This is a genomic window from Streptomyces sp. NBRC 109706 (genome assembly GCF_000974485.1).
Classification (GTDB): Bacteria; Actinomycetota; Actinomycetes; order Streptomycetales; family Streptomycetaceae; genus Streptomyces.
Window position 1 is genome coordinate 576,115 of sequence record NZ_BBOM01000008.1, and the last position, 57,671, is coordinate 633,785.

General features: G+C 72.8%; 10 protein-coding genes and 1 pseudogene (2 of these 11 only partly in view). 3 read left to right on the forward strand and 8 right to left on the reverse strand.

What is annotated here, in order from left to right; translation table 11 throughout:
- On the forward strand, positions 1–484 hold the 3' portion of the coding sequence (locus tag AOM46_RS19565; protein WP_062213666.1) for a proline/glycine betaine ABC transporter permease. 443 nt of this gene lie to the left of the window's left edge; only the last 484 of its 927 coding nucleotides appear in the window; its start codon lies beyond the left edge, outside the window; its stop codon occupies positions 482–484.
- A gap of 66 nt (positions 485–550) precedes the next feature.
- Complete coding sequence (locus AOM46_RS19570) at positions 551–1,474, forward strand: glycine betaine ABC transporter substrate-binding protein (protein WP_062213668.1); 924 nt, start codon at positions 551–553, stop codon at positions 1,472–1,474.
- A 90-nt stretch (positions 1,475–1,564) separates the two neighbouring features.
- On the opposite strand, the gene AOM46_RS19575 is transcribed toward AOM46_RS19570, so the two are convergent.
- From AOM46_RS19575 to AOM46_RS35460, 7 genes and pseudogenes are all read right to left on the reverse strand, one after another.
- Complete coding sequence (locus tag AOM46_RS19575; protein ID WP_062213670.1) at positions 1,565–3,262, reverse strand: SulP family inorganic anion transporter; 1,698 nt, start codon at positions 3,260–3,262, stop codon at positions 1,565–1,567.
- On the reverse strand, positions 3,259–3,600 hold the full coding sequence (locus tag AOM46_RS19580) for a metalloregulator ArsR/SmtB family transcription factor (protein WP_062213677.1): 342 nt from the start codon (positions 3,598–3,600) through the stop codon (positions 3,259–3,261). Before AOM46_RS19580 ends, AOM46_RS19575 begins: the two co-directional genes overlap by 4 nt.
- Positions 3,601–3,815: 215 nt before the next feature.
- Positions 3,816–5,054 (reverse strand): cytochrome P450, encoded by a 1,239-nt coding sequence (locus AOM46_RS19585; protein ID WP_062213680.1) that lies wholly within the window; start codon positions 5,052–5,054, stop codon positions 3,816–3,818.
- 102 nt (positions 5,055–5,156) lie between these two features.
- Positions 5,157–7,955, reverse strand: a complete 2,799-nt coding sequence (locus tag AOM46_RS19590; protein WP_062213682.1) for a LuxR family transcriptional regulator — start codon at positions 7,953–7,955, stop codon at positions 5,157–5,159.
- A 595-nt stretch (positions 7,956–8,550) separates the two neighbouring features.
- On the reverse strand, positions 8,551–32,928 hold the full coding sequence (locus tag AOM46_RS35445) for a type I polyketide synthase (RefSeq protein ID WP_234313862.1): 24,378 nt from the start codon (positions 32,926–32,928) through the stop codon (positions 8,551–8,553).
- Positions 32,903–37,420 (reverse strand): annotated as a pseudogene (locus AOM46_RS35940) (SDR family NAD(P)-dependent oxidoreductase); the annotation flags it as partial. The gene AOM46_RS35445 and the pseudogene AOM46_RS35940, both read right to left, overlap by 26 nt.
- 113 nt (positions 37,421–37,533) lie before the next feature.
- A complete protein-coding gene (locus tag AOM46_RS35460) occupies positions 37,534–54,003 on the reverse strand; it encodes a type I polyketide synthase (protein ID WP_062213689.1) in 16,470 nt (5,489 codons plus the stop codon).
- 229 nt (positions 54,004–54,232) lie between these two features.
- Here AOM46_RS35460 and AOM46_RS19610 point away from each other — a divergent pair, with 229 nt between their 5' ends.
- Positions 54,233–55,447 carry a cytochrome P450 gene (locus AOM46_RS19610; RefSeq protein WP_158920501.1) on the forward strand — a complete coding sequence of 405 codons (1,215 nt, stop codon included), beginning with the start codon at positions 54,233–54,235 and terminating at the stop codon, positions 55,445–55,447.
- A 59-nt stretch (positions 55,448–55,506) separates the two neighbouring features.
- On the opposite strand, the gene AOM46_RS35465 is transcribed toward AOM46_RS19610, so the two are convergent.
- On the reverse strand, positions 55,507–57,671 hold the final stretch of the coding sequence (locus AOM46_RS35465; protein WP_062213694.1) for a type I polyketide synthase. 16,453 nt of this gene lie beyond the right edge of the window; only the last 2,165 of its 18,618 coding nucleotides appear in the window; its start codon lies beyond the right edge, outside the window — the gene reads right to left on this strand; the stop codon is at positions 55,507–55,509.

A 57,671-nucleotide genomic window follows, 5' to 3' on the forward strand; every position in this document is an offset into this window, starting at 1 on the left:
CTTCAGCATCGGCTACGCCCCCGGCGTGGTGGCCACCATCGTGTTCTCGATGGCCCCGGGCGTCCGGCTCACCGAGCTGGGCATCCGGCAGGTGGACAAGGAGACCGTGGAGGCGGGGGAGGCCTTCGGCGGCACGCCGTGGCAGATCCTGCGCGGTATCCAACTGCCCCTCGGGCTGCCGACGATCATGGCCGGCGTCAACCAGGTGATCATGCTCGCCCTGTCCATGGCCGTCATGGCCGGCTTCGTCGGAGCGGACGGGCTCGGGAAGATCGTGGTCGAGTCGCTGGCCCGCGTCAATGTCTCGCTCGGCTTCGAGGCCGGCCTGGCGATCGTGATCCTGGCCATCTTCCTGGACCGGAGCACCGCCGCCATCGGGCAGCCCACGGGGCGCTCACTCAGCGCTCTGGTGCGTCGTCGCCGTAAGGCGGCCCAGCGGGCGGCGGCCGAGCAGAAGGACTCGCAGGCCGTTCCAGCGGCCTGAAAACTCCCCCTTGTTATCCGTTGTTGCTTCATCTTGCCCTTTATTGTCGAGAAGAGAAGAGATCTCATGAAAACCCCCACCTCTCGGCGTCGTCAGCTGGCGGCCGTGGCCGTTGTCACCGCGCTCGGCCTGTCGTTGGCCGCCTGCGGCGATTCGGACGACGACGACAACGGCGGTGGCGACGGTGGCTCCGGCGGGGGTGGCACCATCACCCTCGGCTATATCCCGTCCTGGACGGACGGTCTGAGCACCGCCTACCTGCTGGAGCACATCCTCGAGGAGGCCGGCTACACGGTCGAGCACGAGGAGATCAGCGAGGCCGGCGTGCTCTACACCGCGCTCGCCGAGGGCGATGTCGACATGTACCCGTCGGCCTGGCCCGAGGTCACCCACGCCTCCTACATGGAGCAGTACGGGGACCGGGTCGAGGACATCGGCGCCTACTACGACAGCGCGGTCCTCACCTTCGCCGTGCCCGAGTACAGCGAGATCACCTCGATCGCCGAACTGCCCGACTACGTGGACCAGCTCGACGGCCGCATCGTGGGCATCGAGCCCGGCGCCGGCCTGACCGAGGCCACCCAGGACAGCGTGTTCCCGACCTACGGTCTGGACGACGCGGGCTTCTCCCTCGCCACGTCCTCCACCTCGACGATGCTCACCGAGCTGAGCAACGCGATCGACGGGCAGGAGGAGATCGTCGTCACGCTCTGGCGTCCGTTCTGGGCGAACGCCGAGTACAACGTGCGTGACCTGGAGGACCCGGAGGGCGCGCTCGGCGAGACCGAGGCCCTGCACTTCCTGGGCAGGGGCGGCTTCGCCGAGGACTTCCCCGAGGTCGCCGAGTGGATCGAGAGCATCCAGCTCTCCGACGAGGAGTACGGCGCGCTGGAGGACCTGGTGGTCAACCAGCACCCGGACGACCCGGCCGCCGGCGTCGACGAATGGCTTGAGCAGTACGCCGACGTGGTCGGCACCCCCGCCAGCTGACCTCCCCCACCACCGCACCGGCCCCCGCCGTCCCCACCGGACGCGGGGGCCGCTGGCTTTCACCGGACGAGGTGGGCTTCCCGGGAACGGTCAGGTGGCGGGGTTGGTGGGGAGGAGGCCGGTGTGGGTGAGGTGGTCGCGGGCGGCTCGGATGGCTTGGTGGGTGGTGGGGTAGGCGCGCCGCTGGTCGGGCAGGGCATCCAACGCCCCGACGGATTCGAGGACCTGGTGCTGTCCGGGGCGTATCCCCGACAGCAGGACGGTGATGCCACGGCGTTCCAGCTTGTCCATGGCGTCCTTGAGCACCAGCGCGCCGGTGGCGTCCATGGTGGTCACCCGGGACATCCGCAGGATGATCACCCGGACGTCGGCGACCTCGCTGAGCTCCAGGAGGAAACGATGGGCGGCGGCGAAGAACAGTGGGCCGTCGATGCGGTAGGCGACGATGTGCTCGGCGAGCAGGGCGTGTTCCTCGGCGCTGTGGTCGCCACGGTCCAGCGGCACCTCGTCCAGCCTGGCCTCGGTGGCGACCGCGCGCAGCGCGAGCACCCCCGCCACCACCAGGCCGATGATCACGGCGGCGACCAGGTCGAGAGCGAGGGTCGCGGCGGCCGTCAGGGCCAGCACGATCGCGTCGGAGCGGGTGGCACGCGCCATGGCCCGCACCGAGCCGATCTCGACCATGCGGATCGCGGTGGCCAGCAGCACCCCGGCGAGCGCGGCCAGCGGAATCCTTGAGACGAGCGGCGCGGCCGCGAAGACGATCGCGGCGAGAACGGCGGCGTGGGTGAGCGCGGCGAGCCGGGAGGAGGCGCCGGCGCGGACATTGACGGCGGTGCGGGCGATCGCGCCGGTGGCGGGCACGCCGCCGAACAGCGGGACCGCGACGTTCGCCAGGCCCTGCCCGAACAACTCCCGGTCCGGATCGTGTTTCTGGCCGACCGTCATCCCGTCGGCGACCGAGGCGGACAGCAGCGATTCAAGCGCCGCGAGCGCGGCCACCGCCACCGCCGAGGGCAGCAGCGTGCCGAGGGCGCCCAGGTCGAGGAACCCGAGCGAGGGCGCGGGCAGCCCGGCGGGCAGATCGCCGATGGGCGGCGCGGCGTCCAGATGGAACACCTGGGCGACGACCGTGGCCGCGATCACGGCGACGATGGAGAACGGAACGGTGGGCCGCCAGCGTGCCCCGACGAGCATCACCACGGCCACGCCCACGGCCAGTCCGACGGCCGTCCCGTTCGGCGAGCGGGCGAACTCCTCGACGGCGCGCCAGGTCACCACGAGGATCTGCTCGCCCTCGGGCGTCTCGACACCGAGGGCGCCCGGCACCTGTTGGAGGCCGATGACGCCGGCGATGCCGAGCGTGAAGCCCTCGATGACCGGCGCCGGAACGTATCGCATGTACTTGCCGGCCCGTGCCATGGCCAGCAGCATCAGCAGGACGCCGGCGACGAGCCCGACCGTCATCACGCCGCCGGGCCCGTACCGTGCCGCGATCGGGACGAGGACGACGGTCATCGCGCCGGTCGGCCCCGACACCTGGAGATTGGATCCGCCGAAGACGGCGGCCAGCGCACCCGCCACCACGGCGGTGGCGAGCCCCGCCTCGGCGCCGAGCCCCGAGGAGACGCCGAAGCCGAGCGCCAGCGGCAGCGCCACGATGGCGACCGTGAGCCCGGCGAGGAAGTCGCGGCGCGGGGAGCGTCGCATCTCCGCGACATCGGAACGGGTGGGCAACAGCGAAAGGACCCGGCCCGCGGGGGACCGGGTCGGGGAGGTGTGGCTCATCGCTCGGCGACCTCCGACTCCCGCAGTTCGGCCAGGAGTTCGTTCCGGCCGGCGAGCATCTCCGTCAGGATGCGGCGCGCGGCGCGCATCAGATCGGCGACATCCCCGCCGGCCAGCGCGTACACCACCGTGGTGCCCTCGCGGCGCGAGGTGACGATGCCGGAGCGTCGCAGCACCGCCAGCTGCTGGGACAGCGCCGCCGGCTCCACCTCGATCGCCGCCAGCAGATCCCGCACCGAGGTCGGCCCCTCCTGCAGAAGCTCCAGCACCCGTATCCGCACCGGATGTCCGAGCATCCGGAAGAACTCGGCCTTGGCCTGGTACAGCGGAACCGACACGCGGTGCCCTCCCTGATTCGCTGAGATCCCTGGGGAGTCCCTGAGATCCGTCCGGGACTCCCCGGCTGGATCATCGTCTATGAAATTGCAGAAATATGCAATTCGTTGAGGTGTCGCCGACGAGCCCGCGCCGCTCCGGGCTCCTCGGCGACCGCCTCGCCGGCGCATGCCGTTGCGTCGGCGGGGCGCCGCGGGGCTTGCCGGATGGGGAGGGGTCAGCGGGTCGCGAGTGGGAACTCCGCCATGCCCCGGATGATGAACGAACCACCGCGCCTAATCGGGCCCGCCCGGCGCAGCCGCGGAATCCGCCGCACCAGGGTGGCGAACGCGATCTCCGCCTCCGCCTTCGCCAACGAGGCCCCCATGCAGTAGTGGATGCCCGCCGAGAACGCCAGCGTGTCGGCGCCGACGGCGCGCGTGATGTCGAAGGTGTTCGGATCGGGGAAGACCTGGGGATCGCGGTTCGCCCCGCCCGCGAGGATCGTCAGCTCCCCGTCGACCGGCACCTTCCAGCCGGCGAGCTCGATCTCCTCATGGGCGAAACGCCGGTACTGCTGCACCGGCGCGTCATAGCGCAGCGTCTCCTCGGCGGCGCCGGCGGCCAGTTCGGGCCGCTCGGCCAGCAGCCGCCACTGCTCCGGGTGGGTCAGCAGCGCCAGGATCCCGTTGCCGATCAGATTGACGGTGGTCTCGCTGCCGGCCAGCGGCACAAAGGTCACCATCGGCACCAGCTCGGCCATGGTCATGCTGCCGTCGTCGACCAGCGGCAGCAGCCGGCTGATCATGTCGTCCCTGGGCTCGGCCTTGCGTTCCGCGATGATGTCGACGAGAAGTTCCGTGATCTCCTTGATCGCGGCCTCGGTGCTCTGCGTCTGCTCATAGGTGACCACACCCTCCAGCAGCGGCACCATCCGCCGGCTGATGCGGTGGAAGTCGGCGCGCGAACGCTCGGGGATGCCCACCAGATCGGCGATCACCGCGACGGGCAGCCGCTGCGCGAAGGCGGTCATGAAGTCGAACGGCCCGTCCTCGGCCAGGATGTCGTCGATCAGCCGGTCGCAGATCTCCTGGACGCGGGACCGCCAGCCGTCCGCCATCCGGTGGTTGAGCGTCGGGGCCGCGATACGACGCAGCCGGGTGTGGTCCGGCGGGTCGACGCCGAGCATCGAGTTGTCGAAGGCGATGAACTCCGGGTTCTTCTCACCGTTCGCCTTCCGCACCCCGACGCGTCGATCCCGCAGGATCTGGTTCGCGAGTCCGTGGTCGGCGGTCACCCAGGAGCCGAGCGTGCTCCGATGGAGCCGGCCTCTGGCCCTGGCCTCCTCGTAGTGCGGATAAGGGTTGTCCGGAACGCCCAGCACCTTGGCGTACGGGTCGCCCTGTGCCCCCTGGATCCGGATGAAGTCATGGAAGAAGGCCAGCTGCGCGCGCAGCTGCCTCTCAGTCGGCCGCATCCGCGCCAGCTCCTAACCCAGCCTCGCTCTGACATTCCCAGCGGCCAGACCCTAGTGACGGTCGCCCCCTACTGGACACCCCTACCCCTACCGCGACCGCTCTCAGGACGGGTGGCCCACCCACGACAGCAGGCTGGTCGGCAGGTCCGAACGACTGTTGATCTCCAACTTGCGGTACACCCGCGTCAGATGCTGCTCGACGGTGCTCACCGTCACAAACAGCTTTCTGGCGATCTGCCGGTTGGTGCAGCCCTGCGCCGCCAGCGAGGCGACCCGGCGCTCGGCGTCGCTCAGCTCGAAGATCGCCGGATCGTCCGTGAGCGGGGCGATCGACGGGACCGCCTCGGCGAGCGGATGGTGCTGCTCCGGCATGGTCACCATGATCTGGCTGGCCAGCTGCTGCGCCCGCCGGCCGATGACGCGGGCGCGGGTGTACTCGCCGAGCGCGTGCTGCGCGTTGCTCAGCTCCGCCAGCGCGTCGGCCAACTCCAACTGGTCACCGCTGGCCTGCAACAGCTCGACGGCCTCCCGCAGGATCGGCGGCCGGCCGCGCAGCTCGCTGGACGCGGCCAGCACGCGCAGCGTGATCCCCCGGGTGCGGGTGTTCCGGGTGCCCAGCCGCGCCAGCTGGTCGGCGGCCAGGGTGCCGGCGGAGAACCCGCCGGCCAGCCGGGCCGCGGCCAGATCGGTGCGCCAGGGCACCAGCCCCGGCAGGTCGGGACCCCAGCGCCGCATCAGCTCGCCACAGGCCTCGAAGTCCTCGATCGCGGCCTCGTGACTGCCACACGCCAGGTAGTAGTAGCCACGGGCCCGCCGGTAGTGCAGCCCGATCGTGGTCTGGAACATGGCCTCCGGCACCGCCATGTTCAGATGGCTGAGCGCCTGCTCCTTCTCACCCGCCCGGGTCGCGGTCATGACCAGGACGGACAGCGGAATACCGATGAGCACGCCAAGACCCTTGGGCGGGATCTGCCGAAGCGCGTCGCGGGCATGCCGCTCGGCTTCCGTCAGCGCACCCTGGCGATGGCTCACCATAGCCCGCAGCCCGGAGAGTGCGGCCAACCAGGTGGGCGCCGACCGCTGCCGCACCTCGTCCAACAGCCGATCGCACCAGGACGCCGCCGCGTCCAGGCAGTCCGCGTAGATCAGCGTCTCCAGGGCGATCAGCACGGGATAGAGGGTGCGGCCGTCCAGGCGGCAGCTCTGCAGCAGCGCCTTGGCGTCGGCCACCGCCTCGTCGGTGTATCCGGACGCGTGCACCGTCTGGACGATGCCCGCCGCCAGCGTCCGCAACTTGACGGTGGTGACGGGGCGCGCCAGCGAGGCCGCCGGCGGCTCCTTCACCGGCTCGACCACGCCCGGATACCAGTGCGCCAGCGCCATCCGGGCGCTGTGGAGATGCCCGGCCAGCTCGTGCCCCTCGGCCGCCCCCTCCGTCGCCGCCGTCGACTCCTCGACCCGGGCCAGCACCGACACCGCCTCGGCCGGCCGGCCGTACCACTCCAGCGGGGCGATCAACGCCAGCGACTCCTCGGCGGACAGCCGCCCCGATCCGGACGCGTCGAGCAGCCTGTCCACATGGCTCTCCGCGAACACGGGATCCAGCCGCCACTTCGCGCGCACCAGCAGCGCCTCGATGCCGACCCGGGAACCCGTATCGGTGTCCTCACGGTCGGCCAGCCGCAGGCAGTCGAGCGCCAGACCACCGTCGTCCTCCGTCAACGCCTGCTCGGCCGCCTTCAGCAGCACCGGCACCGACCCGGGCGGCATGGACTGCCGCGCCGCGACCCAGTGCCGCGCGACCCGCACCGGCGTGGCGCCGGCCCGGTCCAGCAGCTCGGCGATCCTGGCGTGCAACGCGGCGCGCTCCTGCGGGCTCATCAGATCGAGCACCACCTCGCGGGCCCGCTGATGACGCAGCCGGCCGTTCGCGACCAGCCCCGCCTCCGTCGCCGCGTTGACGGCCCAGTCGGTGGCCGGCGTCGTCCAGTCCAACAGCTCGGCGAGAAACGCGACGGACACCGCCTCGTCCAACGCGGCCACGGCACGCACCAACGGCAGCAGGCTGGGGTCGCTGCGCACCAGGCAGTTCAGCACGGCCTGCCCGAAGGCATGCCCGGAAGCCGGGATCGACGTCTCGGGATGACCGGCCCGCCGGCGCGCCTGCGCGGCCTTGATCTCCTCGACCAACGCCATCAGCAGCAACGGACTTCCACCGGTCGCCTCGTAGAGCGCCGCCGGCGTGTTGTCCTCCAGATCGACTGCCTCGGCCCGAAGCACCGTGGCGACCCCCACCGGCGACAGCATGTTGAGGCGGATCAGCTGGCGGTGCGGCTGGCTGAGCAGCTCGGCCCAGATCATCGGCTGCGTCGGTCGGACGGTGGTGGTGTCGCTGAGCACGACGAGGACCCGCGCCCGGTCGATCCGCCGCACCAGATAGCGCAGGCACTGCAGCGAGGCCGCGTCGACGAAGTGCGCGTCGTCGACACCGATCAGCAGCGGCACCCGTTCCGCCACGGCCAGCAGGATGCCGGTCAGACCGTGCAGAACGGGCATGACGACCTGGGCTATCGACCCGTCGTCGCTGTCGTGCAGCATCGACGTGAGCGCGCCGGCCTCCAACAGCCGTTGGACCCGCCCGGCCTCCTCGTCCGGCAGTTCCAACCCGGCGAAGATCTGTGTCATGGCGCCCATGGGGATGGACTGCTCGGCCTGCGATCCGGTGGCCCCGACATAGGCGACGCCCGCTGCGGCCGCCTCGCGCGCCAGACTGCGCAGCAGCTCGGTCTTGCCGACCCCGACCGGGCCACGGATGACGACCGACCCGCCGTTGCCGCCGAAACACTGGGCGAGGGAGGCACGTAGTACCGCCAGTTCGGCGTCCCATTCGACCGGCACCATAGACACACTCTCCCCGTTAGCTCACCAGTGGCCGCCCCTCCTCTCTCCGAACCTGACGCATCGTGCTGGTGGCCCGCACGACGGCAGTTACCGGATACCGCGACCTGCAGCGATATGAGGTTTCACCGCAGAGAGTTGGGCCCGCATCCACGTGCCCCGGGAGCTGCCAGAATCCTGCCACCGTGGTGCGGCGGCACGCAATGAACACGAGGTAACGCATAGCATTCCTTGGGTTTCCCACAGGTTCCACACAGACGAGCCGGGCAGAACGGACAGCCCTTTAAGGGGTGTTACCGGTCGGCTTGTCCGAATATGGCGCGGACAGGGAAACTCGCGGAGCCACCGGTAGGCGGCAGACAGCGCAGACGAAGTGGCCGGATGTCGCTGCCCGGCACGGGGCGGTCGCGGCGGATCCACAGGCCGGGGTCGTCCTGCGCGATCGTCATCCGCCAACCCCCCTCGCCGTCCTGTCGCCTGATCTCCGGGCGCATTCCAGTGATCGCCCGGAGATCATCTTCAGCGGCGGAGGGTACGGACGACAACCCCTACCGTGATCGCCCGCCCCCTATCGGCGGGCGCCGATCGACGCGGGGCCTCAGCCTTCCAACTCCTCGTCGATCAACGCGAAGATGGTGTCCGCCGTGGCGCTCTCCAGATCCCGGTCGTCGGTCGCGACCGGCCGCCGCTCCCCGCCCCGCACCCGCTCAAGCATGACCTCCAGCCGTGAACGGACCATCGCCCGTTCGCCGGCGGTCAGTTCGAGCTCCCCGGCCGTCAGCCCGGCAAGCTCGCCCTCCATCCGCGTCAACTCGTCCAGCAGCGTCTCGGCCGGCGTCCTGTCCGGCGGAACGAGCTCGTCTCGCAGATGGTCGGCCAACGAGGCCGGCGTCGGGTAGTCGAAGACCAGCATGGCCGGCAACCGGAGCCCGGTGGCCGCGTTGAGCCGGTTGCGCAGCTCGACGGCGGTCAGGGAGTCGAACCCGAGATCCTTGAACGGCCGGTCCGGCCCGATCGCCTCGGGCGAGGCATGCCCGAGGATGACGGCCGAGGAGGCCACCACCAGCTCCAGCAGCGCCACGTCCCGCTGCTGCGCCGACATCCCGGCCAGTTGCTCCGCCAGCGAGGGCCCGACCTGCGCCGCGCCGCCGACGGCCCGCCGGACCGGACGGCGCAGCAGCCCACGCAGCAGCGGAGGGATATCGGTGTCGAGGGACTGGATCGCGGTGAGGTCGAGGTTGACGGGGACGAGGTGGGGGGTGGGGTGGGTGAGGGCGGTGTCGAAGAGGGCGAGGCCCTGTTGGGTGGTGAGGGCGGCGCCGGCGCTGGTGGCACGCGACCGGTCGGCCCCGGCGAGTCCGCCGGTCATCGCACTGGCCTGCTCCCACAAACCCCAGCCGAGGGAGAGTGCGGGGAGTCCTTCGGTGCGGCGGCGGGTGGCGAGGGCGTCGAGGTAGGCGTTGGCGGCTGAGTAGTTGGCCTGCCCCGGGGTGCCGAAGGTGGCCGATACCGAGGAATACAGCACAAACATCGACAGGTCGGTGTCGTGGGTGAGTTCGTGCAGGTTGGTGGCCGCGGTGGCCTTGGCGCGGAGGACGGTGTTGAGCCGTTGGGGGGTGAGCGCGGTGAAGATGCCGTCGTCGAGTACGCCGGCGGCGTGGATGACGCCGGTGAGGGGTGCCTGGGTGGGGATGTCGGCCAGGACGGCCGCGAGAGCATCGCGGTCGGCGGCGTCGCAGGCGATGACCTGTGCTTGTGCGCCTAGTTCTTGTAGTTCGGCGGTGAGTTCGGGTGCGCCGGGGGCGTTGGGGCCTTGGCGGGAGAGGAGCAGGAGGTTGCGGGCGTTGTGTTGGGTGACCAGGTGGCGGGCGAGGAGGGTGCCGAGGGTGCCGGTGCCGCCGGTGATGAGGATGGTGCCGTGGGGGTTGAGGGGGGTGGGGAGGGTGAGGACGTTCTTGCCGATGTGTTTGGCCTGGGCCATGTGGCGCCAGGCGGAAATGGCTTCGCGGACATCCCAGACGGTGAGGGGGAGGGGGGTGAGGATGCCTTGTTCGAAGAGTGCGACGACTTGGGTGAGGATGTGGCCCATGCGGGTGGGGCCGGCGTCGGAGAGGTCGAAGGCGTGGTAGGGGACATCTAGGCCGGTGCGGATGTCGGTCTTGCCCATTTCGATGAACCGGCCGCCGGGCGCCAGGAGGCGTAGGGAGGCGTCCAGGAACTCACCGGCCAGGGAGTTCAGCACCACATCCACACCCCGGCCGTCCGTCGCCGTGCGGATGTGGTCTTCGAAGGCGAGGTCGCGGGAGGAGGCGATGTGTGTCGGGTCGACGCCGTTGTTGGTCACGGTGGGCCATTTGCTGGGGCTGGCGGTGGCGTAGACCTCCAGGCCCCAGTGCCGGGCCAGTTGTACGGCGGCCATGCCGACGCCGCCGGCGGCGGCATGGATGAGTACCGATTCGCCCTGGCTGACTCCGCCCAGATCCCGCAGGCCGTACCAGGCGGTGGCGAACACCAACGGCAGCGACGCCGCCTCCGCCCACGACCAGCCCTCCGGTACCCGCACCAGCAAACGACGATCGCTTACCGCTTCGGCGGCGAAGGCGCCGTCGAAGAATCCGAAGACCCGGTCTCCTGGTGCGAGATCGTCAACGTCGGGACCGACTTCGAGCACGATGCCTGCGGCTTCGGAGCCCATGACGCCGGGTTCTGGGTACATGCCCAGGCCGATGAGGACGTCGCGGAAGTTGACCCCGGCCGCCCGGATGGCGACCCGTATCTGACCGGCCTCCAGGGGTGGGGTGTCCACGGCCTCGATACGCAGGGACTCCAGAGTCCCATCTGTGCCCGGCAGCAGATGCCAGGTCCCGGAGGGGAGTTCCAGTCCACGCCCCGTGGCTCGGGTGAGTCGGGGTGCCAGCAATGCGCCGTCGCGGATGGCGAGTTGGGGTTCGTCCACTCCGTCCAGCAGCGTCAGGTCCAGGTCATCGGGGGTCGTGGGGTCGGCGTCGACCAGCACGATTCGGTCGGGGTGTTCGGACTGGGCGGAGCGCACCAGGCCCCATACCGCCGCGCCCACCTCGTCGACCACCGCACCGGGACCCGCAGGCATGGCACCTCGGGTCACCACCGCCAGACGGGAGGTTTGGGGGCGTTCCTCGTCCGCCAGCCATTCCTGCACATCGCGCAGTACCGCACCCAGTACCTGCTCCACCGGGCCGGTCCAGACCGGAAGGACGGTGAACTCCGCCTCACCGACGGAGCCGGTGCCGGGTGGCAGTGCGGTCCACTCCACCGCGAACAGCGCCTCATCGCCGCCGCGTTCGGTGGCGGAGGGGAGCTGATCGGCCGCTATGGCGCGCAACATCAGGGAACGAACGCTCGCCACCGGTGCGCCGGTGGCGTCGGCGGCTTCGACGATGACGCCTTCGCCTTCGGGACGGATCGCCACGCGCAGCACCGTCGCGCCGACGGCGAAGAGTTCCACTCCGGTCCAGGCGAAGGGAAGCCGTGGCCCGGCGACGGGTCCGGCGTCGTCGAGGACAAGACCGGATGGGTGGAGCGCGGCGTCGAGCAGGGCCGGGTGGATCCCGAAGGCGTCGACCCGCTCCCGGTCCGACTCCGGCAGGGCGACCTCGGCATAGACCCCGGACGCATCACGCCAGACCCCCCGTACCCCCTGGAACACCGGGCCATACCCGAAGCCACCGCCAGCGAGGACGTCATAGAACCCGTCGACATCCACCGCGACCGCGCCCTCCGGCGGCCACACCGACAGATCGAACGACGGGGCCTGGGGCTCGGACGGGGCGAGGAAGCCCGAGGCGTGCAGGATCCATGCGTCGGTGCCCTCGGTGCGGGCGTGGATATGCACCGGGCGGTCGTCCGAGGCGTTCGGGGCCTCGACCCGGACCTGCACCTGCACCCCGCCGGACTCCGGCAGCCCAAGCGGTGCGTGCAACACCAACTCGCGGACCTGTCCGCAGCCGACCTCCTGACCGGCCCGCAGCACCATCTCCACCAACGCCGCACCAGGGACGACGATTTGACCCAGCACGACATGGTCGGCCAGCCACGGCTGGGCGCCGAGCGACAACCGGCCGGTCAGCACCACCGCGTCACCGTCGGCCAGCGCTACCGCCGCGCCCAGCAGGGCGTGGCCGGCGCCCGCCAGGCCGACCGAGCCCAGGTCCCCGCTGCCCAGGTTCGGCCGTGGCCAGTACCGTTCGCGCTGGAACGCATATGTCGGCAGCTCGACGGCCCGGCCGCCCCAGCCGGCGAACACCGCCGGCCAGTCGATATCGACACCCACCGTCCACAGTCGGCCGACGGCGGTGACGGCGCTGTCGGTCTCCTCGTGGTCCTTGCGGAGGAGGGGGGTGAACACGCCTTCTGCGACGGTCTCCTGTGCCATGCCGGAGAGCACCCCGTCGGGGCCCAGTTCGAGGTACCGCGTGACGCCCATCGCCTCCAGCGCCCCGGCGCCGTCGGCGAAGCGGACCGTTTCACGGACCTGCTTGAGCCAGTACTCCGGCTCCTGCAACAACCCCGGCTCGGCCACCGCACCCGTCAGGTTTGAAACGATCGGAATCCGGGCGGGGTTAAACGTCAACCCGGTCAATACCGAGGCGAACTCGTCCAGCATCGGCTCCATCAACGCCGAGTGGAACGCATGCGAGACCGTCAGAACGTTGAACCGCCGGTCCTGCCTCGCACATTCGACGGCGTAGCGGTCGATGGCCTCGACGGGGCCGGAGAGGACCACGGAACGGGGGCCGTTGACAGCGGCGATGTCAAGGCCCGAGTCGGCGACGTCGGCCTCGGTGGCCTGGACGGCGAGCATTACGCCGCCGCTCGGTAGCGCCTGCATCAGCCGGCCGCGTTCCGCGACCAGCACACACGCATCGTCCAGCGACAGCACCCCGGCGACATGCGCGGCGACGATCTCACCCAGCGAGTGCCCCAGCAGCACGTCGGGAACCAGGCCCCAGGACTCGACCAGCCGGAACAGCGCGACTTCGAGCGCGAACAGGCCGGCCTGCGCCCAGCCCGTTAGGTCGAGGTCAATGCCATCCGTCAGGACCTCGCGGAGGGGGCGTTCCAGTCGCGCGTCAAGACGAGCGCAGACCGCGTCAAAAGCATCGGCGTAGACCGGGAACGCCTCGTACAACCCCAGGCCCATGCCGGCGCGTTGCGAGCCCTGACCGGTGAACAGGAACGCGGTGCGGCCATCGGCGGCGGCACCCGTGGCAAGCACATCCCCGCCCGTGGCCAGGACGGCTCGATGCTCCAAAGCGGCTCGGGTGGTGGCCAACGACCAGCCGACATCCACCGGAGCCAGCTCCGGGCGGTCGGCGACAAAGGACCGCAGCCGTTCGATCTGGGGCTGCAACGCGGCCTCGGACTTCGCCGACACCAGCCAGGGCACCAGCTTTGGCGCCTGCCGCGTCGCCACGACCACAACGGGCTCGGGCTCGGGGGCCTGTTCGAGGATGACATGGGCATTGGTGCCGCTGATCCCGAACGACGACACCGCCGCGCGGCGCGGCCGGTCGGCCTGCGGCCAGTCCCGTGCCTCGGTCAGCAACTCCACCGCGCCCTCTGCCCAGTCCACCTGCGGCGAGGGCGCGTCCACATGCAGCGTCGCCGGCATCAGCCCATGCCGCAGAGCCATGATCATCTTGATCACGCCCGTCGCACCGGCCGCCGCCTGGGTATGGCCGATGTTCGACTTGATCGACCCCAGCCACAGCGGCTCCTCGTTCTCGCCCCGCTCCTGGCCATAGGTCGCCAGCAGCGCCTGCGCCTCGATCGGGTCACCGAGACGGGTGCCGGTGCCATGGGCCTCGACGATGTCGATATCGGCGCCGGTGAGTTGGGCGTTGGCCAGGGCCTGGTGGATGACGCGTTGCTGGGAGGGCCCGTTCGGCGCGGTCAGGCCGTTGGACGCACCGTCCTGGTTGACGGCGCTGCCCCGGACGACGGCGAGAACGGGGTGGTTGTTGCGTCGCGCGTCGGAGAGACGTTCCACCACCAGGATGGCCGCGCCTTCGGACCAGCCGGTGCCGTCGGCCGCGGCGGCGAAGGACTTGCAGCGGCCGTCGGCGGCCAGCCCGCCCTGGCGGGCGAAGTCGACAAAGACTCCCGGGGTGGACAGCACGGTCACGCCGCCGGCCACCGCCAGATCGCACTCACCCGACCGCAACGCCTGCGACGCCAGATGCAACGCCACCAGGGAGGAGGAGCAGGCCGTATCGACCGTGACCGCCGGGCCCTCAAGACCGAAGACATAGGCCGCCCGACCGGACAGCACACTTCCCGCGTTACCGGTGCCCAGAAACGCGTCCACGCCCTCCGGCGCGACGCCCAGACTCTGTGCGTACTCGTGGTACATCACGCCCGCGTAGACGCCGGTCGCGGAGCCGCGCAGCGACAACGGGTCGAGACCGGCGGATTCGAACGCCTCCCAGACGCCTTCCAGCAGCAGCCGCTGCTGCGGGTCCATGGCCTGCGCCTCACGCGGCGAGATCCCGAACAGTCCCGCGTCGAACTCGCCCGCGCCGGTGACAAAGCCACCCACGCCGGACACCCCGCTCCAGGCCACCTCCCACCAGCGATCGTCCGGGAAGTCCGTCATCCCGTCCTCGCCGGCCACGACCAGGTCCCACAACCCGGCCGGCGAGACCACACCGCCCGGCAGTCGGCAGGACATGCCGACGATCGCGATCGGCTCGTCCGCCGCAGCCGGCGCCGGGCGGCGCGGTGCCGCCACGGCCGGCTCGTCGGCGCCCGACAACAGATCGGCCAGATGACCGGCGAGCACCTGAACGTTGGGGTAGTCGAACACCAGCGTCGCGGGCAGCCGCAGCCCGGTGGCGGCATTGAGCTGGTTGCGCAGTTCGACGGCGGTCAGGGAGTCGAAGCCCAGGTCCTTGAACGCCTGCCGCTCCCCGATGGCGTCGGCGGAGGTGTGGCCCAGGACCTGGGCCACCTCGGTCAGGACCATCTCCTGCAGCAGCGTGCGCCGCTCGGCCGGCGACAGTCCTGCCAACTGCCGCAGCAGCTGCGGCTCGCCCCCCGCCGCGCGCCCGGCCCGCCGGACCACGGCGGCCGGCACAAAACCACGCAACAGCGCCGGGATCGGGCTGGCCGAACCCCAGGACCGCAGGGCGCCGACGTCCAGCAGCATCGGCACGACGGTGGCCCGGTCCACGCCCAGCGCCGCGTCGAACAGGGCCAGGCCCTGTGCGTCCGACAGACCAGGACCGAGACGGGACACACGATCCTGCAGATGCCCCGTCATCCCGCTGGCCTGCTCCCACAGGCCCCAGCCGAGGGAGAGTGCGGGGAGTCCTTCGGTGCGGCGGCGGGTGGCGAGGGCGTCGAGGTAGGCGTTGGCGGCCGCGTAGTTGGCCTGTCCCGGGGTGCCGAAGGTTGCGGCGACGGAGGAGTAGAGAACGAACATCGACAGGTCGGTGTCGTGGGTGAGTTCGTGCAGGTTGACGGCGGCGGTGGCCTTGGCGCGGAGGACGGTGTTGAGCCGTTGGGGGGTGAGGGCGGTGAAGATGCCGTCATCGAGTACGCCGGCGGCGTGGATGACGCCGGTGAGGGGTGTCCGGGTGGGGATGTCGGCCAGGACGGCCGCGAGGGCGTCGCGGTCGGCGGCGTCGCAGGCGACGACCCGTGTCTGTGCGCCCAGTTTCTCCAGTTCGGCGACCAGGTCGGGTGCGCCTGGAGCGTTGGGGCCTTGGCGGGAGAGCAACAACAGGTGCTGCACGCCGTGTTGGGCGGCGAGGTGGCGGGCGAGGAGGCCGCCGAGGGTGCCGGTGCCGCCGGTGATGAGTACGGTGCCGTCCGGGTTCGGTGACACCGCTGGCTCCGTGGCGGCCGTCACTCGTACCAGTCGCGGGACCAGCAACTGGCCGTTGCGGATGGCGATCCCCGGCTCGTCACCACCGGCCAGGAGCGCTAGGTCCAGGTTGTCGGTCGTGGGGTCGGTGTCCACGAGGATGATGCGGTCCGGATGTTCCGACTGGGCGGAGCGCACCAGGCCCCATACCGCCGCGCTCACCTCATCGACCGCGTCGTCGGGGGTGGCGGGGACGGCCCCTCGGGTCACCACGGCCAGACGGGAGCCAACCGAGTCCTCGTTCGCCAACCACTCCTGCATCTGGCGCAGTAGGTCGCCGAGTACCTGTTCCAGTGGGCCTTCGCCGGTCGTGAGGGTGGTGAGGTCGGTTGGTTGGGTCTGGGGGGTTGTGGTGAGGGTGGTCCAGTCGATGGCGAAGAGTGCGTCGTCGGTGGGTCCGGTTGGGGTGAGTTGGTCCGCCGATATCGTGCGGGACATCAACGAGCGTATGCGTGCGACTGGTTGGCCGAGGCCGTCGGCCGCCCGCACCTGGACGCCTTCGCCCTCGGGGACGATCGCCACCCGCAACGCCGTCGCGCCGACCGCGAAGAGCTGCACGCCCGACCAGGCGAACGGCAACCGAGGCCCGGAGGCTTCGTCGTCGCCGGCCAGCAGGCCGGTGGGATGCAAGGCGCTGTCCAGGAGCGCGGGATGGATGCCCAGCCCTTCGACCCCGTCCGTGTTGGGCAGCGTGACGTCGGCATAGATGCCGGACTCGTCGCGCCAGGCCGCTTGCACACCCTGGAACATCGGGCCGTAGGCGAAGCCGGCGCCGGTCAACGCCTCGTAGAAACCGGACAGTTCCACCGGTAGAGCGTCTTGCGGCGGCCATACGGCCATATCGAAATCGGGTGCCTGGAGTTCGGATGCGGCGAGGAAACCGGAAGCGTGCAGGGCCCATTCGTCCGAGCCCTCGGCGCGGGCGTGGATGTGGATGGGGCGGTCGCCCGCCGCGTCCGGGGCCTCGACCCGCACCTGAACCTGCGCCGCGCCCGACTCCGGCAACACCAACGGCGACTGCAACACCAACTCGCGGACCAGACCGCAGCCAACCTCCTGGCCGGCCCGCAACGCCATCTCCACCAACGCCGTGCCGGGGACGACGATTTGGCCCAGCACCACGTGGTCGGCCAGCCACGGCTGCCCGCCCGTAGACAACCGACCGGTCAGCAGTATCCCGTCACTGTCGGCCAGTGCCACCACGGAACCCAGCAACGCATGGCCCGTGCCCTCGATGCCGAGCGCACCCGCATCCCCGGCGATCACATTCGACTGAGCCCAGTACCGTTCGCGTTGGAAGGCATAGGTCGGTAGCTCGACCACCCGCCCGCCCCAACCGTCGAATATCGAGGCCCAGTTGACGTCGGCGCCTGCTGTCCAGAGGCGGCTGATGGCGGTGAGGGTGGTGTCGGGTTCGTCGCGGTCCTTGCGGAGGAGGGTGGCGAAGGTCGCGTCGGCGGCGGTGGTCTCTTGGGCCATGCCGGAGAGGACTCCGTCGGGGCCGAGTTCGAGGTAGCGGGTCACGCCCATGGCTTCGAGTGTGGTGAGGGCGTCGGCGAAGCGGACCGTCCCACGGACCTGCTTCAGCCAGTAGTCGGGCTGTTGTATCTGGCCGGGTTCGGCTATGGCGCCGGTCAGGTTGGAGACGATGGGGATGTCGGCGGGGTTGAACGTCAGCCTGGCTAGGACCGAGGCGAATTCGTCCAGCATCGGTTCCATGAGGGCGGAGTGGAACGCGTGCGAGACGGTCAGGATGGTGAACCGCCAGCCGCGCTGGGCGCATTCGGCGGCGTAGCGCTCGATGGCGTCGCTGCTGCCGGAAAGCACCACGGAGTTCGGGCCGTTGACGGCGGCGAGGTCCAAGCCGGACTCGGCGACGTCGGCTTCGGTGGCCTGGACGGCGAGCATTCCGCCGCCGGTCGGCAGGGCCTGCATCAGGCGTCCGCGTTCCGCGACCAGGGTGCATGCGTCGTCCAGATCGAGGACTCCGGCGACATGGGCGGCGACGATCTCGCCCAATGAGTGGCCCAACAACACATCCGGCGTGATGCCCCAGGACTCCACCAGACGGAACGCGGCGACTTCGAGGGCGAAGAGGCCGGCCTGCGCCCACCCCGTCTGGTCCAGATCGGCGCCGTCGGTCAGGACCTCGCGCAGCGGTCGTTCCAGTCGCATGTCCAGTCGGGCGCAGACCGCGTCGAAGGCTTCGGCGTAGACGGGGAAGGTCTCGTACAACCCCAGGCCCATGCCGGCGCGTTGCGCACCCTGGCCGGTGAACAGGAACGCGGTCCGCCCCTCGGTAGCGACACCCGCGGCCAGCACATCCCCGTCGTCGGCCAGCACCGTCCGGTGCTCAAGAGCGGCGCGCGTGGTCGCCAACGACCAGGCGATATCGATGGCGTCCAGCGCCGGACGTTCGGCGGCAAAGGATCGCAACTGCGAAACCTGGGCCCGTAGCGCGGCCTCGATCTTGGCGGACACCACCCATGGCACCAGTGCGGGGGCTTGTCGCGTCGCGATGGTCGCGATGGGTTCGGGCTCAGGTTCGGGGGCTTGTTCCAGGATCACATGGGCGTTGGTGCCGCTGATACCGAACGACGACACCGCCGCGCGGCGGGGCCGGTCCGCCTCGGGCCATTCCCGCGCCTCGGTGAGCAACGCGACCGCGCCGGCCGACCAGTCGACCTGGGGCGATGGCTCGTCCACATGCAGGGTGGCGGGCATCAGGCCATGCCGCAGGGCCATCACCATCTTGATCACGCCGGCCGCTCCGGCGGCCGCCTGGGTGTGGCCGATATTGGATTTGATCGAACCCAGCCACAACGGACTGTTCTGGTCCCGGTCTTGGCCGTAGGTGGCCAGGAGCGCCTGGGCTTCGATCGGGTCGCCGAGGCGGGTGCCCGTCCCGTGCGCTTCGACGGTGTCGATATCGGCGCCGGTGAGGTGGGCGTTGGCCAGGGCCTGGCGGATCACCCGCTGCTGGGAGGGACCGTTCGGGGCCGTGAGGCCGTTGGAGGCGCCGTCCTGGTTGACGGCGCTGCCGCGCATCACCGCCAGCACCTGGTGTCCGTTGCGCTGGGCATCGGAGAGTCGTTCGACGAGGAGGAGGCCGACGCCCTCGGCCCAGCCGGTGCCGTCGGCGGCGGCCGCGAAGGACTTGCAGCGGCCGTCGGAGGCCAGACCGTCCTGACGGTCGAACTCGGCGAAGGCGCCCGGGGTGACCATCACCGTGACGCCACCGGCCAACGCCAGCTCACACTCGCCCGACCGCAGGGCCTGGGCGGCCAGATGCAGAGCGACCAGGGATGACGAACAGGCGGTGTCGACGGTCACCGCCGGGCCCTCAAGGCCGAATGTGTAGGCGAGGCGGCCGGAGATCACGCTGTTCGCCGTGCCGGTCAGCAGATGTCCCTCGGCGCCGGCGACACCGTTGCCACCGTATCCGGAGGGGGACGCGCCAGCGAAGACGCCGACACTGCGGCCTCGGAGCGAGCGGGGGTTCATCCCGGCGGATTCGAGGGTTTCCCAGGCCGCTTCCAGCAGCAGCCGCTGCTGCGGATCCATGGCCAGGGCCTCACGCGGCGAGATCCCGAACAGGCCGGCGTCAAACTCGTCCGCGTCCTGGACAAACCCACCCAAAGAGGCCGTGCCATCGAGTATCCCGGTAGGCCAGCCACGGTCGTCAGGGAAGGGGGTGATGCCGTCGCCGCCGTCGCTGACCAGGTCCCACAGCTGCTCCGGTGAGGTGACCCCGCCGGGGTAGCGGCAGGCCATGCCCACGATCGCGATCGGCTCGTCGGTGGTGGCGGTGCTCACCCGGGCCGGCAGCAGGCTCGCCGGCTGCGCGGTGCCCAGGAACTGCGACAGCAGAAAGTCGCTGAGGACGGTCGGGTTGGGGTAGTCGAAGACCAGCGTCGCGGGCAGCGTCAGCCCGGTGTGCGCGGTGAGCAGGTTGCGCAGCTCGACCGCCATCAGCGAGTCGAACCCCAGGTCCCGGAACGCCCGTCCCGGCTCGATGGCGTCCGCACCCGCCGTATGCCCCAGCACCACGGCGGCCTGGTCACGTACCAGGTCCAGCAGAATGCGGGCTCGTTCCGAGATGGGAGAGTCCAGGAGTTGCAGTCGCAACTCCGACCCGGCATCGTCGTTTGGCGCGGTGGTCTGGAGGGTGTCCGTTGCCTCCGGGAGGTCGGACAGCAGCGGGCTGGGGCGGGCCGAGGTGAAGGCCGGCGCGAAGACGGACCAGTCGACGTCGGCGACCGTGACATGGGGCTCGCGGCCGTCGACGGCCTGGGCCAGTGCCTGGATGGCGAGGGTGGGGTCCATCGGGATGAGGCCACGCCGGCGTAGGGCGGCTTCGGCTTCGCCTTGGGCGGCCATGCCGCCGCCGGCCCAGGGGCCCCAGGCCACCGCCGTGCCCGGCAGGCCACGGTCGTGGCGGTGCTGTACCCAGGCGTCGAGGAAGGTGTTTCCGGCGGCGTAGGCGCCTTGGGTGCCGCTGCCCCAGGTGGCGGAGATTGAGGAGAACACCACAAACAGATCCAGCGACAGCCCCGCCGTCAGCTCGTCCAGATGCCTCGTTCCGTCGACCTTGGCCCGCAGCACGTCGGCCACGGCCTCGGTGGTGGTCCACGCCAGCGTTTCGGGGTTGTCGACGCCGGCCGCGTGGACGATTCCCGTCAGCTCCGGGATATCGGCGATGACGCTGGTCAGAGTGTCGCGGTCGGCCACATCGCAGGCCACGACCGTGGTGCGGGCGCCGAGTTCGGCCAGTTCCTCGACCAGACCCTCCGGCGCGATGCCTCGACGGCTGGTCAGAACGAGATGTGGCGCACCACGTCCGGCAAGCCAGCGGGCCACCTCCGCGCCCAAGGCGCCCGTGCCGCCGGTGATCAGCACGGTGCCGGAGGGCCCCCAACCCGCGCCGGTGACCGCCGCCGGCACCGCCCGAGCCAACCGTCGGCCGTAGACCCCGGAGCTGCGCACCGCGATCTGGTCCTCGCCGCCACCGCCGGCCAGGATGCCGGCGAGCCGGGCGCCGGCTCGGGCGTCCAACTCGGCCGGGACGTCGATGAGTCCGCCCCAGCGCCCCGGGAACTCCAGCGCGGCGACGCGGCCCAGGCCCCACACCGTGGACTGCTCCGGATCGGCCAGCCGGTCCGAGCGACCGATCGACACCGCGCCCCGCGTCACCACCCACAGCGGCGCCGACACCTCACCCAGGGCCTGCACCACCGTCAACGTCTCGGCCCACCCGGAGGCGGACAGCACCACGCCCACGACCTCGGGCAGAGAAGACACGTCCTCGGCCGGGACATTGACCACGGTGGCGCCAGCGGCGGACAGCGCGGCCGACACCTCCGCGTCCTCCGAACCCACCACCGCCCATACGCCGGTCAGCGCCGACGAGGACAAGCCGTCCAACGGCTTCCAGTTGATCTGGTACCGCCATGAGCCCAGCGTCGACCGCTCCCGGTGACGCTGGCGCCAGGCGGCCAGCGCGGGCAACGCCGACTCAAGACCGGCCAGTTCCGCCAGATCCTCGCGCTCCACCGCATCCCAGAACGCGGAGTCCACCAGCCCCTCGCCGGTACTGGCCGGCACCGCAAGCTCCGGCCAGTACCGTTCCCGCTGGAAGGCATAGGTCGGTAGCTCGACAATCCGGCCGCCCCAACCGTCGAATATCGAGGCCCAGTTGACGTCGGCGCCTGCTGTCCAGAGGCGGCTGATGGCGGTGAGGGTGGTGTCGGGTTCGTTGCGGTCCTTGCGGAGGAGGGTGGCGAAGGTCGCGTCGGTGACGGTGGTTTCCTGGGCCATGCCGGACAGGACTCCGTCGGGGCCCAGTTCGAGGTAGCGGGTCACGTTCATGGCTTCGAGCGCGGTGACGCCGTCGGCGAAGCGGACGGTTTGGCGGACCTGTTGGAGCCAGTAGTCGGGTTGTTGTATCTGGCCTGGTTCGGCTGTGGTGCCGGTCAGGTTGGAGACGATGGGGATGCGGGCGGGGTTGAACGTCAACCCGGTCAGGACCGAGGCGAATTCCTCCAGCATGGGTTCCATCAGGGCGGAGTGGAACGCATGTGAGACGGTCAGGATGGTGAACCGCCGGCCCTGGCTGGCGCATTCGGCGGCGTAGCGCTCGATGGCGTCGCTGCTGCCGGAGAGGACCACGGAGTTCGGGCCGTTGACGGCGGCGATGTCCAGGCCGGACTCGGCGACGTCGGCCTCGGTGGCCTGGACGGCGAGCATTCCGCCGCCGGTCGGCAGCGCCTGCATCAGGCGTCCGCGCTCCGCCACCAGAATGCACGCATCGTCCAGCGACAACACCCCCGCGACATGGGCGGCGACGATCTCGCCCAACGAGTGGCCCAGCAGCACATCGGGGACCAGGCCCCAGGACTCCACCAGGCGGTAGGCGGCGACTTCGAGGGCGAAGAGGCCGGCCTGGGCCCATCCCGTCTGGTCCAGATCGGCGCCGTCGGTCAGGACTTCGCGCAGCGGTCGTTCCAGTCGCATGTCCAGTCGGGCGCAGACCGCGTCGAAGGCTTCGGCGTAGACGGGGAAGGTCTCGTACAACCCCAGGCCCATGCCGGCGCGTTGCGCACCCTGGCCGGTGAACAGGAACGCGGTCCGCCCCTCGGCCGCGATGCCTGCGGCCAGCTCCTCATCGCCGGCCAGCACCGCGCGATGTTCCAACGTGGCTCTGGTCGTGGCCAGTGACCAGCCGATGTCGACCGGCTCCAAGGCGGGCCGTTCGGCGGCGAAGGATCGCAGCTGTGCCACCTGCGCCCGTAGCGCGGCCTCGGTCTTGGCCGATACCACCCATGGGACTAGCCCGGGGGCTTGTCGCGTTGTGATGGTCGCGATGGGTTCGGGCTCAGGTTGGGGGGCTTGTTCCAGGATCACATGGGCGTTGGTGCCGCTGATACCGAACGACGACACCGCCGCGCGGCGGGGCCGGTCCGCCTCGGGCCATTCCCGTGCCTCGGTGAGCAATGCGACCGCGCCGGTCGACCAGTCGACCGCCGGCGAGGGTTCGTCCACATGCAGCGTCGCCGGGAGTACGCCGTGGCGCATGGCCATGACCATCTTGATCAGGCCGGCGACGCCGGCCGCCGCCTGCGTATGACCGATGTTGGATTTGATCGAGCCCAGCCACAACGGTTCGCCCGCCGCCCGGTCTTGACCGTAGGTGGCCAGCAATGCCTGGGCTTCGATCGGGTCGCCAAGACGGGTGCCCGTCCCGTGCGCTTCCACGGTGTCGATGTCCGCGCTGGTGAGGTGGGCGTTGGCCAGGGCCTGGCGGATGACGCGTTGTTGGGAGGGTCCGTTGGGGGCGGTGAGGCCGTTGGAGGCGCCGTCCTGGTTGACCGCGCTGCCGCGCACCACCGCCAGCACCCGGTGTCCGTTGCGCTGGGCATCGGACAGTCGTTCCACCAGCAGCATGCCGACACCCTCGGCCCAGCCGGTCCCGTCCGCCGCAGCGGCGAAGGACTTGCAGCGACCATCGGAGGCGAGCCCGTCCTGACGGTCAAATTCCGCGACCGCGCCCGAGGTGACCATCACCGTCACACCACCGGCCAGCGCCAGGCTGCACTCGCCAGACCGCAACGCCTGCGACGCCCAGTGCAGGGCGACCAGCGACGACGAGCAGGCGGTATCGACGGTGACCGCAGGGCCCTCAAGGCCGAATGTGTAGGCGATCCGCCCCGAGATCACGCTGCTTGCCGTACCGGTCAGCAGATGACCGTCGGCCCCCACCACTCCGGTGCCATAGCCGGACGGGGAGGCGCCGGCGAATACCCCGACCGGCTCGCCATGCAGGGAACGTGGGTCCAGCCCCGCAGACTCGAAGGTCTCCCAGGCTGTTTCCAGCAGCAGCCGTTGCTGTGGGTCCATGGCCAGGGCCTCGCGCGGTGAGATGCCGAACAGGTCGGCGTCGAACTCGTCCGCGTCATGGACGAATCCGCCCAGGCCGCCGCCGACCTCGGTCATGCCGGCCGGCCAGCCGCGATCCGTCGGGAAGGGGGTGATGCCGTCCGTTGCGCTCTCGACCAGCTCCCAGAGCTGCTCCGGTGTGGTGACTCCGCCGGGGTAGCGGCAGGCCATGCCGACGATGGCGATCGGCTCATCCACCGCCGTGCCGGTGGCCAACACCGGTAGCCCGGTGTTCTGCTGGGCGTCTCCGATCAGCTGCGGCAGGAGGTGGTCGGTCAGTGCGGTCGGGTTGGGGTGGTCGAAGACCAGGGTGGCCGGGAGGGGGAGCCCGGTGTGGGTGGTGAGCAGGTTGCGCAGTTCGACGGCCATCAGGGAGTCGAAGCCCAGGTCGCGGAACGCCCGTCCCGGTTCGATGGCGTCCGCGCCTGCGGTGTGCCCCAGCACCACGGCGGCCTGGGCGCGGACCAGGTCCAGCACCATCGGGTGCCGCTGCGCGACGGTGGCCGTGACAAGCCGTTGACGCAGCTCCGACTCGGCATCGCCGCCCGGCGCGGTGCTCTGGAGGGTGTCGGCGGCTTCCGGGAGTTCGGACAGCAGCGGGCTGGGACGGGCCGAGGTGAAGGCCGGTGCGAAGACGGACCAGTCGACGTCGGCGACCGTGACATGCGACTCCTGGCCGTCGACGGCCTGAGCCAAGGCCTGGATGGCGAGGGTGGGGTCGATCGGTGCCAACCCGCGTCGGCGCAACTCCTGTTCGGCTTCGCCTTGGGCGGCCATTCCGCCGCCGGCCCAGGGGCCCCAGGCCACCGCCGTGCCCGGCAGGCCACGGTCGTGGCGGTGCTGCACCCAGGCATCCAGGAACGCGTTACCGGCGGCGTAGGCCCCCTGGGTGCCACTACCCCAGGTCGCGGAAATCGACGAGAACACCACAAACAGATCGAGGGGGAGATCCCGGGTGAGTTCGTCCAGGTGCCTGGTCCCGTCGACCTTGGGCCGCAGCACGTCGGCCACGGCCTCGGTGGTGGTCCATGCCAGCGCTTCGGGGTTGTCGACCCCGGCCGCGTGCACCACACCCGTCAGATCCGGAACACCCGCGATCACCTCGGCCAGGGCGTCGCGGTCGGCTACATCGCAGGCAACGACCGTGGTGCGGGCGCCGAGTTCGGCCAGTTCCTCGACCAGCCCCTCCGGCGCGATGCCGCCACGGCTGGTGAGCACCAGATGTGGCACACCGCGTCCCGCGAGCCAGCGGGCGACTTCCGCGCCCAACGCGCCCGTGCCACCGGTGACCAACACCGATCCCGAAGGCCCCCAGCCCGCGCCCGCCACGGCCGCCGGCACCGCCCGCACCAACCGCCGCCCGTACACACCAGACCCCCGCACCGCGACCTGATCCTCACCACCATCACCCGCACCGGCCAGGACACCGACCAACCGGGCACCCGCCCGCGCGTCCAACCCGACCGGAACATCAACCAACCCACCCCAACGCCCCGGGAACTCCAACGCCGCGACCCGACCCAGACCCCACACCACCGCCAACTCCGGATCCGTCAACCGATCCGACCGCCCGATCGACACCGCACCCCGCGTCACCACCCACAACGGCGCCGACACCGCACCCAACGCCTGCACCACCCCCAACGTCTCCACCCACCCCGACGCCACCAACACCACACCCGCCACCTCAGGCAGACCCGCCACCTCCTCCGCCGCAACCCCCACCACCGTCGCCCCGGCAGCCGACAACGCCGCCGACACCTCCACATCCTCCAAACCCACCACCGCCCACACACCCGACAACACCGCCGGAACCAACCCCGTCAACGGCCTCCAAGTGATCTGGTATCGCCAGGAGTCGAGTGTGGAACGTTCCTGGTGACGCCGCCGCCAGGCGGACAGGGCAGGCAACGCCGACTCAAGACCGGCCAACTCCTCCAGATCCCCACGCTCCACCGCATCCCAGAACGCGGAGTCGACCAGGCCCCCGCCGGTGTTGGTCGCCATCGAGAACTCGGGCCAGAAGCGTTGCCGCTGGAAGGCATAGGTCGGCAGATCAACAACCCGTCCACCCCAACCAGCAAAAACCGCCGACCAGTTGATGTCGACACCGGCCGTCCACAGGCGACTGATGGCGATAACGGCGGTATCGGTCTCCTCGTGCTCCTTACGCAACAGCGGAGCGAACGTGGCATCGGCAACGGTCTCCTGGGCCATACCGGAGAGCACGCCATCGGGGCCCAGTTCGAGGTATCGCGTGACGCCCATTGCTTCCAGCGCCGTAGCACCGTCGGCGAAGCGGACGGTTTCACGGACCTGCTTGAGCCAGTACTCCGGTTCCTGCAACAACCCCGGCTCGGCCACCACCCCGGTCAGGTTCGAAACGATCGGAATCCGCGCCGGGTTGAACGTCAACCCGGCCAGAACAGTGGCGAATTCGTCCAGCATCGGCTCCATCAACGCCGAATGGAACGCATGTGACACCGACAACACATTGAACCGCCAACCCCGCTCCCCACACTCCGCCGCATACCGCTCAACCGCCGCCACATCCCCCGACAACACCACCGAACGAGGCCCATTCACCGCCGCAACATCCAAACCAGAGTCGGCGACATCCGCCTCACTCGCCTGGACCGCCAGCATCCCGCCACCCGACGGCAGCGCCTGCATCAACCGCCCCCGCTCCGCCACCAACACACACGCGTCATCCAGATCAAGAACCCCCGCAACATGCGCCGCGACGATCTCACCCAACGAGTGCCCCAACAACACATCCGGCGTGACACCCCAGGACTCCACCAACCGAAACAGCGCGACTTCGAGGGCGAACAGGCCGGCCTGCGCCCACCCCGTCTGATCCAGGTCAACGCCGTCGGTCAGAACCTGACGCAGCGGACGCTCCCCCCGCATGTCCAACCGGGCACACACCGCGTCAAAGGCCTCGGCGAACACCGGGAACGCCTCATACAACCCCAACCCCATCCCCGCCCGCTGCGAACCCTGCCCCGTGAACAAAAACGCGACCCGACCCTCCCCAGCCACGCCCGACGCCAACTCCCCATCACCATCAAGCACCACCCGGTGCTCCAACGCCGCCCGCGTCGTGGCCAGGGACCACCCCACATCCACCGCATCCAACTCCGGCCGCCCGTCCACAAACGACCGCAACCGCGCAACCTGCCCCCGCACCCCCACCGCCGACCTCGCCGACACCACCCACGGCACCAACCCCGACCAACCAACCGTGGATTCGGTAACCGGCTCAGACTCAAGCCCAGGCGCCTCCTCCAAAATCACATGCGCATTCGTGCCGCTCATTCCGAACGACGACACCGCCGCCCGCCGAGGCCGATCCACCTCGGGCCAGGAACGCGTCTCCGTCAACAACGACACCGCGCCCGCCGACCAGTCCACCCCGGGCGAGGGCTCATCCACATGCAGGGTCTCCGGCAACACCCCCTGCCGCAACGCCAGCACCATCTTGATCACACCCGCGATGCCGGCGGCCGCCTGGGCGTGGCCGATGTTGGACTTGATCGAGCCCAGCCACAGCGGCTCGCCGTCCTCACCGCGCTCCTGGCCGTAGGTGGCCAGCAGCGCCTCCGCCTCGATCGGGTCACCAAGCCGGGTGCCCGTGCCGTGCGCCTCGACCACATCCACATCGGCACCGGTCAACCGCGCATTGGCCAACGCCTGCCGGATCACCCGCTGTTGAGAAGGACCGTTCGGCGCCGTCAGACCGTTCGACGCGCCGTCCTGATTCACCGCCGAACCCCGCACCACCGCAAGAACCTCATGCCCGTTGCGCCGCGCGTCCGACAGCCGCTCCACCAACAGCACACCCACACCCTCGGACCACCCGGTCCCGTCCGCCGCAGCCGCGAACGACTTGCACCGGCCATCGCCCGCCAGGCCGAGGTGTCGGGAGAAGTCCGCGAACGCGGTCGGGGTGGCCATCACCGTCGCGCCGCCGACCAGGGCGAGATCGCACTCTCCCTGTTGGAGCGCCTGCGCCGCCAGATGCAGGGCCACCAGCGACGAGGAGCACGCGGTGTCCACCGTCAACGCCGGGCCCTCAAGGCCGAAGGTGTAGGCGATGCGGCCGGAGAGGACCGAGGCCGAGTTGCCGGTGCCTCGGTGGCCTTCGGCGTCCTGGTCGCCACCGCCGAGGATGCCGACATAGTCCTGGCCGCTGGTGCCGACGAACACCCCGGTGCGGCTGCCGTGTGCCGCTCGGGGCGGGATTCCGGCGCGTTCGAACGCTTCCCATGACACTTCGAGGAGCAGCCGCTGCTGCGGGTCCATGGCGAAGGCTTCGCGCGGTGAGATGGCGAACAGGTCGTTGTCGAAGTCCGGCGCGTGGGTGAGGAAGCCGCCGGCCCAGGAGGCCGGGTCGGACGGGGTGGCCTGTGGCCAGCCTCGGTCGGTGGGGAGGTCGGTCACCGCGTCGACGCCGTCGGCGACCAGCCGCCACAGGTCCTCGGGCGAGGCGACCTGGCCCGGATAGCGGCAGCTCATGGCGACGATGGCGATCGGGTCGTCGCCGGTGGCCGCCGTGGTGGTGGCGGGCGAGTCGCCGGACGGCCGGGCGCCGAGCAGTTCGGTGCGCAGCCGTGCGGCAAGGGCCTGCGGCGTGGGGTAGTCGAAGGCGAGGCCCGACGGTAGCCGGAGTCCCGTTTCGGTGCTGAGGCGGTTGCGGAGTTCGACGGCGGTGAGCGAGTCGAAGCCGAGGCTCTTGAACGAGGCGTCCGCCGCGATATCGGTTTCGCCCCGGTAGCCGAGGACGCCGGCAATTTCGTGGCGGACGAGGTCGAGCAGCAGCCGGTGTTGTTCGGTTTCGGGGCGGGTGGCCAGCGTGGCCGCGAGCGGTGAGGCGTCGCCGGGCTTCGCCGACTGGGCGGCTTCGGCAGCTTCGAGAATCGGCCTGGCCTCGGGGATGTCGGCGATGAGGGGGCGTGGGCGGCTGGCGGTGAAGGCCGGGACGAAGGCGGCCCAGTCGACGTCGGCCACCGTCACACAGGTGTCGTCGGCCTGGAGCGCCTGTCCCAGTGCGGCGACGGCCAGCTCCGGGGGCATCACGCGCAGGCCGCGCCGCCTGAGCAGGGCCGCCATCTCGGGCCCGCCGGCCATGCCGGCGCCGGCCCAGGCGCCCCAGGACACGGCCGTGGCGGTGGCGCCCCTGGCCCGCCGGACGACGGCCAGCGCGTCCAGATAGGAGTTCGCCGCCGCATAGGCCGACTGGCCGCCGCTGCCCCACACCCCGGCGATCGAGGAGAAGAGCACAAAGAAGTCCAGCGGCGTGTCCGCCAGTACCTGGTCCAGGCAGATCGCGCCGCTGACCTTGGCGGTCATGACCTGCGCGAAGTCGTGGATGTCGGCGCTGTCGAGAGGGGTCATATCGCCGGCGCCCGCCGCGTGCACGACTCCGGAGAGCGGCGTTTCGGCCGGGATCTCCGCCAGTGCCCGCTGCAGGAACTCCCGGTCGGTGACATCGCCGGCCAGTACCGTTGCTGTCGCGCCCAACTCCGCGAGTTCGGCGACCAGTTGGTCGGCTCCCGGTGCGTCGGGGCCGCGTCGGGACAGAAGCAGCAGATGCTCCACTCCCGACCGTGCCAGCCAGCGGGCCACCTCGGTGCCGAGCGCACCGGTTCCGCCCGTGACCAGCACGGTTCCCCGGCCGCGCCACGCGCCGTCCGCACCACTCACGGCGCCGCCGGCCCGCACCAGCCGGCGGGCGTAGACGCCTGAGCCCCGGACGGCCACCTGGTCCTCGACGCCCGCCGCCAGGACGGCGGTCAGCCGTGCGCCGGCGGCGGCGTCGAGGGTCCCCGGCACGTCGACCAGTCCGCCCCACAGCTCCGGCAGTTCGAGGCCGACCACCCGGCCCAGGCCCCACAGCTGTGCCCGCCAGGGGTGTTCCAGCCGGTCCGACCGGCCGACGCTGACCGCGCCCGAGGTCACCGTCCACAGCGGTGCCGTGAGGTCGAGCGCGTTGATGGCCTTGACCAGCGCGACGCTCAGCGCGACGCCCAGGGGCAGCACCGTTCCCGGCAGGGCCCGGTCGGTGAGGCAGGTCAGCGAGAGGACTCCGGCGGGGGCTCCGTCGTCGAGGGCGTCGCGGATCCGGTCGGCGAGTCGTTCGTGGTCGAGATCGTTCTCGTCGACGGGCAGTTCCACCACCCGTGCCCCGGCGGCGCGCAGCCGGGTGGCGAAGTCGTCGGCCGGTCCCGAGGCGACGAGGAGCCAGGTGCCGTCGAGCGCCGCCTCGGTGGGCAGTTCGCCGAACGGTTTCCAGGCGATGCGGTAGCGCCAGGAGTCGAGCGTGGACCGTTCCCTGCGCTGCCGCCACCATGCCGACAGCGCGGGCAGCGCCGATTCGAGGCCGGCCAGCTGCTCCAGGTCCTCACGTTCGACGGCGTCCCAGAACGCGGCGTCCATCGTGTCGCCGCCGACCGGTTGCCTCGCGTCCTCCGGCCAGTACCGTTCGTGTTGGAAGGCGTAGGTCGGCAGGTCGACGACCCGGCCGCCCCAGCCGTCGAACACCGCCGTCCAGTCGATGTCGACACCGGCCGTCCACAGCCGGCCGATCGCGGTCAGCGCGGTGTCGGTCTCGTCCCGGTCCTTGCGCAGGACGGGGACGAACGCCGCGTCGAGGGCGATGTCCTGGGCCATGCCGGACAGCACCCCGTCGGGGCCCAGTTCGACAAAGCGGGTCACCCCCAGGTCGTCGAGCGCCTCGACGCCGTCGGCGAAGCGCACGGGCTGGCGGATCTGCCGGAGCCAGTACTCCGGGTCCTGGAGCTGCCCCGGTTCGGCGACGGCGCCGGTCAGGTTCGAAACGATCGGGATGCGGGCGGGGTGGAACGTCAACCCGGCCAGGACGTTTCGGAATTGGTCCAGCATCGGTTCCATCAGGGCGGAGTGGAACGCGTGCGATACCGGCAGGACGGTGCACCGCCGGCCGTGTTCGGCGCATGCGGCCGCATAGCGCTGGATGGCGTCGACGGGGCCGGAGAGCACCACGGAGTCAGGGCCGTTGACGGCGGCGAGGTCGAGTCCCGAGTCGGCAACATCGGCCTCGGTGGCCTGGACGGCGAGCATCCCGCCGCCGGCGGGCAGCGCCTGCATCAGCCGGCCGCGTTCGGCGACCAGGGTGCAGGCGTCGTCCAGATCGAGGACCCCGGCGACATGGGCGGCCGTGATCTCGCCCAGCGAGTGGCCCAGCAGCAGGTCTGGTGTCACCCCCCAGGACTCGACCAGCCGGTAGAGGGCGACTTCGAGGGCGAACAGGCCGGCCTGCGCCCATGCCGTCTGGTTGAGGGCGTCCCCGTCGGCCAGCACATCGCGCAGTGGACGTGCCGAGCGGGCGTCCAGCCGGGTGCGGACCGCGTCGAAAGCCTCGGCGAAGACCGGGAACGTCTCGTACAACTCCAGGCCCATGCCGGCGCGTTGGGCACCCTGGCCGGTGAACAGGAACGCGGTCCTGCCCCCCTCGGCGACACCCGTGGCGAGGGTCGCGTCCCCGGCCAGCACCGCGCGATGCTCCAGGCCGGCCCGGGTGGTCGCCAACGACCAGCCCACATCGACCGCGTCCAGCTCCGGCCGTTCGGCGACAAAGGACCGCAGCCGTGCGATCTGGGCCCGCAGCGCCGCCTCGGACTTCGCCGACACCGGCCAGGGCACCGGCCCCGGTGCCTTCCGGGGCGGAACGACGACCGCGGGCTCCGGCGCGTCGGCCTCCGGCGCCTGCTCGAGAATCAGGTGCGCGTTGGTGCCGCTGATGCCGAACGAGGAGACGCCGGCCCGTCGTGGCCGGTCAGCCGTGGGCCACTCCCGTGCCTCGGTCAGCAGTTCCACCGCGCCGGAGTCCCATTTGACCTGCGGCGTCGGCTCGTCCACATGCGAGGTCGCGGGCAGCACCCCGCGCCGCATGGCCATCACCATCTTGATGACGCCCGCGACACCGGCGGCCGACTGGGTGTGGCCGATGTTGGACTTGATCGAGCCCAGCCACAACGGCTCGCCCGACTCCCGGTTCTGGCCGTAGGTCGCCAGCAGCGCCTGGGCCTCGATCGGGTCGCCGAGCCGGGTGCCGGTGCCGTGCGCCTCCACCACATCGACATCCGCCGGCGTCAGCCGGGCGCTGGCCAGGGCCTGGCGGATCACCCGCTGCTGGGACGGGCCGTTGGGCGCGGTCAGTCCGTTGCTGGCGCCGTCCTGGTTGATGGCGCTGCCCCGCAGCACCGCGAGGACCCGGTGTCCGTTGCGCCGGGCGTCGGACAGCCGCTCCAGCAGCACCAGGCCGACGCCCTCGGCCCAGCCGGTCCCGTCGGCGGCGGCGGCGAACGACTTGCAGCGGCCGTCGGCGGCCAGGCCCTGCTCGACGCTGAACGCCCCGAACACATCGGGGGTGGCGATGACGGTGACGCCGCCGGCCAGCGCCAGCGAACACTCGCCGGCGCGCAGCGCCTGCGCGGCCAGATGCATGGCGACCAGCGACGAGGAGCAGGCCGTGTCGACGGTGACGGCCGGCCCGACCAGGCCGAAGGTGTAGGAGACCCGGCCGGACAGCACGCTGGTCGCGCCGCCGGCCAGGGCATATGCCTGCCCGGCGTCCGTCGGCCGCAGGCCCATGCCGTAGCCGGACGGGGCCGCGCCGATGAAGACGCCGGTGCGGCTGCCCTTCAGCCGGGGCGGCAGGATCCCGGCGTGCTCGAACGCCTCCCAGGAGGTCTCCAGCAGCAGCCGCTGCTGGGGGTCCATGGCCAGCGCCTCGCGCGGCGAGATATCGAAGAAACCGGAGTCGAACTGGGCGACGGCGTCGAGGAATCCACCGGACGCGGCCTCGTCCGCCGTGGTGGCGGCGTCGAGTTGCCAGCCACGGTCGGTGGGGAACGGGGAGATGGCGTCCGCGTCGGCGGCCACCAGATCCCACAGCTCCTCGGGCGACCGCACCCCGCCGGGGTAGCGGCAGGCCATGGAGACGATCGCGATGGGCTCGCGCGCCGCCGCGGTGAGGTCGCGGTTCTCCGCCCGCAGCCGTTCTGTCTCCTTCAGAGAAGTACGCAGCGCCTTGACGTAGTCCTCTATGGAGGCGGCGGCCATGTCATTCTCCTCGGTCTGTCTGTCCATCCGACTCCAGGCCGCCGAGAGCGAGCCTGAGCAGGCTCTCGCCGTCCATCGAGTCGATCGAATCCTGGATGTCGGGGGCCGCCGGGGCGGGGTCCTTCGCTTCGTCCCGCCGGTCGTCCTCGGCGAGCCGCAGCAGCGGGGCGATGAGGCCGGCGTCGGCCAGCCGGGACAACGGGATCTCCCTGAGGGCCCGGCGGACGGCCGCCGCGCGTTCCTCGTCCAACTCCGCGCCGCCGTCCGGGAACATCTCGTCCCGCAGCTGCTCGGCGACGGCACGCGCGCTCGGGTAGTCGAAGAGCAGCGTCGCCGGCAGGTCGAGCCCGGTCACGGACGCCAGCCGGTTGCGCAGTTCGACGGCGGTGAGGGAGTCGAACCCGAGATCGCGGAACGCCTTGTCGGCGCCCACGGCATCCGGGCTCGGGTGGCCCAGCACGGCGGCGGCGTGTTCCTGGACGAGGCCGACCAGCGCCGTCTCCCGTTCGTCGCCGGTCAGGGCGGCGAGCCGGTCGCGCAGCTCGGCGGCGAGCGCGCCGTCCGGTGCCGTGGCGGCCGCCGTCAGCTGTGCGACCTCGGGGATGTCCCGCATCAGGGGGCGTTCCCCGGTGGCGCTGAACGCCGGGAGAAAGGTGGCCCAGTCGACGTCGGCGACCGTGACGCAGCCGTCGCCGGCGAGCAGCGCCGGGCCGAGGCAGCGGACCGCCGACTCCGGTGCCATCGCCCGCAGTCCGCGACGCCGCAGATACTCCGACGCCTCCGCCCCGCCGGCCATGCCCTCGCCGGCCCAGGGCCCCCAGGAGACCGAGGTCGCGACGGCACCCCGGGCCCGCCGGTTGGTGACCAGCGCGTCCAGATACGCGTTCGCCGCCGCGTAGGCGCCCTGGCCGCCGCTGCCCCAGACCCCGGCGATCGAGGAGAACAGTACGAAGAAGTCCAGGGGCGTGTCGCCCAGTGCCTCGTCCAGCCGGCGCGCGCCGTCGACCTTCGCGGCCATCACCCGCGCGAAGTCCTTGGGGCCCGACGTGTCCAGCGGAGTCGGATCGCCGGCGCCGGCCGCGTGCACCACGCCCGTCAGGGGGTGGCCGTCGACGACCGAGCGGACAAAGGCGCGGTCGCCGATATCGCCGGCGAGAACGGACACCGTCGCGCCGGCGTCCTCCAGCTCCGCCACCAGCCGGTCGGCGCCCGGTGCGGCCGGGCCCCGCCGGGAGACCAGGACCAGCCGTTCGACGCCCGACCTCGCCAGCCAGCGCGCGACCTCGCCGCCAAGACCCCCGGTGCCGCCGGTGATCAGCACCGTGCCGCGTCCTCGCCACTCCCCGGCGGGGGCGCCGCCGGCGCGTGCCAGCCGCCGGACATGGCCGCCGGCCGCCCGCAACGCCACCTGGTCCTCGACGCCCGAGGCCAGCACCCCGGCGAGCCGTTCGGCCGCGTCGGCATCGTCGATATCGATCAAACCGCCCCAGGACTCGGGGAGTTCAAGCCCGGCGACCCGGCCGAGGCCCCAGCTCTGTGCCTGGTCGGCGTCGACCGTCTCGCCGTCGTCGACGGCGACCGCGCCGGAGGTGATCCACCAGACGGGGGCCCTGATGCCGCCGAACCGCAGCGCCTCCAGGGTGGCCAGCATGCCGGTGACCGACGGGGGCGGCACGGCGGGATCGCCCGCGTCCGCGCCGGGAGCCAGCCCGGCGAAGGAGAGCACCCCGGCCGGCTGTCCGCCGCACTCCACATGCGCGTCGGCCAGCCGCTCGCCGAGATCGGCGCCGTCCGTCGGCACCGAGACGACCTGCGCTCCCGCCTCGGTCAGGGCCCGCAGGGCGCCGGCGACCACCTCGGGACGCTTCGGCGCCTCGGGCAGCAGCGCCAGCCAGGTGCCGCTCAGCGCCGGCGTGCCCGGGGCGGGCGCCGCCGGCTTCCACACCACGGCGTACCGCCAGGAGTCCCCGACGGCGCCCGCCGGCGGCTTCGGCCAGTACAGCTGGTGCTGGAACGCGTAGGTCGGCAGGTCCACGACCCGACCGGTCCGTCCGGTGAACACCTTCGCCAGCTCGATATCGGCGCCGGCCGTCCACAGCCGGCCGATCGCGGCCAGGGCGGTCCCGGCCTCGTCACGGTCCCTGCGGAGCAGCGGCGCGAACACCCCGTCGGAGACCGTCTCCTGCGCCATCCCGCACAGGACGCCGTCCGGGCCGAGTTCGAGGTAACGGGTCACGCCCGTGGCGCGCAGCGCGGTGACGCCGTCGGCGAAGCGCACGGGCCGGCGGATCTGCCGCAGCCAGTACTCAGGCTCCTGCAACAGCCCCGGTTCGGCGACGGCGCCGGTCAGGTTCGAAACGATCGGGATCCGGCCGGGGTGGAACGTCAACTCGGCCAGAACGCTTCGGAATTGGTCCAGCATCGGTTCCATCAGGGCGGAGTGGAACGCGTGCGAGACGGACAGGACGTTGCACCGCCGGCCGTGTTCGGCGCATGCGGCCGCGTAGCGCTCGACGGCGTCGACGGGGCCGGAGAGCACCACGGAACGCGGCCCGTTGACGGCGGCGAGATCCAGGCCCGAGTCGGCGACATCCTCCTCGGTGGCCTGGACGGCGAGCATCCCGCCCCCGGACGGCAACGCCTGCATCAGCCGGCCGCGTTCGGCGACCAACACACACGCGTCGTCCAGATCGAGGACCCCGGCGACATGGGCGGCCGTGATCTCGCCCAGCGAGTGGCCCAACAGCACATCGGGGACCACGCCCCAGGACTCCACCAGGCGGAACGCGGCGACTTCGAGAGCGAACAGGCCGGCCTGCGCCCACCCCGTCTGATCCAAACCCGCGCCATCGGTCAGGACCTCGCGCAGCGGACGTGCCAACCGGGCGTCCAGCCGGGCCGCCACCGCGTCGAAGGCTTCCGCATAGGCCGGGAACGCGTCATACAGCTCCAGGCCCATACCGGGCCGCTGCGATCCCTGACCGGTGAACAGCACCGCCAGCCGACCGCCGTCGCCGGCGACGCCGGATGCCAGCACCGCGTCACCGGCGAGCACGGCGCGGTGCTCCAACTCGGCGCGGGTGGTGGCCAGTGACCAGCCGACATCCACCGGATCCAGCTCGGGCCGCTCGGCCACGAACGCGCGCAGCCGCGCGATGCCCGCCCGGAGCGCGGCCTCGGACTTCGCCGACACCGCCCAGGGCACCGGATGACGCACCGGCCCGGCGTCCGTCGGCGCCTCGGCCACGGGCTCCGCCGGCGCCTGCTCGATGATCACATGCGCGTTGGTGCCGCTGATCCCGAACGAGGAGACCGCAGCCCGGCGCGGCCGGTCCACCTCGGGCCAGGGACGTGCCTCCGTCAACAGCTCCACCGCGCCCGCCGACCAGTCCACCTGGGGCGACGGCTCGTCCACATGCAGCGTCGCGGGCAGCACCCCGTGCCGCATCGCCAGCACCATCTTGATGACGCCGGCGACGCCGGCGGCCGCCTGGGTATGGGCGATGTTCGACTTGATCGAGCCCAGCCACAACGGCTCGCCCGACTCCCGGTCCTGGCCGTAGGTGGCCAGCAGCGCCTGGGCCTCGATCGGGTCGCCGAGCCGGGTGCCGGTGCCATGGGCCTCCACGGCGTCCACATCCACCGGCGTCAGCCGGGCGCCGGCCAACGCCTCCCGGATCACCCGCTGTTGCGAGGGCCCGTTCGGCGCGGTCAACCCGCTGGACGCGCCGTCCTGGTTGACCGCGCTGCCGCGCACCACGGCCAGCACCCGGTGGCCGTCGCGCCGCGCGTCCGAAAGCCGCTCCAGCAGCAGCATGCCGACGCCCTCGGACCAGCCCATCCCGTCGGCCGCCGCGGCGAACGACTTGCAGCGGCCGTCAGGGGCGAGGCCCTGCTCGACGCCGAACGCCCCGAACACATCGGGCGTCGCCATGACGGTGACGCCGCCGGCCAGCGCCATATCGCACTCGCCGGCCCGCAGCGCCTGGCACGCCAGATGCAGCGTCACCAGCGAGGAGGAGCAGGCCGTGTCGACGGTGACCGCCGGCCCCTCAAGGCCGAAGGAGTAGGCGACGCGTCCCGAGGCGGCGCTGCCGGCCGTGCCGGTGGCCAGATACGCCTCGCTGCCGGCCGGCATGGCGATGTCCCCGACCAGATAGTCGTGGTACATCTGCCCGACATAGACGCCGGTGCGGCTGCCGTGCAGCGTCGTCGCGTCGATGCCGGCGGACTCCATCGCCTCCCAGGAGGTCTCCAGCAGCAGGCGCTGCTGGGGGTCCGTCGCCAGCGCCTCACGCGGGGAGATACCGAAGAACGCCGCGTCGAACCGGCCGGCGTCGTGCAGGAACCCGGCCTGACGCGGCCGGTCGGCCGCCAGCCCGCCCAGCTCCCAGCCCCGGTCGGTCGGGAAGGTGGACATGCCCTCGCCCCGGCTGTCGACCAGCCGCCACAGATCGTCAGGCGAGGCGACACCGCCCGGGTAGCGGCAGGCCATGCCGACGATGGCGATGGGCTCATGGACGCGCTCGTCCAGCTCCCTGAGGTCCTGGCGGGCCTCGCGCAGGTCGATGGTCGCCTGCCGCAGATAGCGCAGCAGCTCTTCCTCATTGGCCATGTCGTGTTCCCGGCGGCTCAGTGCGACTCGTCGAGGATCTGGAACAGCTCCTCGGCGGTCGCCGTTTCGAGGTCGACGGCGTCGTCGGCCCGTTGCTTCCCCTCGTTCCACCGGGCCAGCAGCTCCCGCAGCCGGCCGCCGACCCGGGCCCGGTCGGCGTCGTCGGCGTCCACGGCGCCCAGGACGTCCGCCAGCCGGTCCAGTTCCTCAAGGGCGCGCTCGGACGCCGACACCGGCTCGGGGGCCAGCTCGCCGAGGAGGTGCCGGGTCAGGGCGACCGGGTTGGGGTGGTCGAACACCATGGTGGCCAGCAGCCGGAGGCCGGTCAGGGCGGCGAGCCGGTTGCGCAGTTCGACGCCGGTGAGGGAGTCGACCCCGATCTCCAGGAAACCCCGGTCCGTGCGGACCGCCTCGGGTCCTGAGTGGCCGAGGACGGCGGCGAGTTGGGAACGGACCAGGTCCAGGACCAGCTCATGGCGCTCGGCCTCGTCGAGTTCGGCGAGACGGCGACGCAGCCCCGCCCCGTTGTCGCCGGCCGCCACCGGGGATGTCCGGCCCGGCCGGACCAGATCGCGCAACAGCGGCGGCACCGCCTCGGATCGGGTGCGCAGCGCCCCGACGTCCAGCAGCATCGGGACGGTCCCCGCGGTGGTGGCGCCGCGCGCCGCGTCGAAGAGTGCCATGCCGTCCGCCGTGGCCATCGGCGTCAGCCCCAGCCGCTTGACGCGCCTGATGTCGGCGTCGGTGAGCCGGCTTGTCATGCCGCTCGCCTCGGCCCACGGGCCCCACGCCATGGAGACCCCGGCCAGGCCGCCGGCGCGACGGTGCTGGGCGAGGGCGTCCAGATACGCGTTCGCCGCCGCGTAGTTGGCCTGCCCGACGGCGCCGAACGTCGCCGACGCCGAGGAGAACAGCACAAAAGTGGACAGTTCCAGATGCCGGGTCAGCTCGTGCAGGTGCAGCGCGCCGTTCGCCTTGGCGTGCAGCACCCGGTCCAGCCGGTCGGCGTCCAGATCGGTCACCATGCCGTCGTCGACCGTGCCGGCGGCGTGCACCACGGCGCGCAGTGGTCGGTCGGCCGGGATGCCGGCCAGCAGCCGGGCGACCTCGTCCCGTTCGCCGATATCGCAGGCCACGACGCTCGCCTCGCAGCCGAACGCGGCGAGTTCGGCGACCAGTTCGGCGGCGCCGGGGGAGCGCGGGCCGCGCCGGCTGGTCAGCAGCAGCCGGCGCACGCCGTGCGCGGCGGCCAGATGCCGGGCGAGCGCCGAGCCGATGGTGCCGGTGCCGCCGGTGATCAGGGTCGTGCCCTCGGCATCGACGTCCACCGGTTTCGGCGGCTCGGCCCGCACCAGGCGCGGCGCGTGCGCCCGGCCGGCGCGCAGCGCCAGCTGCGGCTCCTCGCCGCCCGGCGCCTCGGCGAGCGCGGCGAGGGACGCGGGATCGTCGTCGACGTCCACCAGGACGAACCGGCCCGGGTGTTCGGCCTGCGCCGAGCGGATCAGCCCCCAGGCGGCGGCCGACGCCAGATCCGTGATGTCCCCGCCCGCGTACCCGTCGACCGCGACGGCGCCCCGGGTGACGATCGTGAGGCGGTCGTCCGCGCGCCGCTCGTCGGCGAGCCAGCGGCGCACCAGCCGCAGCGCCCGGTGCGCCACGCCGCCCGGGCCCGCCGGCCCGTCGCCTGCGGCCAGCGGTGCCAGGGCCCGGGCCGTGCCGGCGTCGCCCTCGTCGGCGCCAGGGACGATCCGGGCGCCGGCGGCCCTGAGCCGGTCGCCCAGGCCCAGCGGGTCGGGGCCGAACAGCGCCCAGGACGCCTCGCCCGGCGCCGGGGCGCCCGCCACCTCGACCCAGTCGACCCGGAACAGCGCGTTGCCTGCCGGATCCGGCGCCGCGCCGAAGTCGTCGGGCACCGGCCGGGCGACGATCGCGTCCACCGTGCCGACCGGCGCGCCGTCCGCGGCGGCCACCGTCACGGCGACGCCGTCGGCGCCCTCCGTCGTCAGCCGGACCCGCAGCGCGCCGACGCCGTGCCGCAGCAGCCGCACGCCGCGCCAGGAGAACGGCAGCTCGGCCCGGGCCGGTTCGCCGCCCTCGCGCAGCGAACGCAGCAGGCCGATACCGTGCAGCGCCGCGTCCAACAGGGCCGGATGGACGGCGAAGCCGGCCGCGTCCCGCTCCTCCGAGGTGTCGGGGGCGAACGCGACCTCGGCGTACACCGCCCCGTCGCGGTGCCAGGCGCCGCGCATGGCCTGGAACGCCGGCCCGTAGCGGTAGCCGAGGGCGGCGAGGTCGTCGTAGAAGCCGCCGAGGTCGATCTCGGTGGCGCCGGCCGGCGGCCACCGCGTCAGGTCCCCTGGCTCCGGGGCCGGTTCGGGCGTCGTGGGCGCGAGCGTCGCGGTGGCGTGCGGCGTCCAGTCGTCCGCCGCCCCGCCCGCGTCCCGCGTGCCGTCGTCGGGCCGGGAGTAGATGCCGAGGGACCGCCGCCCGGTGTCGTCCGGCGGCTGGACGATGGCCTGGACGCGGACGGCGTCGGAGCCGGTGAGGATCAGCGGACCGCCGAGGGTCAGCTCCTCGACGAACCCGCAGCCCACCTGCCCGCCCACGGTCGCGGCCAACTCGACAAACGCGGTCCCCGGCACCAGCACCTGGCCCAGGACGGCGTGGTCGGCGAGCCACGGATGGGTCCGCGTCGACAACCGGCCGGTCAGCAGCACGATATCGGTGCCGGCGACCGGAGCCGCCGCCGTGAGAATCGGGTGCTCGGTGGCGTCGAGGCCCGCGCCCGCCGGGTCGGCGCCGGGCGCCGCCACGGCCGAACTCATCCAGTACCGCTCCGACTGGAACGGATACGTCGGCAGGTCGACGGCGCGCGCGCCTCGGCCGCCCAGCACGGCGCCCCAGTCGACCCGGACCCCGGACGCGTGCGCCTCGGCCGCCGAGGCGAGCATGCGGGCCGCGTCGCCCTTGCCCTGGCGCAGCGACGCCACCGGCGGCGGCCAGGCGACGCCGGCGTTGTCGATCCCCTCCAGGGTCTCCTGGACGCCCATGGTGAGCGTCGGATGCGGACTGATCTCGACGAAGTGCCGGTAGCCCTGCTCGGCCAGGCCCCGCACGGCGGGCTCGAACCCGACGCACCGCCGCAGGTTGTCGTACCAGTAGGCGCCGTCCAGCGTGGTGGTGTCGATCCAGTCGCCGGTCACGCTGGAGAAGAACGGGACGGTGCCGGCGCGCGGTTCGACGCCAGCCAGGGCGGCGCGCAGCGGCTCGGCCAGCTCCTCGACATGCGGCGAGTGCGAGGCGTAGCCGATCCGCACCGGTCTGGCGCGGATCCGTTCGGCGGCGCAGTCGGCGGCGAACGCGGCGAGCGCGTCGCTGTCGCCGCTGACGACGTTCGCGTGTGGCGCGTTGCGCGCGCCGACGCAGAGCCGGCCGTCCCAGGCGGCGATGCGCTTCTCGATCTCGGGGAGCGGCAGCGCCACCGACAGCATGCCGCCCCGGCCGGCGATGCCCGGGAGGAGTTCGGCGCGCCGGGCCACCACCAGCGCCGCGTCGTCCAGGGAGAGGGCGCCCGCGACATGGGCGGCGGCGATCTCGCCCTGCGAATGGCCGAGCACGGCGTCCGGTTCGACGCCCCAGGAGCGCCACAGCGCGGCCAGCGACACCATCACCGTGAACAGCGAGACCTGGATGACGTCGTCACGTTCCAGGGACGCCGCTCCCTCGGTGCCGCGCAGCACGTCGAGCACCGACCAGTCGGTGTAACGGGCGAACGCCTCGTCGCAGGCGGCGGCCGTCTCGGCGAAGACGGCTTCGGCCGCCAGCAGCGGGCCGCCCATGCCCAGCCACTGCGAACCCTGGCCGGGGAAGACAAAGGCGGTGCGGCCCTCGACGGCCCGGCCACGGACCACGCCGGCGGGCAGGCCCCCGGCGGCGAGAGCGGCCAGAGCGGTCGGCGCCTCGCGGCCGCCGTCGAGCAGCACCGCCCGGTGCTCGAACGCGGTCCTGGTGGTGGCCAACGACCAGGCGATATCGGCCGGTTCCAGCTCCGGGCGGTCCGCCACCAGGGACCGCAGCCGCGCGGCCTGCGCCCGCAACGCGCCCTCGGTGCGCGCGGACAGCAGCCAGGGCGCGGGGGCCGACGCGGCTTCCGCGGGTTCGCGCGGCGGGGCTTTCGGCGCCTGCTCGATGATGGCGTGCGCGTTGGTTCCGCTGCCGCCGAACGACGAGACGCCCGCCCGACGGACCCGGCCGGTGTCCGGCCATTCCCGTGCCTCGGTGAGCAGCGCGACCGTGCCGGGGGACCAGTCCACATGCGGCGTCGGCTCGTCGACATGCAGGGTGGGCGGCAGCACGCCGTGCCGCAGCGCCAGCACGGCCTTGATGACGCCGGCGATCCCGGCGGCGCTCTGGGTGTGCCCGATGTTCGACTTGACCGAGCCGATCCACAGCGGGGCGTCGGCCGCCCCGCGCTCCCCGTAGACGGCCATCAGCGCCTGCGCCTCGATGGGGTCGCCCAGCGGCGTCCCGGTGCCGTGCGCCTCCACGAAGTCGACATCGGCGGCGTCCACCCGGGCGGCGGCCAGCGCGGCGGCGATGACGCGGCGCTGCGACGGGCCGTTGGGCGCCGTCATGCCGTTGCTCGCGCCGTCCTGGTTGACGGCGGAGCCGGCGACCACGGCCAGCACCCGGCGGCCCTCGGCCAGCGCGGTGGACAGCCGCTGCAGCGTGACGACGCCGACGCCCTCGCCCCAGCCGGTGCCGTCGGCGGCGGCGGCGAACGGCTTGCAGCGGCCGTCGGGCGCCAGGCCCCGCTGGCGGCTGAACTCGGTGAACGACACCGGCGTCGGCAGCACCGTGACACCGCCGGCCAGCGCCAGGGAGCACTCGCCCTGCCGCAGCGCCTGGGCGGCCAGATGCAGGGCGACCAGCGACGACGAACACGCGGTGTCGACGGTGACGGCCGGGCCCTCAAGGCCGAGGCTGTAGGACAGCCGCCCGGACACGGCGGCCGTCCCCGTGCCGGCGAGGAAGAACCCCTCGGCGGTGCCCAACGAGTCGGCGCCGCCCAGGCCGTAGCCCTGGAACGAGGTGCCGACAAACACCCCGGTGCTGCTGCGGAGCAGCCCCGAAGGGTCGATCCTGGCGTTCTCCAGCGCCTCCCAGGCGGTCTCCAGCAGCACCCGCTGCTGCGGGTCCATCGTCATCGCCTCGCGCGGGCTGATCCCGAAGAACTCGGCGTCGAAGTCCCCCGCGTCGTCGAGGAATCCGCCCTCGCGGACATAGGAGCTGCCGGCCTGCCGCAGTTCCGGATCGTAGAGCGCTTCGAGATCCCAGCCCCGGTCGTCGGGGAACGGGGTGATCGCGTCCCGGCCGTTGAGCACCAGTTCCCACAGGTCGTCGGGCGATCGGACGCCGCCGGGGAACCGGCAGGCCATGCCGACGATGGCGATCGGCTCGTCGGCGGCCCAGGCCCCGGCCGGCGCCCGCACGGCGGGCGTGTCGGCGTCCGCCGGCCGGCCCAGAAGCCGCTCGGCGAGGAAGTCGGTCAGCGCGTTGGGCGTGGGATGGTCGAACGCGATGGTGGTGGGCAGCCGCAGGCCGGTCGCGGAACGCAGCCGGTTGCGGATGTCGACGGCGGTCAGCGAGTCGAACCCGAGGTCCCGGAAGGCGCGCCCCGGTTCGATGTCCGCCGGCCCGGCGTGGCCGAGCGCGGCGGCGGCCTCGGTGCGCACCAGGGTGAGCAGCAGCGAGCGGCGTTCCCCCGCGGGCAGCGCCGCGAGCCGCCGGCCGAGCTCCGAGCCCGCCGCGTCGTCCGCCGGCTCGTCCTCGCCCGCGCCGTCGGCCAAAGCCCGTACCACCTCGGGGAGTTCGCCGATGAGTGGGCGCGGCCTGGCGGCGGTGTAGCCGGGGGCGAAGCGGGCCCAGTCCATGTCGGTGACGGTGAGCAGCGTCTCGTCGTGGGCCAGGGCCTGGCCGAGCGCGACGAGCGCGAGCTGTGGCGCCATCAGGCGCAGCCCGCGCCGGCCCAGGAGTTCGATGGCGCCGGCGTCGGCCATGCCGCCGCCGTCCCAGCCGCCCCAGGACACCGAGGTGGCGACCCGCCCGCGTTGGCGGCGCGCCACGGCCAGCGCGTCAAGATGCGCGTTGGCCGCCGCGTAGGCGGCCTGGCCGGCGCCGCCCCAGACGGCCGATCCCGAGGAGAACAGCACAAACGCCTCAAGGCCGTCGCCGAGCAGTTCGTCGAGGTGTCGCGCCCCGTCGACCTTCGCGGCGACCACCCGGGCCAGTTCGTCGGCCGTGGTCAGCGCGATCGGCGTGGACTGGGCCACGCCGGCGGCATGGACGACGGTGGTGACGGGCGGCCCCTCGGGCAGCGCGGCGAGCAGCGCCCGCAGCGCCTCGCGGTCGCTCACATCGCAGGACTCGACCAGGACCTCGGCGCCGGCCTCCGTCAACTCGGCGGCCAGCTCGGCGGCGCCCGGCGCCAGCGGGCCGCTGCGCGAGGTCAGCACGATACGGGGCGCGCCCAACTCGGCCAGCCAGCGCGCGATATGCCCGCCGAGAGCGCCGGTGCCGCCGGTGACCAGCGCGGTGCCGGTCGGCCGCCAGGAGCCGCCGCGCGGCGCTTCGCCCAGGGGCGCGCGGACCATCCGGCGGGCGAACACCCCGGCGGGGCGCACCGCGATCTGGTCCTCGTCGTCCAGCCCGGCCAGCGCGCCCACCAGCCGGTCGGCGGCCCGCTCGTCCCACTCCGCCGGCAGATCCACCAACCCGCCCCAGCGGGACGGGAGTTCCAACCCCGTGACCAGGCCGAGGCCCCACACCCCGGCCTGCGCCGGGTCCGACAGCGGATCGGCCGGGCCGACGGAGACCGCACCCCGGGTCGCCAGCCACAGGGGGGCGGCCAGATCGAGGGCTTCGACGGCCTGGACCAGCGCCAGGGTGGCGGCGACCCCGACCGCGACCCCGTCGGGGCCAGGGCGGGTGTCCGGGCCGAGCAGCGACAGCAGCCCGTCGACCCGGCCGTCGCCACCCGCGGCGGCCTCGGCCAGCGCGTCCTCGATCCTGGCGGCCAGTCCCGCGCCGTGCGGGTCGTCGTCGCCCCAGGTCACCGTCAGCACCCGGGCGACGCCCCGTTCGGCCAGTGCCCGGGCGCAGCGGCCAGCGAGATCGTCGGGGTCGTGCGCGGGGGCGACGAGCAGCCAGCGGCCGGTGAGGATCGGCTCCGGCAGGCGGGCCCTGCGGCGCCACGCGATCCGGTAGCGCCAGGCGTCCACCGTGGATCGGTCGCCGCGTTCGGCCCGCCACGCCGACAGCACGGGCAGCGCGTCGGCCGCCCCCGCGAGGAGTTCGCGCTGTCCCGGGTCGGACACGTCCAGCGCGTCGGCCAGCGCCACCGGATCGCCGCCGGCGACCGCGGTCCAGAACCGTTCGTCCGCCGGATCGGGAACGCCGGACCCGGCCGCCGTGGCGACGGGCGTGGCCGACTCCAGCCAGTAGCGGCGGCGTTGGAACGGATAGCCGGGCAGCTCGGGGAGTTCGGCGGCGGCCCCCGGGGGCGGCAGCACGGTGTCCCAGTCGGGCACGAGCCCCCGGGCGAACGCGGTCGCCAGCGCCTCCCGGAACCGTTCCGGCCCGCCGCTGCCCCGGCGCAGCGTGCTGACCACCACCGTGTCCTCGACGCCGACGGCGTCGGCCAGATCCTCGATGTTGGCGGTCAGCGACGGATAGGGGCTGGGCTCGACAAAGGCGCGGAACCCGTCGCGCAGCATGGCGTCGACCGCGTCGGCGAACCGCACCGGCTGGCGCATGTTGCGGTACCAGTGCTCCTGGTCGAGCGCCGCACCGTCGACCGGGCCGCCGTCGACGGTCGAGTACAGCGGGATCGCGGCCGCGCGCGGGGTGATCCCGGCGAGCGCCGTCAACGCCTCGTCGCGCAGCCGCTCGACCTCGGGGGAGTGGGCGGTGCCGGTGATCAGCATCCGGCGGCTGGCGATCTCGTCGGCGGTGAGCGCGGCGGCCAGTTCGTCGACCGCCGCCGGATCGCCGGACAGCACGGTGGCCCTGGGCCCGTTGACGGCCGCCAGATGCAGCCGGCCGGGCCAGCGCGCCATCCGCGCGGTCAGCTCGTCGACGGGCAGGGTGACCGTCAGCATCGCGCCGTCGCTGTGGACGGAGGCCAGCAGCCGGCTGCGGACGACGACGATCCGCGCCGCGTCCGCCAGGGACAGGGCGCCGGCGACATGGGCCGCCGCTATCTCGCCCTGGCTGTGCCCGACGACGGCCTCCGGCACGATGCCGTGCGCCCGCCACAGCGCGGTCAGCGCCACCATCACCGCGAACAGGACGGGCTGCACCACATCGAGCCGGTCCAGCGAGGGGGCGCCGTCGACGCCGAGCAGCACATCCTCGAGCGACCAGTCGACATGCCCGGCGAGCGCCGCCGAACACTCCCGCAGCGCGTCACGGAACACCGGGACGTCCCGCAGCAGTCCGGTGGCCATCCCCGGCCACTGGGAGCCCTGCCCGGGGAAGACAAAGGCGACCGGTCCGCCGGCCCCGGCCTCCCCCCGCACCAGCCCCTTCACACCGTAGGCGCCGGCCAGCCCCTCCAACTGCTCGCGGTAGCGCCCCGGTTCGGGACCGAGCAGCACCGCGCGGTGCCGGAACGGGGTCCGTCCGGTGGCCAGGGCGCGGGCGATCAGCGGCACCGCCTCGGGGGTGGCCAGCTCCGGCCGCTCCTCCAGCCGCGCGCGCAGCCGTTCCGCCTGGGCGCGCAGCGCCGGCTCGGTCCGGCCGGACAGCACCCAGGGCAGCGGCGCGTCGGCGACCACCGGGACGGGCGCCGGCCCGACGACTGCGGGCACCCGCGGTTCGGCCGGGGCCTCCTCGATGATGACGTGGGCATTGGTGCCGCTCATCCCGAACGACGAGACGCCGGCCCGGCGCACCACCCCGTCGCGCGGCCACGGCACGGGCTCGGTCAGCAGCCGCATCGTCCCCGACGACCAGTCCACATGCGGTGTCGCCTCGGCGGCGTGCAGCGTCGCCGGCAGCAGCTCGTGCCGCAGCGCCTGCACCATCTTGATGACGCCGGCGACCCCGGCGGCGCACTGGACATGGCCGATGTTGGACTTCACCGAGCCGATCCACAGCGGCCGCTCCACGGGCCGCTCCCGGCCGTAGGTGGCCAGCAGCGCCTGACCCTCGATCGGGTCGCCCAGCGCGGTGCCGGTGCCGTGCGCCTCCACGACGTCCACCTGGTGGGCGGCCAGGCCCGCGCCGCGCAACGCCTGCCGGATCACCCGCTGTTGGGCCCGGCCGCTCGGCGCGGTCAGCCCGTTGCTGGCCCCGTCGTGGTTGACGGCCGAGCCGCGCAGCACCGCCAGCACCCGGTGGCCGTTGCGCCGCGCCTCGGACAGCCGCTCGGTCAGCAGCATCCCGACGCCCTCGCCCCAGCCGGTGCCGTCGGCGTCGGCGGAGAACACCTTGCAGCGGCCGTCGGCGGCGACCGCGCCGCCCTCGCTGCCCTGGGTGAACATGCTGGGCGTGGTCAGGACCGTGACGCCGCCGACCAGGGCCAGCGAACACTCGCCCCGGCGCAGCGCCTCGGCCGCCATGTGCAGGGCCACCAGCGAGGAGGAGCAGGCGGTGTCGACCGTCAACGTCGGGCCCTCAAGGCCCAGCACATAGGAGATCCGGCCGGAGGCGACGCTGGAGGAGGTGCCGAGGAACAGATGCGGGCCCGTCCCCTCGGGAATGTCGAGCGGCCCCGCGCCATAGCCGGTGGTCGCCGCGCCCACATAGACGCCGGTGGCGCTGCCGGCGAGCGATCCCGGCGCGATCCCGGCATGTTCGACCGTCTCCCAGGCGGCCTCAAGCAGCAGCCGCTGCTGCGGGTCCATGGCCAGCGCCTCACGCGGGCTGATCCCGAAGAACGCGGCGTCGAAGTCCGCCATCCCGTCGATGAACCCGCCCTCGAAGGCGTGACCCCGGCCGTCCCGGGCGTCGTCGGAGGCATAGACGGCGTCGAGCTGCCAGCCCCGGTCGGTCGGGAACGGCGCGATGGCGTCGACGCCCTCGCTGACGATCCGCCACAGCGCCTCGGGGGAGTTGGCTGAGCCCGGCAGTCGGCAGCTCATCCCGATGATCGCGATCGGATCGTCGACGCCCGCGGTCGGCGCGTCCGCCGGCTCCGCCGGGGCGACGACCTCCGCGTCGTCGCCCACCACGGCCCGGCCCAGCATCTCGGCGAGCAGCCGCGCCGTCGGATGGTCGAAGACCAGCGTGGCCGACAGCCGCAGCCCGGTGGCGGCGGCCAGCCGGTTGCGCAGCTCGACGGACGTCAACGAGTCGAAGCCCAGCTCCTTGAACGCCCGGTCGGCCTCGACCGCCTGCGGCCCGGGGAAGCCGAGCACGGCGGCCGCCGCCGACCGGACCAGATCGAGCAGAAACCGCGCGCGTTCCCGCGGGCCGAGCGCCACCAACCGGTGGGCGGAGGCGGCCCCTTCGGCCGGCGCGGCGTCGCGGACCGCCCGGCGGGCGCCGCCGCGCACCAGACCGGTCAGCAGCGGCGGCAACGCTCCGGCGGCCGTCAGGGCCCCGATGTCGAGTCCGGTCGGCACCAGCGCCGGATGCGGCGCGGCCAGCGCCGCGTCCAGCAGCGCCAGCCCGTGCTCGACGGTCAACGGCGGGAAACCGGAACGGGCGATGCGTTCGCGGTCCGTCGCCGTGAGCCGGGCCGCCATGCCGGCGGTGCCGTCCCAGGCGCCCCAGGCCAGCGCCAGGCCCGGCCGGCCGGCGGCGTGCCGGGCCTGGGCCAGGGCGTCGAGAAGGGCGTTGGCCGCCGCGTAGTTGCCCTGCCCCGCGGCGCCGAGCGTCCCGGCGACCGAGGAGAACAGCACAAAGGCCGCCAGATCGTGCCGGCGGGTCAACTCGTCCAGCAGGAGCGCCGCGTCGGCCTTGGGCCGCAGCACGGTGTCGAGGCGGCCGGGCGTCAGCGCCGCGAGGGTGGCGTCGTCCAGGACACCGGCGGTGTGGAAGACGGCGGTCAGCGGACGGTCGGCGGGGATCGCGTCCAGCACGGCGGCGACCGTGTCCCGGTCGGCCGCGTCGCCGGCCACGATCTCCACCTCGGCGCCCAGCGCGCCCAGTTCGGCGCGCAACTCCCCGGCGCCCGCGCCGGCGGGGCCGCTCCGGCTCAGCAGGACGAGCCGGCCGACGCCATGGGCGGCAACCAGATGCCGGGTCAGGACCGCGCCGAGACCACCGGTGCCGCCGGTGACCAGGACGGTGCCGTCCCGGTCGAGCGGACGCGGAACGGTGAGAACGACCTTGCCGATATGGCGCGCCTGGCTGACATGGCGGAACGCCTCCGGCGCCTGCCGCACGTCGAACGCCCGGATCGGCGGCAGCCGCAGCGCGCCGGCCCGGAACAGCGCCAGCAGTTCCCTCAGGATCTCCCCGATGCGCTCCGGGCCCGCCTCCCACAGGTCGAACGCCCGGTAGCGGACGCCGGGATGGGCGGCGGCGACCTCGTCGGCGTCCCGCAGGTCGGTCTTGCCCATCTCGACGAACCGGCCGCCGCGCGGCAGCAGCCGCAGCGACGCGTCGACGAACTCGCCGGCCAGCGCGTCGAGCACCACATCCACGCCGCGCCCCGAGGTGACGGCGGCGAAGCTCGCCTCGAAGCCCAGGTCACGTGACGACGCGAGATGGTCATCGGCGACGCCCATCGCCCGCACGGCCGCCCATTTGCCGGGGCCGGCGGTCGCGAAGACCTCGGCGCCCAGCTGGCGGGCGAGTTGGACGGCGGCGGTGCCGACGCCGCCGGCGGCGGCATGCACCAGCACGGCCTCCCCGGCCCGCAGCCCGCCCAGGTCGACCAGCCCGTAGTACGCGGTGGCATAGGCGATCGGCACCGCCGCCGCCTCAGCGAACGTCCACTCCGCGGGCATCGGGACCAGCAGCCGGCGGTCGGTCACCGCGACCGGGCCGAACGCGCCCGTGCACAGGCCCATCACCCGGTCGCCGGGCGCAAGATCCGTGACCTCGGGGCCGGTCTCCAGGACGACGCCGGCCGCCTCGCCGCCCAGCACCACATCGCCCGGATACATGCCGAGCGCGTGCAGCACATCGCGGAAGTTCACCCCGGCGGCCCGCACCGCGATCCGTACCTGTCCCGGGCCCAGCGCCGGCGCCGGATCGACCGGCGCGAGCCGGAGGTTGTCCAGGGTGCCGGCCTGCCGGGTGTCCAGCCGCCAGGCCGCGGCGTCCGCCGGCACCGGCAGCCCGTCCCGCCGCGCGGCCCGCACCAGCCGGGCGCCGAACGGCGCGCCCGCGCGCACGGCGATCCCCGGCTCGCCGGCGGCGACCGCCGCCGCGATCGACGCCCACGGCACCTCGTCCTCGTCGGTGTCCACCAGCAGGAGACGGCCGGGCTCCTCGGACTGCGCGGCCCGCACCAGCCCCCAGACCGCCGCGGCCGCCGCATCCGGGGCCCGGTCGCCGGGGACGGCGAGCACCGCGTTCCGGGTGAGCAGCACCAGCCGCGCCCCGGCGCACCGTTCGTCGGCCAGCCACCGCTGGAGCGCGCCCAACACCCGCCCGGTGAGGGCCCGCACCCGGGCCGGTTCGTCGCCCCCTTCGACGGCCGCCGGGTCATGGACGCGCAGCACCACGGTCCCGGGCGGGGAGCCGTCGGCGAGCAGCGCGCCGAGGCCGGCGGCGTCCACGGCCGGCCCGGCCGGCACCGCGTCCGCGACCGGACCCGTGGGCAGTGGATGCCAGGCGAGCCGGCACAGCCCCTCGACCTGGCCGGCCGGCTCCGGCTCGGCCGCCACCGGGCGGACGTCCAACCGCTCGATCGAGAGCACCGGATCGCCGCTCGGGTCCGTGGCCGCGATGGCGACACCACCGCCGTCCCCGGGCGTGAGCCGCACCCGCAGCGCGGCCGCGCCCGAGGCCGTGAGCGTCACCCCGGCGAAGGAGAACGGCACCCCTGCGGTCGCCCCGTCGGCGCCCGCGCCGGCCTGGGCCTGGAGCGCGGCGTCCAGCAGCGCCGGGTGGACGCCGTAGGCGCGCGCCTGGGACGCCTCCGACTCCGGCAGGCCCACCTCGGCGAAGATCTCCCCGCCGCGCCGCCACACGCTCCGGATGCCACGGAACGCCGGGCCGTATGCGAGACCGGCGGCGCCCAGCAGTTGGTAGAGGCCGTCCACCGGCACCTCGACGGCGTCGGCCGGCGGCCACTGCCGTGCCCAATCGCCGTCCCCCGCGGGGCCGTTGGGCGGCTGCGGGGTCAGGAAACCGCTGGCGTGCCGGGTCCACTCCCGGTCGGGCCAGCCCTCGTCGCCCGGGGCGTCGGGCCGCGCGTGGACGGTCAGGCTCCGCCGCCCCGTCCCGTCGGCCGCGCCGACGGCCACCTGCACCTGGACGCCGCCCCGCTCGGGCAGCGCCAGCGGCGTCTGGAGCAGCAGCTCCTCGACATGGCCACAGCCGACCTGGTCGCCGGCGCGGATCGCCAGTTCGACCAGCGCGGTGCCCGGCAGCACCGGGCGCCCCAGCACCGTGTGGTCGGCCGACCACTGCGGCCGGCCGGTGGAGAGCCAGCCGAAGAACAGCAGTTCGTCGCCCTCGGCGACGCTGACGCCGGCGCCCAGCAGCGGATGTCGGGTGACGCCGAGCCCGGCCGCCGTCACATCCCCGGCCGCCCCGGCGAGGCGCGGCCAGTAGCGCACCGTCTCGAAGGCGTAGGTGGGCAGGGCGACGGGCCGGGCGGAGCCTCCGGGGACTCCGGCGAACACGGCCGCCCAGTCGGGGGTCAGCCCGCTGGCGTGCAGCTCCGCCAACGCGGCGGTCGCGGCTGCCGGTTCGCCGAGCGCGCCGCGCAACGCCGGTACCACCACGGCGGGTTCGGCGCGGTGCGTGAGCGATTCCTCGGCCATGGCGGACAGCACGCCGTCCGGGCCGAGTTCGAGATAGCGGGCCACGCCCTGCCCGTCGAGCCAGGCGACGCCGTCGGCGAACCTGACCGCCTCCCGGACCTGACGGACCCAGTACTCCGGGTCGGTGAGCAGATCGGGATCGACCGCGTCGCCGGTGAGGTCGGCGACGATCGGGATGGTCGGGCGCGCATAGGTCAGCGCGGCGGCGATCGCGCGGAACTCGTCCAGCATCGGGTCCATATGGGCCGAGTGGAACGCGTGCGACACCCGCAGGCGCCGGGTCCGCACGTCCTGTTCCCGCCACCGGGCGGCCAGTTGGTCGACGGCGTCGCGGTCCCCCGAGACGACCACCGACGTCGGCCCGTTGACGGCGGCGATCCCGACCCGGCCGGTCAGCCCGGCGAGCGCGGCGTCGACCTCGTCCTCGGTGGCCCGGACGGCGAGCATCGCGCCGTCGTCGGTCATCCGCTGCATCAGCCGGCCCCTGGCGGCGACCAGCCGGCAGGCGTCGGGCAGCGACCACACCCCGGCCACGAGGGCGGCGGCCAACTCGCCGACGGAGTGGCCCAGCAGATAGTCGGGCCGCACCCCCCGGTGCTCGAACAGCCGGTAGAGCGCGACCTCCAGCGCGAACAGCCCGACCTGGGCGTACTCGGTGCGATCCAGCAGCTCGGCCTCGGGCGTACCGGCATCGGCGAACAGCACCTCGCGCAGCGGGCGCCCCAGATGCGGGTCAAGGCCCGCGCACACCTCGTCGAGCGCCCGGGCGAACACCGGTTCGGCGGCGTACAGTTCGCGGCCCATGCCGGCCCGCTGCGCGCCCTGCCCGGTGAACAGCATCGCGAGTTTCGCCGCGGGCCGCGTCCGGCGGGCCACCCCGTACCGGACCAGGCCGCTCTCGGCGCCCTGTTCGACGGCGGTGAGGGCGGCGAGCAGTTCGTCACGGTCGGCCGCGGTCAGCACGGCCCGATGCGGCAGCGCGGCGCGGGTCGTCGCCAGCGCATGGCCCAACGCCGCCAGGTCGAGGCCGGGTTCGGACTCCACCAGCGCCCGCAGCCCGGCGGCCTGCCCCGGCAGCGCGGTCGCCGTCCTGGCACTGATCGGGAACGGCAGCGGCACCCCGGCCGGCGTGCGCCCGCCGGCCGGGGCCTCGGCGGCCTCGGGCGCGGGCGGCTGCTCAAGGATCAGATGGGCGTTGGTGCCGCTCAGCCCGAACGAGGAGACGCCCATCCGGTGCGGATCGCCGGTCGGCGGCAGCTCGCGGGCCTCGGTGAGCAGGCCCACCGCGCCGGCGGTCCAGTCGACATGCGGCGTCGGCTCGTCGACATGCAGCGTCGGCGGCAGCACGCCGTGCCGCAGCGCGAGGACGGTCTTGATCACCGAGGCGACGCCGGCGGCGGCCTGCACATGCCCGATATTGGACTTGACCGAGCCGATCCACAGCGGCCGGTCCGCCGGCCGGTCCTGCCCGTAGGCCGCGATCAGCGACTGGGCCTCGATGGGGTCGCCGAGCGGCGTCCCGGTGCCGTGCGCCTCGACGGCGTCGACCTGGTCCGGCGTCAGCCGCGCCTCGGCCAGGGCCTGCAGGATCACCCGCTGCTGCGAGGGGCCGTTGGGGGCGGTCAGCCCGTTGGACGCGCCGTCCTGGTTCACCGCCGAGCCGCGCACGACGGCGAGCACCGGATGGTTCAGCCGCAGCGCGTCCGACAGCCGCTCCACCACCAGCACGCCGACGCCCTCGGACCAGCCGGTGCCGTCCGCGGCCGCCGCGAACGACTTGCAGCGGCCGTCGGCGGCCAGCCCGCGCTGCCGGCTGAACTCAGCGAACACCCCGGGCGTGGCCATCACCGTCACCCCGCCGGCGAGCGCCAGGGTGCTCTCGCCGCGCCGCAGCGACTGGCACGCCAGATGCAGGGCGACCAGCGACGACGAGCAGGCCGTGTCCACGGTGACCGCCGGCCCCTCAAGGCCCAGCGTGTAGGCGACCCGGCCGGAGATCACGGCCGTCGCGCCACCGGTCAGCAGATAGCCCTCGTTGCCCTGCTCGGCGCCCAACAGGGACGTGTAGTGCTGGTCGTTGGCCCCGACGAACACGCCGGTGCGGCTGCCCCGCAGCGACGAGGGGGCGATGCCGGCGGCCTCCACGGCCTCCCAGGACGTCTGCAGCAGCAGCCGTTGCTGCGGATCCATCGCCAGGGCCTCGCGCGGCGAGATATCGAAGAACGCCGCGTCGAACCGCGTCGCCTCGTCGACGAAGCCGCCCTCGCGCGCGTAGTCGGCGTCGGGGGCGGTGTCGGACCGAGGGGGGAGCTGCCAGCCACGGTCGTCGGGGAACGGGCCGATCGCGTCGGTCCCGGAAAGGACGAGCCGCCACAGATCCTCGGGCGTGCGCACCCCGCCGGGAAAGCGGCAGCTCATGCCGACGATGGCGATTGGCTCCCGATTGCCTTTTTCGGCCTCGCGCAGCCGCTGCTTGGTCTGGTGCAGATCCGCGGTGACCAGCTTCAGATATTCACGCAGCGTTCCGTCGTCCACCATCTGAAGGGAACCCCATTTCTGCGGGCGACGCGGTGGCCAGCTGACGCTTGCCCGGGGCCTCATTTGCAGGACCCCGATTCCGGCAGGCTAGTCACCGCCGGACGCCAGGACCAACCCCTGCTGGTCCGGTGAAGGATCGCGGGCCTCTAGGGGTAGGTATAGGGGTTGACGCGGCCCGGCCCACCAATAGGCTTTTGCCGCTGCTTTCGATGGGATTGGTTGGGCGATAGTGGATAAGCCCCGAGTGCTTTTCGATCTGACCGACCCGGCCCTGATGAACGACCGGTACGAATACTATCGGCGACTCCGCGAAACAGAGCCGATCCATCATTCACCGCAGGGTTTCTGGACACTCGCCCGCTATGCCGATGTCGAGGCGTTCCTGCGGGCACCGCAGACCTCGTCGGCCACTCCCGAGGACGCCATGTTCGCCGCCCTGCGCGGCGGCCGGGACGCCCCCGCCATGCGCAGCATGCGGCGGTGGATGGTGGTCAAGAGCGGCGAGGAGCACCGGCGGCTGCGCCGCCTGGTGGCCCGGGCGCTCACCCCCAACGCCGTCGAGCGGCTGCGGCCGGAGATCCACCGGATCGTCAGCGGCCTGATCGACGAGATGGGCGAGGGCGAGATCGATCTGATCAGCCAGTTCGCCACGCCGGTGCCGATCGCCGTCATCTGCGGGCTGCTCGGCATCCCCATCGAGGACGCCTGGCGCTGCCTGGAGTGGACCAACGCCATCGCCAATATCGTCGACCCGCTGATCACCCCCCAGATGCGCATCGCGATGAACACGGCGGAACCGCAGTTCAGCGCCTATATCCAGGAGCAGATGGAGCTGCGCCGCAGCCATCCGCGCGACGATGTGCTCACCATGCTGATGCGGAAGGACGACAACGGCGACGGGCTGAGCGACGAGGACGTCATCGCCCAGGTGCTGCTGCTCTTCAACGCGGGGCACGAGACCACGCTCAACGTCATCGGGAACGCCGTCCACGCGCTGCTCACCCACCCCGACCAGCTGCGGATCCTCCGCGACCAACCCGAGCTGATCGAGCCCGCGTTCGAGGAACTGGCCCGGTACAACGCCACGGTGCAGATCATCGCCCGGCAGCTGAACGGCGATCTGGCGCTCGACGGCACCGTCATCCCCGCCGGCTCCGCGGTGCTGGGCATCACCGGATCCGCCCACCGCGACCCGGCCAGATTCGACGATCCGGACCGTCTCGACGTCCGCCGCACCGGGGTGCGGTCGCTCGCCTTCGGCTCAGGACCGCACGCCTGCATCGCCGCCATGCTCGGCAAGGCGGAGGTCTCCATCGCCCTCACCGAACTGCTGCGCCGCTACGGGACCATCGAGCTGGCCACGGACACCCCGCGCTGGCACACCCGCTTCAACTTCGTCCTCGGCCTCAGCGAACTCCCCCTGCGGGTCGCGTTCTCCGGCTGACCGGCTGGCCTCGTTCCGGCATTCCGGCGGCGGGGCGGAGGCCCCGCCGCCGACCGCGTTCAGCCAAGCCCCTCCAGCCACCGGTCGACGGCCCTGGCCGTCGTCTCGCCGTGCTCCCGCATCAGGGTGAGGTGGTTGCCCGGCACATCGACCGCCGTGTGGGGCAGCCGCCACGAGGCGCGCCAGTCGCCCTCGCGGTTCCACTCGCCGATCGGCTCCGACGCCCGCACCAGCAGCGTCGGCGCCTGGATCTCCCGAGGCTGGAACTGCGCGAACATCAGGCCGTACCACGCCTGCGCCGTCAGCCGGACGTCGTTCATCGGCACATACAGATCCTCCCGCTCGAACATGCCGTCGTTGAACTCGTTCATCCACTCCTCGTGCACCGGCTGGTCCAGCGGATAGGAGTCGACGAGGACGACACCCGCCGGGACCACGCCCAGCTGTTCCAGCCGGTAGGCGAGCGCATGCGCGAACAGGCCACCGCCCGAATGCCCGACGATCACAAACGGGTTGTCGCCCACGGCCGCCAGCAGCGCCTCGGCCTGCCAGCCCAGCGCCGCGTCCGGGCCGGCCGGCAGCTGCTCGCCGTCCCGGTAGCCGGGCACCGGCAGCGCCACCACATCGCGCTGCCCACGGAACGGCAGGGCGAACCGGGCGAACTCATGCGCCCCGGCCACCGCCGAGATACCGCACTGGCCGACGATCCGCACCCGCGCTTCGCCCCGGGCGAGGAACACCGGCTTGGGCGGCGTCAACAGCTCGGCGGGCTCCTCGAACCGGGGCCGGAAACTCGCCGCCTCCATCAGGAACTCCATGAACTTCTCCAGCCGGCCCTCCCGCCCGGCCTCCCGCAGCAGCGACCGCAGGATCCCGCCGCCCCGCGACTCGGCCTCGGCGCCTGCCCCCGCCTCGTCGGCGTCCGGACCGAGCAGCGTCCGCAACAGATGGGTGGCCAACGCGGCCGGCGTCGTGTGCTCGAACACGCTCGCGCCGCTCAACGAGGCGCCGGTCGCGACCTGAAGCGCGTCCCGCAGCTCCACCGCCGTCAGGGAACTCATGCCCAGATTGAGGAACTCCTGCTCCGGCTCGACGGCCTCCACATCGGGATAGGACAGCACGGCGGCCGTATGCGCCCGCACCAGCTGAACGGCCGCCCGATGCCGCTCGGCGGGCGGCAGCGCCACCAGCCGCTGACGGAAGTCGTCGGCTCCCTCGCCGCCGTCCGCCGCCCCGCCGATGCCCCGCAGCCGCCGCACCTCGGGCAGATCGGCCAGCAGGCGCCGGTCCCGGTCCGCCGTGTAGACGGCGGCGAACCGCGGCCAGTTGACGTCGGCGACGACCAGCCCGGCGCCCGGCCGAGCCGGCAACCCGCCCAGGACGGCGGCCGCCAGCTCCGGCGGCATCGCCCGCAGGCCACTGGCCCGCAGCCGCTCCGCCTCCGCCGGATCGGACAGCGCCCCGTCCGCCCACGGCCCCCAAGCCACCGAGACCGCCGCCGCGCCCCGTGCCCGCCGGGAGGCGGCCAGCGCGTCGAGATAGGCGCCGGCGGCAGAGCCGGCGGCCCGCCCGGCGTCGCCCCAGACCCCGCCGGCCGAGCCCAGCAGCACAAACGCCGAGGGAGCGAGATCGACCGTCAGCTCATGCAGATGCCGCGCCCCGGACAGAACCTGCCCCAGCTCCTCGACCCCGGCGGGCGTCAACGCCGAAGGCGCGGCGTCCGAGTCGAACTCCGGCGCGTACAGCAGCGCGGTCAACGGCTCGTCGGCGGGGATCCCCGCGAGAAGCTTCGCCACGGCGGCACGGTCCGCCGGATCGCAGGCGGCGACCGTCACCCGCGCGCCGCGTTCGGTCAGATCGGCGACCAGCTCGGCCGCGCCCGGCGCCGCCGAGCCGTCCCGGCCGGTCAACAGCAGGTGCCCGACGCCCTGTTCGGCGAGCCAGCGGGCCGCGCCAGCGCCGACCGTGCCCAGGCCGCCGGCCACCAGCACGGTGCCCGATCCGGGCCAGCCCGGCTCACCGTCGGCCACCGGGCCCGGCGCCTCGGGCACCAGCCTGGGCACCCGCACCTGCCCGTCGCGGATCGCCAGCTGATCGGGCCCGGACAGCAGCGCGGCGACAAACCGGGGCCAGTCGGGTGCCGCCGGCTCCTCGGGCAGATCGATCAGCCCACCCCAGCGGATCGCCTCGTCGCGGTCCATCGCCCGGCCCAGACCCCATACCG

Bases quoted from the DNA above. Each gene is read 5' to 3' on its own strand.
- AOM46_RS19570 (WP_062213668.1), top strand. From the start codon at position 551: ATGAAAACCCCCACCTCTCGGCGTCGTCAGCTGGCGGCCGTGGCCGTT.
- AOM46_RS19575 (WP_062213670.1), bottom strand. From the start codon at position 3,262: ATGAGCCACACCTCCCCGACCCGGTCCCCCGCGGGCCGGGTCCTTTCG.
- AOM46_RS19585 (WP_062213680.1), bottom strand. From the start codon at position 5,054: ATGCGGCCGACTGAGAGGCAGCTGCGCGCGCAGCTGGCCTTCTTCCAT.
- AOM46_RS19590 (WP_062213682.1), bottom strand. From the start codon at position 7,955: ATGGTGCCGGTCGAATGGGACGCCGAACTGGCGGTACTACGTGCCTCC.
- AOM46_RS35445 (WP_234313862.1), bottom strand. From the start codon at position 32,928: ATGGACAGACAGACCGAGGAGAATGACATGGCCGCCGCCTCCATAGAG.
- AOM46_RS35460 (WP_062213689.1), bottom strand. From the start codon at position 54,003: ATGGTGGACGACGGAACGCTGCGTGAATATCTGAAGCTGGTCACCGCG.